A 57,671-nucleotide genomic window follows, 5' to 3' on the forward strand; every position below is an offset into this window, starting at 1 on the left:
CCCTGCAACGCATTGTCATTCCTGCGAAGGCAGGAATCTTATTGTAATTTATCTTTGGTGTATCTCGATCTCGCAGATTTACCTTCGGTTTATCTACGTTTGGAAGCTGTACAATAGTGAAAACCCTGCAAGGCTTTGTCATTCCTGCGAAGGCAGGAATCTTATTGTAATTTATCTTTGGTGTATCTCGATCTCGCAGATTTACCTTCGGTTTATCTTCGTTGGGGAGCTTTACAATAGTGAAAACCCTGCAACGCTACGCGTTGGCCAGGCTTTTTTTATGCGCCTTCACTTGCAAACAGGTTTGTGTTTAAGAGATTTAAAGAATCTGCGTTTGGGGAGCTTTACAATAGTGAAAACCCTGCAACGCTGCGCGTTGGCCAGGCTTTTTTTATACCACCGCACTTAAAAGCAAGCTTTACGTTTGTGGCATAAAAAAACCCTGTACATTTCTGTACAGGGTTTTTACTGCTGTAGCGAGATCGAGATTTGAACTCGAGACCTCCGGGTTATGAATCCGACGCTCTAACCAACTGAGCTACCTCGCCATAATTGCGGGTGCAAATATAAAAACAAATTCTACGACAACAAACCAATCATTCTAAAAAAATAATTTTATAATAAAGTTTTGAATTGTACCATAATTGTATATATTGACCACATAATACTAACAGTAAATGGACGATAAAGAAAAATTTGAAATGGAGTTTGTGATACACGCATCACCTTCATTATTATACCAATACATATCTACACCTTCTGGACTTTCGGAGTGGTTTGCAGACAATGTAAATTCTCGTGGTGAGTTATTTACCTTTATTTGGGACGGATCGGAAGAGCAAGCAAAATTACTAAGCAAAAAAAGTAGCGAGCGTATTAAATTCCGCTGGTTAGAAGACGATGAAGAGGGTGCTAGCTATTACTTTGAGTTGCGCATACAGGTAGATGAGATCACAAAAGACGTGTCTCTTATGGTAACGGATTTTGCTGACGAGGATGAGGTAGAGGAAGCTAAAATGCTATGGGAAAATCAAATCTCTAGCCTTAAACAAGTTTTAGGTTCTGCTTAACACGTAACTAACTATTCTATTATATCTTTGTCTCGATTTTTTACAACATAAATCGGGACATTTTTTTTATGGTAAATTTTAACGGTAAACTTGTAGAGGCAACAGACTCTAAATTAACTTCTGAGAATAGAGGCTACAAGTACGGTGATGCACTTTTTGAAACCCTTAAAGTGGTAAACAGTAAAATCTTCTTTTGGGAAGATCATTACTTTAGACTCATGGCATCCATGCGTATTATGCGAATGGATATTCCTATGAATTTTACTATGGAATTTCTAGAAGAAGAAATCCTTAAAACCGTTGAAGCCAATGGCCTAAGCAATAGCGTTGCGCGCGTACGCCTTAATGTAGATAGAGGAGAAGGTGGTAAGTATTTACCAGGTGAAGATGCAAGCATTAATTACAATATTGTTGCAGAAACACATCCCAATCCGTTCTATACTATTGATGATGCGTTTTATGAAGTAGATCTATACAAAGACTACTATATGGCGCCTGGTTTATTATCTGGTTTAAAATCTAATAACAAAGCCATACAGGTTATTGGTAGCATTTATGCTAAAGAAAATGACCTGAACAATTGTTTGGTGCTCAATACCAATAAAAGTGTTATTGAAGCATTAAACGGTAATCTGTTTTTGGTAAAAGGCGACCGCATAAAAACACCACCTTTAGAAGACGGTTGTTTAAAAGGTATTATGCGACAGCAGGTTTTGGAGGTATTGCGTAAAGATGTGAACCTTATTGTTGAGGAAGCGTCTATATCGCCTTTTGAACTTCAAAAAGCAGATGAGCTGTTTATTACCAATGTGATTGTTGGTATTCAGCCTATTTCAAAATATCGCAAGAAGGACTATGGCTCTGAATTCGCCAAATCAGTGATCACTAAGATAAACGCAAAACTCCGCTTAGCTTAACAATTAGAGTCTATTCGCAAACTTGATAATTGATTTCCGACATGGTCGGAAGCAACGATTTTCAGAAATAATGAGTGAGACTTATTAATCATTCCAAAATTTAAGGATTGAAGGATCTAGTGGATTCAAATTTCTATTCCGATTGTATTGGCGAGTGGTACGTAGTAATTTCCTAATAAATCGTTTTGACTTTTTGATTCGTTTTGTGTCAAGACAAATGCGATAGCATTCATGACTTCCGCTTTAATAAAATCGAGGTGCCAGGAATAAAATGAATAGAATTAAAAAAGAAACTATGGATATTAATTATAACTTGGATTCTCTGGTGCATTAGACCAAATGCTATAATCACCACCTAATTCTAACATTTTTTCGCGCCAGAAGGTGGTACAACTTTTAGAAATGATCTGGTTGTCGTATTCATTTTCAGAAACCAACCAAGCATTAGATTCTAATTCATTATCTAATTGCTCTTCTGCCCAACCTGAGTAGCCAAGGAAAAACCGTATGTCGTCCTGAGAGATTTTATCAGAATTAATAAGGTCTAAAACCACACTAAAGTCACCACCCCAAAAAATACCGTTTGAGATTTCTACACTATTAGGTATAAGCTCAGGTGATTTATGAATAAAATAAAGATTGTCTTGTTCTACTGGACCGCCATTATAGATGGTAAAATCAGATTCTGTACCTTCAACTAAATCCTTTAGGTTATATTCTAAAGGTTTATTTAAGATAAAACCCACTGAACCTAGTGCGTTGTGATCCGCTAATAGAATCACGGCACGGTTAAATGAAATATCTCCGATTATGGATGGCTCTGCAATGAGTAAATTGCCTTTTTCGGGTTTCATGTTTTTGATTGTTAGCGTTCAAAGGGTTAACTAAATCTAGGTTATTTTTATGAAATACACAACTTTAGCTCTTTAAACTTAGGGCAATAAAAAAACCCGCTCATTGAGCGGGCTTCTTATATAAAATAAAAATATCTTAGTTTACAGCGCTATTTAAGTCAGATCCTGCCTTAAATTTTACTACATTTTTAGCTTTTATTTTGATTGTTTTACCAGTCTGTGGGTTTCTTCCATCTCTCGCAGCTCTTCTAGATACTGACCAAGAACCAAAACCAACTAAAGAAACTCTGTTACCTTTTTGTAAAGATCCTTCGATATCAATTAATAAAGAGTCTAATGCTTTCTTAGCAGCAGCTTTAGTGATACCAGCATTCTCTGCCATACCATTGATTAAATCTGTTTTGTTCATAAAATTTTAAATTTAAATTGTTAAAAATTCGGTTTTTAATAATAGTTGTTAAAAATCCGTACACAAATTTATGAGTAATATTAAGCTACGCAAGTAATAGCAAGGGAAAGCAGCGATTTTGTTAATAAGTTGAGCCTTTTGTTAATAAAGCAATGCATTTTGTCGGATATTTTCCTAGGTCAATGATAATAAGGGCTTAGAGAAGTTTTGCGGTTTCGGCAAACTTAAATCCGTTTAAAAGTGATTTTACGTCCATTTTTCGCTTTCCAGGAAGCTGTATTTCCTTAATAATTATATAACCGCCTTTGCATGCAACTTCTAAATGGTCCTTATTAATAAGGAGATGTCCTGCTTTAAGATTATGGTCTTCTGTATTCTTTTCAACAGCAAATAACTTTACCGTTAACGGTTCGTCTTCATCATTGTCTAAATAGCACCATGCGGCAGGAAATGGATTTAGTCCTCTAACTTTATTATATATGGTATCTAAATTTTCAGACCAATCAATTTTACAATTGTCACGATTGAGTTTATAGGCTGTTTTTAAATCTTCGGATTTTGGTTGTACGGTTGTTGAAACTTCATCCGCTTCAATCTGTTCTACGGTTTTAATAACCAATTCGCTACCAAGCGCCATTAAGTCATCATGAAGCTCACCAACAGTTGTATCATGTCCTATAGCTGTGCTTTCGGACATAATGATTGCGCCTGTGTCAATTTTCTCATCAATGAAGAAGGTAGTTACACCAGTTTTGGTTTCACCATTAATAATGGCCCAATGAATAGGCGCAGCACCTCTGTATTGTGGTAGTAAGGATGCATGGAGATTAAAAGTACCGTATTCTGGCATTTGCCAAACCACTTTTGGTAACATTCTAAACGCTACCACAATTTGAAGGTTGGCTTTTAAACTTTCAAGCTCTTCAATAAAGGATTCTGCCTTAAGATTTGTAGGCTGTAATATGTTTAAATTATGCTCTAAGGCAAACTGTTTTACTGCCGAGGCTCTTAATTTTCTACCACGACCTGCAGGTTTGTCTGGAGCAGTTATAACACCAACAACATTATAATTATGGTCTAAGAGTGATTTTAGTGTTGCCACGGCAAAATCTGGTGTGCCCATAAATACAATTCTTATATCTCGTTTAGCTGTCATAATTTTTTGTAGGTATTTGTTGCTGTTATTTCTATTTTATTTATTTCCACTAATTCCGAAAGGCTTTTCAGTAGTAGCGTTTCCGTACATTTCAATTGATTTAATAATTGTCGCGAAGTTAAATCTTCTTGCTCTAACGCTTTCAATATTTGTTCAGAAAGGGTTTTGGTTTCAGTTGCATTAGCTAAAGATTGACTTGCCAAACACACCGAGCATTTACCACAATCTTCTGAAACAGTTTCACCAAAATATGCTAATAACTGTTTGCTTTTACATTCTGTGTCATTATTAATATACGCTATTACGGCTTCGATCTGCTGATGTTTCAATTGATGTTGATGCTCTATGGTTTTAGCAATAGGATTAATGGTAATCTCATCTTCACGTGGTTGTAAAAATGTTATTTCAGAATCCGTATTGGCGATTTGGAGCTTAATGATATTGTCTTTTTCTAATAGTTTCAGTTGTTCTATAACCTTGGTTTCAGAGAGGTTGGATTTGCTGATCACCAAGTTGAGATTTACTTTGGTATCATAATCAAAAATACCACCATAGGTTCTTAAAAGTACCTTAACCAAGGTATTGAGATCCAAATGTTTCTCTAGGTATTTAAACAACTGGTCATTGGAAATGACAAACTGAATCTTGGTTCTAAAATTAAAGTGTTGCGTTAAGGCTATAATTCCGTTTCTATCTAATGCCAACAACACATTGTAGGTCATACTTGCGTTGAGCTTATAGGTAGTGCAAAAGGATTTAAAATCAAGTTGATGCTGGCTGTTTTCACCTTCGCCATAAGACACCTGAAAATAGTTGCAAAGCTTATTATACACCAATTTTATGTACTCAATAGATGGTAAGGTGCTTAAAAATTGGCTTTTAAGATGATCTTCATCTATATGCTGTTTTAAGATAAATGCATAGGCATCATTGCCATCGCGACCTGCACGACCAGCCTCTTGATAATAACTTTCTAAACTTTCTGGTAAATTGAAATGTATTACTGTTTTTACATTAGCCTTATCAATTCCCATTCCAAAAGCAGTAGTGGCAATCATTATTTCTGTTTTGCCATCGGTCCATTGCTGCAATCGGTCTTGTTTTTCTTTATTGGTAATACCTCCATGATAAAAGGTTGTAGAAAATCCTCTGGCGCCCAGATAATTATGGATATCCTTCGTGGCACGACGATTTCTCACATATATAATAGAGGAACCAGAATGTTTGGTCAATAAATGCTCTAGCTTATAGAGTTTATCATCGGTATGGATGACATGATACCCAATATTAGGTCTGCTAAATGAGGCCTTAAAAATCTTTGGAGCCACAAAATCTAAGTTGTCAATAATATCATCTACAATATTATGCTTAGCCGTAGCCGTAAGCGCTATACAATTAACATGAGGATGAATGTCTCTAAGTAGTTTTATGTTATTGTAAGCTGGTCTAAAGTCGTTTCCCCATTGGCTAATACAATGTGCTTCATCAACCGCAATAAGATTAACTTTCATTTGAGCGATACGCTCTTGTACTAATGGCTGTTGTAAACGCTCTGGTGATAAGTACAAGAATTTGTAGTTACCATAAATGCAGTTGTCTAAAAGTGTATCTAATTCACTATAAGAAATACCTGAAGTTAAGGCTATAGCTTTTATACCTTTACGTTTTAGTGATGTTACCTGATCTTTCATTAAGGCAATTAAGGGCGATACCACGATACAAATGCCTTCTTTAATAAGCGCTGGTACCTGAAAGCAAATGGATTTGCCACCACCTGTTGGCAATAGGGCAAAGGTGTCCTCATTATCAAGAACAGCTGTAATAATGTCTTCTTGTAATGGTCTAAAGGAGGTATAATTCCAGTAACGCTCTAAAACTTCAATTGGATGCATTATTGCAAATTTAATACCTCTAGAACGAAATCGGAGCGTTTTTCTATGGTTTCGAAGGGTACATCAATGAGTTGATACCCAAATCGCATATAAGTTTTTAATAAGTGATGGTGAATTTCAATCGCCTGCTCAAAATTTTCATAGCGTTCACTGTCGCTCGTAAATATTTCTTGCCATGGTGCCAATACAAAAACATAATCGTATTGGTGTGCTTCACAGGTCTCTATGAATTGGTTTGGATAATCATCGCCAATAAAATCCATATACGCCAAAACGTCAGGTAACCCTCTGTCTAAGAAAACCACATTGCCAGATTCTTGAGTGGCGTTTAAATACTGTTGTTTTCTGCCTTCTAAAAGCTTTTTGCTAAACAGTAGTGGTTTGGTTAAAAAAAGTTGCTCTATACCGTCTTTTCTGGCCTGTAAGGTAACCTGACGAGAGATTTCTTCGTAACAAAGAAATCCTCTTGACTTTAGATGATTTATTATGGAGGATTTACCTGTCCCAGGACCACCAGTAATTACAATTTTCTTTGGATTCAAATTGGCAATATTTTTGCAGTAAAATTCGTGATAAAAAATTAGACAGAAAAATGTAGGGATAAGAACCCATTTGGTCTTTTGGCATTTAAGTGAAAATTAAGCATTTTGAAGTCAATTGAAGCCTTTTTTGAATTGCATCGCATCGCTACGGAATGATGAAAAGTCGAAAAGTTAATTCAATAGACCAATTTTTTAACTAATGGTAAAAGATTAGATGAGTTCTAATTATCTTTGCAACTGAAAAATATTGATATGAGCGACGCCAATAAATCGGAAGAATTTTACAGCAAACTAAAAATACAACTGCAAGACACAGCCATGTGGCCAACCACTTATTTATATAAGTTTATCGTTATTTCTGAAACAGAAAAGATAGATAATCTTAAGGGGCTTTTTAATCATTTAGGAGCGGTTATAAATACCAGAGCTTCAAAAAATGGTAAGTATACTAGCATATCAATTAACGTACGCATGAAAAACCCAGATACGGTAATAGCGAAATACCAAGAAGTAGCAGAAAAAATCGAAGGTGTAATTTCCCTTTAAATTTCTTTTAGGCTTCATTATTTTTTGTACTTTGCAACAAAACCTAAAGACTACGGGTTTTTAATTTTGTTTACTACACATTTTAATAATTTTGATAGACGATTTAGAATACAACACAGAACGAGAGCATTTGATAATACCAGAATATGGACGTCATTTGCAGAAGATGATCAATCATGCTAAAACGCGTGAAACCAAAGAAGAACGAAACAAATTAGCAAAAGCTATTATTTCTGTAATGGGAAATCTACAACCACATTTAAGAGATGTGCCAGATTTTCAGCATAAATTATGGGATCAGCTTTTTATAATGGCCAACTTTGAATTAGATGCGGACTCTCCTTACGAGATGCCATCTAAAGAGGAATTAGCTTCGAGACCAGATCCGTTGAATTATCCTCAGAATCATCCTAAGTACCGTTTTTATGGAAACAACATTAAAACAATGATTGATGTTGCACGCACATGGGAGACTGGTGAAATGAAAGAGGCGTTAACCTATACCATTGCAAATCATATGAAGAAGTGCTATCTCAACTGGAATAAAGATAGTGTTGAAGATACAGTGATTTTCGAGCATTTATTTGAATTATCTGATGGAGAAATTGACCTTAGAAATAGTGAAGAGGATTTAAGTGATTCTTCAAGCTTATTGCGTACAAAATCTAAATATAGTAGCAAAGGTGGCAAAAAGCCCAAAAAGAAATATTCTAGTAATAGAAAACGTTACTAAAACGTATGAGTACATTTAAAATAGAAGGTGGCCACCAACTCAAAGGTTCTATTAAGCCACAAGGTGCTAAAAATGAAGCATTGCAGATTCTTTGTGCTGTGCTCTTAACACCAGAAGAAGTAACAATTAAGAACATTCCGGATATTGTTGATGTCAATAAGCTAATTACACTTCTTAGTAATTTGGGTGTTGCCGTTAATAAATTAGATGCCAATTCATATACATTCAAGGCAGAGCATATAAATTTAGAATATTTAGAGTCAGACGAGTTTAAAGTTGAGGGTAGAGGTCTAAGAGGTTCAATTATGATTGTTGGGCCATTATTGGCACGTTTTGGTAAAGGATATATTCCTAAGCCAGGTGGCGATAAAATAGGCCGTAGACGTCTTGATACGCATTTTGAAGGCTTTATTAATCTTGGCGCTAAGTTTAGATATAATCGCGAAGATCATTTTTATGGTGTAGAAGCAGAACGTTTAAAAGGTACGTTTATGCTTTTAGATGAAGCTTCTGTTACAGGAACAGCCAATATAGTAATGGCTGCAGTATTGGCAGAAGGAAAAACTACCATCTACAACGCAGCGTGTGAACCTTACTTGCAACAACTGTGTAGGATGCTCAACCGAATGGGCGCTAAGATTTCTGGCATAGGATCTAATATGCTAGTTATTGATGGTGTTGATAATTTGGGAGGTACTGAGCATACCATGCTACCAGACATGATTGAAATTGGTAGTTGGATTGGTTTGGCGGCAATGACAAAAAGCGAGCTTACTATAAAAGATGTAAGTTGGGATGATTTAGGGCAGATTCCTAATGTGTTTAGAAAACTTGGTATTACGGTAGAACAGCAAGGAGACGATATTCATATTCCTGCACACAAGGATGGTTACCAAATACAGAACTATATTGATGGCTCTATATTAACCATTGCTGATGCACCTTGGCCAGGCTTTACTCCAGATTTATTGAGTATCGTTTTGGTAATAGCAACACAGGCCAAAGGAGAGGTGTTGGTACATCAAAAAATGTTTGAAAGTCGTTTGTTCTTCGTAGATAAATTAATAGATATGGGTGCAAAGATTATTCTTTGTGATCCACATAGAGCGACAGTTATAGGACACGACTTTAAATCTACCCTAAAAGCAACAACAATGACCTCGCCAGATATTAGGGCTGGTATTTCTTTACTTATTGCAGCGCTTTCCGCAAAAGGAACATCTATTATCCATAATATAGAACAAATTGATCGTGGTTACGAAAATATAGACCAACGCTTAAGAGCTATTGGAGCTAAAATAGAACGTCTACCAGGTAATTGATATTAATCAGAAATACATGAAATGAAAAGCTTCAAGATGACTTGGAGCTTTTTTGTATAAAGCAAAAGCTCTGAGGCACATCAGAGCTTTTAAATTGTTTTTGAAATGGTTATTTTCAGTTCAAGACGTTAACGTCTTAAAAAGGATAACGCATCTATTTTTTGTTTATTGTATAAAATTTCAAAAAAAAGTTAATTTATTTAAATTAATATAGTTTTTATGTTAATTCAATGCGGATTTATAAGTGGTTAAGCAACGTTCTCTAGCCATTTTATGATCTACCATTTTTTCTGGATATGTGAGTTCCTGAAATTCTGGCACCCATTTTTTTATGTATTCTAAATTCTTATCGAATTTTTGAATTTGTGACGTAGGATTAAATATTCTAAAATAAGGTGCTGCATCTACACCAGAACCTGCTACCCACTGCCAATTACCAATATTGCTTGCCATTTCATAATCGTGTAACTTCTCTGCAAAATAAGCTTCGCCCCAACGCCAATCAATAAGTAGATGTTTGCACAAAAAACTACCAACCAGCATTCTAACGCGATTGTGCATAAATCCAGTTTCATTTAGTTGTCGCATACCTGCATCAACCAATGGATAACCTGTTTTACCTTGGCACCATAATTTGAATTCATCTTCATTATTCCGCCATTCAATCCTATCGTATTTAGGTTTAAAAGACTGATCTTTTGTATGAGGAAAATGCCATAATATTTGCATAAAAAATTCTCTCCAGATAAGCTCTTGCCAAAATATCTCGTTCTTTTCTTGTATGGCCTTATCAACCATTTTTCTTATACTTACAGTACCGAATCTTAGATGTGGTCCTAATCGAGATGTTGCATCTTTAGCCGGAAAGTTTCGTGTAGCTTCGTATTCTTGGATTAACCTTGGAGTGACCTCATAAGGTTTAATAGGTTGATTGGATCTTGTAAATCCTATATCCTCTAAACTTAAATTCGGAAGGTTAATGTTTTTTGCACAATTGTTTAGTTCTTTCTCAGACGGATAAAATTTAAAGTCGATGGTTTTAAATTTTTCCTTCCAGGTTCTCATGTAAGGTGTGTAGACCACATAGGGATTCCCGTCTTTTTTAACGACTTCATCCTTTTCGAATATGACTTGGTCTTTAAAAGTTTGAAATGCAATATTTTGTGATTCTAATAGCGTTTTTAATTCAGCATCTCTTTCCGTTGCATAAGGTTCATAATCGTGATTGGTATAAACAGCCTTGATATTATAGGTTTCTAATAACTGATTATATATCTCAATAGGTCTACCGTGATACATTGCGATACTACTACCAACGTCTTTTTGAAGTTGATCACTCAGATCTTGCAACGTGTCGTGAATGAAAGTAACACGAGCATCATCTTTTGGTAATTTTTCTAAAATTTCAGAATCGAAAATAAAAATGGGTAAAACATTTTGCCCACTTTTTAAGGCATTATATAGTCCAACATTGTCGTCTAATCTAAGATCCCTTCTGAACCAAAATATACTTAAAGGTGTTTGCATTGTTAATAGGTGCCGAAAAGTTGTTCGAGTTGTTCCTTTCTATAGTTAAAAATACCTTCAAGTTTTGGTTTTACCAAAACTGGATGCAAAAGCCTACCAAGTATTCCAAAAGGAACTTTATAGTCAATAATATCTTCCATTTCTACACCACCTTCTATTTCATGTACAAAATGTTTATGGTGCCAAAAGGCATAAGGACCATACAATTGTAGGTCAACAAAATACGTTTTGTTCTCGTATTGAGTGATTTCGCTCACCCATTTAGTTTTAAATCCTGGTATTGGCGTTACACTGTATTGTATTACTTGACCAGCATACATTGGTCTATCAGCACCAGAAATAATTTTCATGTTCATTTCTTGAGGTGTCAACTTTGAAAGATTCGCAGGATTACACAAAAAAGCCCACGCTTCATCTAATGAAATAGGTAATTTTTGTTTTTTATGTAAGGTATAGATTTTCATTTCTAGTTATTCAAAACAACATAGCCGTTTAGAGATATTGCAATACAGAGCCATAAGATATATGGCACAAGCAGAATTCTCATTTTGCTCAACTCATCATCACCAAAACTTATGAATAAATATATAATGACTAATGCTAATGCAATGAGATTAAAAAGGGCTATGCTCGTAAAATGTTGGTTAAAGAACAAATAATTCCAGCTTATATTAAGTAATAAAGAAATTATAAAGATAGTGGTTACAAAATTTGATTTCCTTAGATTAAATAAAAATGACAAATAGATTGAAAAGCAAATCATTATTACGGTCCAAACAACGCCAAAAACCCAACCTGGTGGAGTCCACGGTGCTTTATTAAGGTTTTTATACCATATGCCATTGGCACCATCTCCCATGAAAATATTGCCGAGTGCCAGTCCACTAAAATTGATAATTAAAAATAATATGACATAATGGATTTGCTTCAAACCTATTCTGGTTTCAAAACTTCTATCTGGTCAAGTATTTTTTGGGCTTCAGCATATTTTTTATCACTTTCTGCACGGTTAGTTGTAGATAGTTTGTGCCAATCTGCCATTAATTTCTCGTAATGCTTTTGCAATTTTTCTAATTCTGAGGTTTTTTTAAATAGTCCGAACATAAAATTCTAATTTAAATATTTTGTGATTCTCCTATTAAACGGTTTTGTAATCGAATAAAAGTAATCTAGAAACTCACCGTTTTCGTCAACTAGATATTTCTGGAAATTCCATTTCACTGAAGAGTTTTGTCTACCGTTTATATATTTTTTTGTTAACCAAGCATAGAGTGGATGCTGATTAGCGCCTTTTACATCAATCTTTTCTGTAATTAAGAATGAAACACCATAATTAACTTGGCAAAACTCTTGAATTTGGTCGGAATTTCCGGGTTCTTGATTACCAAATTGGTTGCAAGGCACACCAATAACTACCAATTCATTTTTGTAATAATCGCTTAACTCTTGAAGTTCTTTGTATTGTGGTGTAAATCCGCATTTAGAAGCAACATTTACAAATAATAGTTTCTTTCCTTTAAACTCTGACAGATTTATAGGATTACCGGTTAAACTGTTTATTTCAATATCATAGATCGATCTTGTTGCATTTTCAACAACATCACTCTCAGTTCCTGTTAGTGTGCCAACAAAGGCTTTTAATGGGTTCATTTTTTTAAAGTTTAAAGCTTACTATTCCACAATCCATTTCAAAAATTTGTCCTGATAAAGACGCAGCCTTATCAGATAATAAAAAGGCGGCCATATCAGCCACTTCTTGTGGTTGCAAATATTTTTTAAGCGGATGACGCTCATTCATGTTTTCTATCATTCGTTCATTACGCAATAGCTTAGAAGCCAAGTCCGTATCAGTTACCGTTGGTGCTATTGCATTAACTCGTATTGTAGGTGCTAATTCCGCTCCAAGAGATTTGGTAAGCCCTTCTACTGCTGATTTTGAAGCTGCTACACTGGCATGAAATGGCATTCCTAATTTAGCTGCCACAGTACTAAATAATAATACTGACGGTTTGTTTCCGTTTTTAAGTGCTGGCAAATACTTTTGAATTGCCTTTACTGCTCCCAGAACGTTTATGTCAAAATCGTTCTTAAAATCATCAATACTTAAACGGTTTATAGGTTTAAGGTTGATACTTCCAGGACAATAGACTAAGCCGTCAGCAGAATCAATTTCTGGTAATTCATCATTTAATATATCGCAATTATAATGTGTTAAATTACTTGCCGTTTGTTCTGGTGTGGTTCTACTGATGTTTACAACTTCATCATAAGAAGAAAGCAAAGATGAGACAATTGCATTGCCTATACCTTTGCTTCCTCCAATCACTATTAATCTACTCATTGCTTATGCTGCTGTGAGAGGACGACCCTTAAGGCGCTTCTCTATTTTTTGTTTAATGATAGTTAGACGCTTCATTAATTCCATAAGTTGAGCGTCTTTTTTCTGCTTGTAAACTTCATTAACACCTAGGATGATTTCCTTTGCTTCTCTAGCTGCTAAAATTCTATCGCTTGTTGTCTTAAAAGAAAACTTTCTGTTTTCAAATTCTGTTGCTCTTTCTAAAATATCCATAGCTAATTGTTTATATAATTTTGTAATTCTGAAATTTTCTCTGGTGTATTAAACTCTCCACCATAATAGGTCGTAACTGTCGCAGATGTATCATCTTTAACACCTCTTGATGAAACACAAAGATGTTTGGCGTCAATTATAACAGCTACATCTTCTGTTTCTAAAACTGTTTTTAGTTCGTTGGCAATTTGATTAGTTAATCGCTCTTGAACTTGCGGACGTTTTGCATAGTACTGTACTATACGATTTAATTTGGACAATCCAATAACCTTACCTGAAGACTTGTATGCTATATGTGCCTTGCCAATTATTGGTACAAAATGATGCTCGCAGTTTGAATAAAACGTTATGTTTTTTTCAACTAGCATTTGGTTGTACTGGTATTTGTTGTCAAACAAAGCTACCTTTGGCTTATTCTCAGGATCTAAACCTGAAAATATTTCTTCAACATACATTTTTGCTACGCGATCTGGTGTGCCTTTTAATGAATCGTCCGTTAAATCTAAACCTAAGACGTCCATTATTTCTGAAAATAATATGGAAATTCGATTTTTCTTCTCGTTGTTAGACATATCAAAAGCATTAGCTTTCATTGGTGTCTCTAAACTTGTAAATAAATGGTCGTCTCCAATATCTTCATGGGTAAATCCATTAAGTTTATGACCATTTTTTTGAGAAATTGTTTCTGTGTTCATAGAATCTTTTTAATGTGCTGTCTTCAAGTACTCCAAGCTTAAATCAAAGCACGTGTTATCGTTTTGAAATAGAGTTGTTTGTTATTGTTCTTTGACGCGAACATTTAAATCTGCCTTTGTCAAAGGTTCTTTTTTTACTGTGTTTTGTTGCTCTTCCTTGAACCCGTTCTCTCCACATTCTGAAACTGCTAGGTTTCATTTCTTTGCGCATCAGCTCAATGACTTCTTGTTCTTTTAAACCAAACTGAAATGTTATTGCTTCAAAAGGTGTTCTGTCTTCCCAAGCCATTTCAATTATGCGATCAATATCCTTTAATTCTAAATTCATATAAATTCAGGCATCGCATATTGCATATCATACTTTACTTTTTCATCTAACAGCTTATCAAAGAATTTTTTGTTCTCCTTGAAAGTTTTGCTATTTCTAAAATGGATAAAACGACCCTGGGCATGCAAACTAGAACCATTTACTTTATAAATAACTAACTGATAGTATGGGATAATCCATTTAAAGTTTTTTAAACCTTGGTTAATCATTACTAAAATACCTTTAGGTCTGAGCTCAATATTCGCATAATTAATATCAGACACCCTATTCATCATAGTCTGCATATTAGGGCTAACTTCGTCAATAATCATACGCTTTGAGCCTATACCTTTCATTTTCAATTTCTGTACCAAACTAAAGGAATCGCCTACTAAATCAGCGATAATCTGTTTATGGTCAGGATTATAATGTGTAGTATTTAGTATCATAACTATGTAAATATACAAATGTTTAACCTTTTGGATGAATAGTTAAACAAAAATTAACAGAGAATTATGATTGTAAGAATATGACCGCTTTTTTTAGAAATTACTCATTACGTAGCATTCGATTTCTGTCTTGTAGAGTATGTCGTTTTAAAATGCGAAAACTTTCTTTCACTACTTCAGGGTCTTCTTTCATATTCCAAAGAATTTCACTGGCACGCTTGCGGTTTTCCTTAATATCGACAATAGGATATGGATAATCTTTACCCAATTTAAATTTGTATAAACCTTGTTCTAACTCGGTCATAAGATAAGGCTCATGTATAAAAAGTATATCTAAATGGGCAAGTTCAGGAACCCATTTTTTTATGAAAACAGCATCTGGATCGTGTTTTAGGCTATTAACGGTTGGATTATAAATTCTGAGATTATTTATACCAGTTTCACCTGCCTGCATTTGCAATTGCGGAAAGTGGATACCAGGTTCAAAATCTAAAAATTGTTGCGAAAGATGGGCAGAGGCATCTTGCCATGGTTGCCATAAAATATGTGTAAAGAACGAAACCAACATAGCACGCATCCTGAAATTAACATAGCCCGTTTCTACGAGACAGCGCATACTTGCATCTACCAGTGGAAAGCCAGTTTGTCCTTCACGCCAAGCCTTTTGGTAATCTTCTGATATGCTTTTCTTAAGTTTATGATAGCCTTTGTTAACGCTTGCATTTTCCATGATATGTTCCATTTCAAACTTCTGAATGAAATGAGCTTGCCAACGTAATCGTGATAAAAACGCACCAATGTGGCGTTTATCTGAAGTCTTATTTTTTAGTTCTTGACCTTTTTGAAATATTTGACGAATGGAAACATTTCCCCAAGCAATGTAAGGTGATAATCTACTACAACTACTTCTTGATGCTTCTGGTTTAGAAATATTGAACATGTAATCTTCATGCCTGTCCTCAAAGAAAGATTTGGCATATTTCCAGGCCATTGTACTTCCGCCTTTTTGAAATGGCGTGTCTTTAGGTGTTCTAAGATCAGTTTCTTTTAATACACTCTCTAATTCTAAAATTCTATCAATAGAAAGTAATTGACTCTGCTTTGGTTGAAATACTTCTTGAGGTTGATACATGTAGCTTTCCCAGTTTTCAAACCAATTATCGCGATTTACCAAACCACGTTCAACACCATTATTTTTAGATTCTTTCCAATTTATAAGGTTATTTCTACAGTAACGCGTAATTTCTTTATCTCTGTTATAGGTTACGAGTAATCCGGTTTCAACATGAGAATATATCGTATCAATTTTATAGAATTCTTGAATGATATTGAAAGTGCTCTGTATGTCATTTATAACTGCTAAAACCTTGGTGTTATATGGCTTAAGTTGGTCATTGATATCTCTAATTGATTCCTTTATAAAATTAAAGTGTCGTTCACTGTAATGCCCATCATTTAAAAGAATGTGCTCAAAAACATAGAGTAGAAGTGTAGGTTTACCACTTTTTAGGGCATTGGAAATGGCTTCGTTATCTTGAAGTCTCAAATCGCGTTTTAACCAAACTACATTTATTCGTTTTTTGCCAGCCATTTACAATTGTGATAAGAAAGATTCAGCATTTTTAAAGTGCTTTTCTTTAGTTTCTTGTTTCATTTTATCGAATGTCCTTATTAACATCCCTAACCTAGGATTGCTTAAAAAGAATTCACGATGTTTATCCATAAAAGTCCAAAAGAGCCCATCCCAAGTTGCTTGCCAATCACCTTTAGTATAGTTACTCATTTTCATAATGTAGTTGCTACTGCTTATGTAGGGTTTGGTAGACATGAGTCCACCATCTGCATACAAGCTCATACCGTAAACGTTTGGTACCATAACCCAATCGTAAGCATCTATAAATAGTTCCATAAACCATTTGTACACTTCGTCTGGATGGAACTCGCACAACACCATAAAATTGCCAAGAACCATAAGACGTTCTATGTGATGTGCATAAGCGGTTTTATTTACTTTCTTTATAACATCGTCAATAGGTTGTATGCCAGTTGTTCCATCATAAAAGGACTTAGGAATTTTTCTATCGAAATTCCAAAAGTTCTTAGTGCGTTCTTCGGTACCTTTTACTTGGTAAACACCTCGAATAAATTCACGCCAACCTAAAATTTGGCGTACAAAGCCTTCTGTTGAATTTAGAGGCACATCATTGGACTTGGCATAGTTAATTGCTTTATCTATGACGTCTAATGGATGCATTAGACCTACATTAATTAATGGCGACAGCAAGCTGTGATTTAAAAAATGTTCCTCTTTAACAATAGCATCTTCATAAGCTCCAAACTCGTGAAATCGATACTCAAAAAATTGTTGTAACCATTCTTCAGCAGATTCAAAATCAATAGGATAATTGATAAAATCATTCAATTCACCATAGTGGTCATTAAAGTTTTTCTCTACATAAGAAATTGCTTCTTTGTGATATTTTGATAAATCAGGAAACTGAATACTTGGTGGTGTTTTATCCTTGGGATATTTCTTGCGGTTTTCAGAGTCATAGGTTAGTTTTCCGCCTTCTGGCTGGTCATTAACCATGAGTATGTCTCGATCTTTACGTTGTTGCTTGTAAAACGAGGTTTGAAAAAATTTCTTTTTTGAAGGTTTAAAGAAACAACTTAATTCGTCCTTGGTGTTTATAAACAGCGGATTCTCGTACCATTCTACAGCTATTGATTCAGAAGCAGATTTTATATGTTTCTCTAACCAGTTATCGGTTGGGTCAATTATATGAAGCGTTTCAAGACCTTTATCAATTAACTCAGGAATCAATTCTCTGACATCAGATGTCTCTGAAGTAGCCTCAATATAATTTACGGAAAGCCCTTTGTCTGTTAAAAAGTCGGAATAAGCTTTCATTGATGCTCTGTGAAATGCAATTTTTTGCTTGTGGAATTTGTAATGCGAAAAGAACAAAAACTCTTCAACCAAATAAATATCACAATCTAAGTTTAAAATTTGTGAATCCTTAAACAACTGATGTGGAAATATGAGTGTGGCTTCTTTCATGTTCAGTGTTACGTCAGTTCGAGTACCATGCTCTTTGCATGGTGTATCGAGAACTTATTTATTAAAATTCTTTTTTGAAAGGTTAGGAAGTTCTGTATAGTCGCCGTTTATTAAAGCTTCCTTCTTCTTCCTAGACCATTTTTTTATTTGTTTTTCCTTTTCTATTGCGATTTTTATGTCGGTGAATTCTGCATAAAATTCAAGTTTTACAGGTCGTCGTTTATAGGTGTAACTTTCTGGATGTTTACCTATATTATGTTCGAGAATACGTTGGTTCAAATTTGAAGTAATACCAGTATAATAGGTATTATCTGAACATTTGAGTATATATACGTATGATAATTTCATAGTTTCTAATTCTTCTCGATACAATTCTTCCTTCGTCAGAATCACTCGAAGTGACGTTGCGTTAATTAAACAAGCTAGGTTGTAACCAAATGTTTCTAAATCTACCATTAGCATCATAGCGCTCTGCTTGCAGTTGTACATTAAACTTTCTGTCCCTAGGATCATTACCAACACCTGCGACATACATCCAATTACCATAATTGCTGTGTACGTCATAATCTAAGAGTAAGGACTCAAAATAAGAAGCACCTATACGCCAATCTAACTCTAGTTCTTTAGCGAAATAAGAGGCAACATTTTGCCGTCCTCTGTTGCTCATCCAACCTGTTTCCTTTAACTCAATCATATTGGCATTTACAAAGTCCGATTGTGTTTCACCATTGATCCATTTTTGTATTTGGTTTTGATTTGTGGACCATTCATAATCTTTTTGAAGTATGCCTTCTAGTTTAAAGATTTGGTTACCGTGTTTTAGCGACACATATTTAAAATAGTCGCGCCAAATCAACTCAAAAATGAGCCAGTAGGTCGATTGGTTTTTAAAATGTTCTTTCTCAAACTGTTTAACCTTCCAATAGATGGTTCGTGCAGAAATACTACCATTGGCCAGCCAAGGTGAAAACTTAGAGCTATAATCAACACCAACTAAACCATTTCTGGTTTTCTTATAAAATCCTAGTTTCTTGGTGTTAAAGAAGTAATCGTTAAGTCGATTTATAGCTTCTGTTTCGCCACCTTTAAAAGGAAAGGCAGAATTAGGATGGGATTTAAAGTCTGCAAAACCTAATTCTGATAAACTTGGTATGCTGGTATTGTTTTCAATCCTGTTATTCTGACTTTGTTTTGTTATTCGCGATTCCTCTCGTATATCGATATATTTTTCGAGTTTCTTTCTAAATACTGTAAAGACTTGAGGTGTTTTAGAAATATCAAAATTGATATCCTCAGGATGATATAAAAACTGGTTGTAAATGTGATGCCAGTTGATATGTGTAGTTTGAGCTTTCACCGCATTTTCTGTATCAACTTCCTCTTGAGTCCATTCATTTTGTATGTAGATATCAGTTATTTGATGTGCTTCACAAATTTTAGGAATTGCGTTTTCCGGAAAGTCATGGTATACCAACAGGTCTATATTTAGTGCTTCGAGCTGGGCTTTAAGATTATGAATAGTTTCAATTAAAAACTGAGCACGGTATTTTTCAATCTTTTTAAAACCAAATCTGTTCTTTTCAAAATGCCTCGGATCAAAACAATAAAGTCCAATAACCTTTTCTGCTTGTTTACTGGCTTCAGTCAACACAGTATTATCTATTGTTCTAAGGTCATTTCTAAACCAAACTAAGCTATACTTTTCTGTCTTCTGCATTTTTCACTACAATATTTTACGTTTTCCCAGTCTTTCTCCCATTTTTTACGCCAAGTAAATGGTCGCTTGCAAACAGGGCATATTTTTTCTGGTAGGTGTTGTTTTTTTACACCTCTCATTTTGGTTCAACTAAGGCGTTAATCATTCCTTTAAATACAAAAGCGTGAAACGGTAAAACCATGTACCAATACAATCTTCCCCAAACACCTTTTGGTCTAAAAACAGCACGCTGATATAACTTGTCTTTTACAATTTTAAATTCTAACCAAGCCTCGCCTGGTAGTTTCATTTCAGCAAATAATAGAAGTCTTTTTTCTTTTTTATCAGCAAATAACACACGCCAGAAATCGAGTGGATCACCAGCTTCTAAATAAGTATCATGCGTTCTGCCTCGTCGCAATCCTACACCACCAAATAATTTATCGACATAACCTCTGAGCTTCCATAAAGTATTGAAACTATACCAGCCATTTCGCCCGCCAATTCCCCAAATCTGATTCAGTGTAAATTCCTCATCTATAATAGTCTTAGAGCGAACATCTTTAAAACAGCCATACTGTGGTAATTCTATATGTTTAGATAGTTGATCTTTAAAAACGCCACTACTTACGGCATCCTTCCAACTAGAAATTACAGAATTTTGCTGAATGCGCTGAAACGCCAAGTCTACAGCCTTTTTATAGGTCATGGGTTGGATACTAATATGATTATTGATATCACTTGGTTTGCCAATGACTTCAACCTTCATACTGTCTACTAATGCTTGTGCTAACTGAAATGATGTTGAGGTTACAAAATAAAGCCAGTAGGATGAGAGCTTTGGTGTCAAAACTGGTAAAGTATAAATATACCTCTTCAGACCTCTTACTTCAGCAAACTGTAATAACATTTCCTTATAGGTCAGTATTTCAGGTCCGAAAATATCATAAGAGTTATTGTAAAGCGCTTCCTTTCCTAGGGCACCTGATAAATAGGTCAGGACGTCTCTAATACCTAAAGGTTGTGTTTTGGTATTTAGCCACTTTGGTGTAATCATCACCGGTAGTTTTTCAACAATATCTCTGATGATTTCGAAAGAAGCACTTCCGCTACCAACAATAATGCCTGCTCTGAATGTTGTTAGTGCATATTTCTCTGATTTAAGGGTTTCTTCTACCTGTAATCTAGATTTTAGATGTTTAGATAATGAATCATCATTAACAATACCGCTCAGATAAATGACTTGCTCACAATCTGTAGCTTCAACTAAATTTTTAAAATTTTGTGCACATTGACGTTCTAAATCCTCAAAATCATCAGCATCAGTAGCCATGGAATGAATTAGGTAATAGGCAACATCGATGTCTTTTGGAATTTTGTTGGGTTCTGGACTTAGAAAATCTATTTTTATGAAAGAGCACAATGGATGCTCAGCTATTTCATCTGGAATACGATTAATATCACGGACACAACAGATAAGTTCGTGCTTGTCTTCTAATAACTGTAAAGCTAGTCTCTTGGCTATATAGCCTGTTGTACCTGTAATTAGTATTTTCATTTAAAATTATTCCTATATCGTCAATTCGAGTGCTTTGACTTTAGGAAAAGTGTATCGAGAATTTTTTTGGTTAAAAGGTTCTCGATACATTTTTTGTTCAATTACATTTCACAAAAAATACTCGAACAGACGTAATATTTATTTTTCAGTAAATTCTGGCTTTGGGCGTTGGTATTCTAATCGTTTTTTTAGCTCAGGCACTGCATAACCATCTAGTCCGTTAATAGTCGCAACCTTGCCCTTTGATAAGTTAATAAAACCATCCTTTTCTAGCAAGTTATCAGGAACATAAAGTTTTTCGATTTGCCCAATAAGTAAAATAGTATTGTTGGCTTTAATGGGATACTCTTCAACATAGCTCATGGCTAATTGGATTGGACATCCTTTTACAAATGGCGCAATAAAATCGTCCTTGTATTCTTCAATTAAGGACGTTACATCAAATTCTGATATAGACGGATCATACTTTGCAGATGTATGGTGTGCATCTTCTAAAATACCATCATGTATATGGTTGAGCGTATATTTACCTGTCGTTTTGATGTTATCATAGGTGTTACGAATGACTGTTGTAGGTCTTAAAAAAAAACCTAATAAACCAGGATTGGAGCCTAAATGTGTTATAGAACTGAATACAGCAACATTACTCGTACCGGCACTATCCTTTGTGCCGATGAGGTTTGCAGATTTATACCCAGAACAACTATTAATTAAGTTGATTCTATATAAATGGTGCATTTGGTTGATATCATCTAAACTAAATTCAGCCATCTTATAGGTTTATGAAGTTGTTGATTTTAATATTCTCAGCTTTAAGATCGAACATCAAGTTATATAAACCGAAGAATGTTCTGTTGATGTATATAAAGTGAGTTGAACCTCTATTACCATTCATATTGCGTAGTTCAGTACTTTTTGAGTATTTCTGACCCATTTCACCAACTTTATTGAAAAACTCTGGATCTGAAAAATCAAAAGTTTCATTATGAAATGGTTGGGTGAATAGGCTTAATAGCTCATGGAACATGGAGGTAAAGAAGTCTATTTCTTCTTTTGAATCGTCATGTCTTAAAATCTCGAGCTCGTACATTTTTTCAGTAAAAGCTTTAGGATTGTCAATGCATTCTTTTTGAGCTAATTCAAAATAGGGTTTGTAAAACTCATCTGGTATAGCTTTCATGCATCCAAAATCTAGTGCAATTAAATTACCTTCTTCTGATATTAAGAAATTCCCAGGATGTGGATCCGCATGGACTTTCTTCAAGATATGAATTTGATACATGTAGAAATCCCAAAGTGCTTGACCTAGTTTATTTGACAATTCTTGGTTGTTATTTTGAGTTACAAATTCCGAAAGGTGTTTACCTTCCATATAATCCATAGTAATTATCCTTTCTGAGGATAAACTCTCATAATATTGTGGAAATTTTAGATTTGGAATGTGCTTGCAAGCTTCCACCACTTCCTTACTCTGATTTAACTCAAGAAGATAATTGGTTTCTTCAATAAGTTTATTTTCAACCTCTTTGAAGTACTTATCAGAATCCTTTCCTTTTATATTAAACATCTTTATGGCTATAGGTTTAACTAAGGCCAAATCAGAAACGATACTCTCCGCAACTCCAGGATATTGGATTTTCACAGCAAATTTTTTCCCATTCTTATCTGCAATATGGACTTGTCCAATGCTTGCAGCATTGACTGAAGTTGCGTTGAAAGTATCAAATAGTTCTTCGGGATGTTTTCCGAAATATTTTTTAAATGTTTTTATAACCAAAGGTGGCGATAGTGGCGGTACAGAAAATTGAGATAAAGAAAACTTCTCAACATAAGCTTGAGGTAATATGCTTTTTTCCATGCTAAGCATCTGAGCTACTTTAAGTGCACTTCCTTTTAATTTTTTAAGGCTGTCATAAATATCATCTGCATTATTCTGATTAAGGCGTTCTTTGGCATCTTCTTTAGAATTAACCATTTTATCTCCATAATACTTGAGATAATTAACACCAACCTTTGCGCCAGTTGAAACGAGTTTTGAGGCTCTTGAAATTTTAGTAATAGGTATACTATCTATGGTCTTCATTTAATTGGCGTGCATTTTTTCCTTATACAAAAATTTACCTAGATCTATAAGACCTTTAAAAGAGGTTGTGTCTATAAAATCAAAACTTGCTTTCACAGATTTCTCAATGAAAAGATCAGTTTTTTCAAATCCAGAAGACGTATCGTCTAGCCAGAATTTCATTGTAACTAACAATTGCAACCAAGCAGTTTCTGTGATGCTTTTATTTTGAATGTTATCTAGCTGTTCTTGCTTTATATCAAATTTGCTAATGTTTAGATGCTCAATGTAGTTTATGAATCTTTGCTTTAGCCTGGCTAGTACTTTAATAGTTTTTAATTGGTTTTTACAATCATCTAAAACATGCACAACATAGCTTCTGTTAGCCGTTAGAATTTCAAAAAAGGTATAATAAAAGCTTAATAATTTATTTCTGGAATCAAATGTTAGATAGTCTTCGCTTTTTTCTAAAACCTCATGTGCGTTATCAAAAAACACTTTAAACACACATTGCTCTAGAGTCTCGAATGAACTAAAATGTTCATAGAACTTTTGCTCTTCAAAATTGTTGGTTTTAGCAAACGCATAGATGGACTTGGGTTGCTCGCCATAGGTTAGCACGTGGTCCATATAAAATCCAATAATATCTGATTCTGTAATTGTTTTTTTCTTTGCCATTGTTTTTCTATTACAATGTAAAGGTACAGAATGTTTAACGATAAAATATAAAAGTTAAACAAAGTTTAACATCATGTATAAATCAACTACTAACTTTATAGTATTTTTTTCGTAACCAAAATGCAACTCTTACGAGTAAAATAAGAGCTGGTACTTCTACTAATGGTCCAATGACACCTGCAAAGGCTTGTCCTGAATTTAAACCAAACACAGCAATGGCTACAGCAATAGCAAGCTCAAAATTATTTCCCGAGGCTGTGAATGAAATGGCAACATTTTTATCGTAGTTAGCTCCCATCGATTTACTGACGAAAAATCCAACAATAAACATCAAAGCGAAATAAATCAGTAGTGGAATGGCTATAACCAAGACATCCATTGGTATTTCTACAATTAGTTCTCCTTTTAAAGAAAACATAACAATTATGGTAAATAGAAGCGCTATAAGTGTAAGCGGTGAGATGGTTGGGATAAATTTGTTGTTATACCAGTCTTCACCTTTGAGTTTTACTAACATTAAACGAGACAAGATCCCAAGTACAAATGGTATGCCTAAATAAATGGCAACACTTTCTGCGATGGTGGCAATTGATATATCTACAATTGCACCATCAAACCCAAAATAAGGTGGTAGAATAGTTATAAAAATATAAGCGTAAAAGCTATAGGCAAAAACCTGAAATATGCTATTTAGTGCAACCAACCCAGCACCATATTCACTGCTGCCTTCTGCTAGGTCATTCCAAACTAATACCATGGCGATACATCTTGCAAGTCCTATTAATATTAGACCTACCATGTACTCTGGGTAGTCCCTTAAAAATATTATGGCAAGAAAAAACATTAAAACCGGACCTATAATCCAATTCAACAATAAGGAAATTGATAAGATTTTGACATCCTTAAATACCTTAGGTAATAAAGTGTAATTAACCTTTGCAAGTGGTGGATACATCATTAATATTAGACCAATTGCAATAGGTATATTGGTTGTGCCAGAACTGTATGAGTCAATTAAATTGGAGAATGATGGGATAAAAAAACCAATGGCAACACCAATTGCCATAGCCATAAAAATCCATATTGTTAAATAGCTATCTAAAAAGCTTAACTTTTTTTTAGTGTTGGGCATTGCATCTATTTTTTTAGTTTAGAGAAAACATACTTTAATTCCGTTGCAATTTGAAGACTACGCTCTTTATATTTTTCGGCTTGTTGAGGTGTATTGTCAAATGCCTTAGGATCTTCGAAAGTTACTGGAATTCTTTTTTCAGCACCTGAAATAAAAGGACAACCCTTGTCTGCACTTGAGCAAGTCATAATCGCTGCAAATTGAGAAGAAGGGTTAAAGCTGTTATCGTAAGTTTTTGAAAATCCAATAACAGGATGAGCAACCTCAGAAAATTTTATGGCATAAACAGGATTTGATTCTTTAGATAATGTATCAATTTTAAATCCAGAAGATTCGAGCGCCTTCGCGGCAGAAGGGAATAAGGCAGTAGCTTCAGTTCCACCGGAATAGCAAAAAACATTAGTAATATCAAAATACTGTGATATGGTTTGGGCCCATACCTGAGACAAATGACTCCGTCTTGAATTATGCGTGCAAATAAAATTTAGATTTACGACAGCATTGTTATTCATTTTATTTTGAATATACTCTATAAGAGGTTGCAGTATTTCTTTACGTTCTGCAGAAATAATTGAGACATCTAAACTGTTTAAGATGTCTTCGATGGTTTTATATAACATGAACTAGTTTTAATAATATTAGCAACAGCCAGAATCTGGCGAGCAACATGTTGTTGTTTTCTGTAATTCTGAAAGTTTAACCTTAGGTTTTAATGCCTTTTCAGGAATACCGCAATTGTCTTTAGCCAAGCAATCGGTATATGTTGAGGTTAACAAGAAATGTTTACCGTCAAAATCTAAATTATACTTGCCAATTGTGTCCCCTTGGTATTCAACTTCTACCGGAAGGTTTTCATTTATATTAAGTTTTGATTCAGAAAGTTCAATGATACTCAATAGCTTTTCAGGATGAAGTCTATGATCGTAGTCATTGGCATTCCATAATTGAAAATTAATTACCTCTTCATTTCTTATAGTTCCACCACAATCTATAAAGAGCTTATTTATTTTACCTACTTCTGTTACATGAAAATGTTTTGGTACTAATTCTCCGTTTGGCAACTCAAATCCTATAGTTTCTAAGGATCTTAGTTTTTGTTTAATTTCTAATAAAGTCATATTTCTATATGTTTTAGCAACAATTTGATTTGATATCTTGGTCGAAAAAAGCGGTTAGGAGTTGTTTCATTTCCTGCCACTTATCTTGATTTATGCAGTAGCAAACACTTGTGCCTTCAATGTTACCTTTTATTAATCCAAGGTTTTTAAGTTCTTTTAAATGCTGAGATATTGTAGCTTGTGCTAGACCAATTTCATCTACTAAATCACCACAAATACAGGTTTCTGATTTAAATAATTGATGTAGTATGGCAACTCTAGCCGGATGAGCAAATGCCTTTGCTAGCGTGGCAATTTCGTTTTGAGCATCAGTAAATATTTCAGATTTTGTTACTCCCATTTATCTTTTTAATTTGTTTATTGCAATATTACGATTAATAATTGATATGTTAATGATTTATTTATGAAAATTGTTGTTATTCTTCAAAGAGGCTTTTTAAGTTATTATTAACATTTAGCACTGTGGTTAAGTCGTAATTTTATACAGACTTAAAATTCAACTATTAAATCCAAACAAAATGAAAAAATTAGTACTATTTGTATTTGCTGTGACACTATTGTTTTCGGTAGATGCACAAATTAGAACGCCTCAACCCAGTCCTGCGGCTAAAATTGAGCAAGTTGTAGGTTTAACGGACGTATCTATTGATTATTCGCGACCATCTATGCGTGGAAGAGTAATTTTTGGAAATCTTGTACCATATGGAAAAGTATGGAGAACAGGAGCAAACGCAAGAACGAAGGTGACCTTTAGCGATGATGTGACTGTAGGGGATAATGAACTTAAAGCAGGTACTTATGCTATTTTTACAATACCACAAGCTGAATCTTGGGATGTTGTTTTCTATACAGATTATGCCGGAGGTGGAGCTCCCGCTGAATTGGATGAGTCTAAAATAGCGGCACGTGTTACAGCAAAAGTATATCCTATTGAAATGGATATTCAATCTTTTACTATTTCTTTTGATGATATTACAAATAACTCCGCTGTTATAGGAATTATGTGGGAGAGAAGCTATGTTGGAATTGAATTTAAAGTTCCGACTGATGCTAAGGTTTCAGCGTCAATAGAAAAAACAATGGCTGGTCCTGGTGCTGGAGATTATTATTCGGCAGCGGTATACAACCTAACAGAAGGTAAAGATTTAGATAAAGCTAAAGAATGGATGGATAAGGCCATGTCTATGACTGAAAATCCTCGTTTCTGGCAACTAAGACAACAGTCTTTGCTATATGCTAAACTAGGCGATAAGAAGAAAGCTATTGAAACAGCAAAGAAATCTTTAGCAGGAGCAGAGGCAGCAGGTAATGCAGATTACATAAAAATGAACAAAGATTCCTTAAAAGAATGGGGAGCAATGTAAATTTGCCTTAAAGAAATTGAAAACGCGACTCATTTGAGTCGCGTTTTTTTATGCTTTATTTTTAGTAAACATTTGAAGCAGATTCGCAATAATAATAACCACAATGCAACCTATTAAATTTAACCATAGATATGGTAAATTAATTATGCCTTCATTATCCATGAAATAAAGTGCTATTATAACTACTTGAGTAATCAAGGCACCAAAAAAGACAGCATTTCCTCTAATGTGTTTAAAGAAAAATGCAAGTAAGAAAATACCAAGAACATTACCATAGAAAATAGAACCGATAATATTCACTAATTGAATTAGGTTTTCTGCAAGATTTGCAAAACATGCAATTATTATCGCAACTATACCCCAACCCAACGTGAACCACTTGGTCATTTTTACCATATGTTCTTCTCCCTTATCTTCTTTTAAATTCCTGCCATATAAATCAATGGAAGTAATGGTAGCCAATGCATTAATCTCGGATGCGGTTGACGACATGGCAGCAGATAGAATTACTGCAAGTAGTAAACCAATTAGCCCAACGGGTAGGTGATTTAGGATGAAACGTATAAACATATAATCCCTATCATTGGTTTGCGTGTCCTTGGCTGCATCTTTGTACAAGTTGCTGAGCGCTATTGATTTCTCTTTGTAAACTAGGCTTGTGGAATCTGATTGCAAGTTTGAAACCTCATTTTTTAAAGCTTCGTATTCTCTTGTATACTCAGGGTCAATTGCTTTTTTTATGAGAAATTTTGATTCTAATCTATACGTCTTTTCAAGATTATCTATTTCTGCAAGTTTCTGTTTTGCATCATCTTCTTTACTCTCTCCACTCGCAAATTCTAATGATATATTCTTTTTCAGATTAAAAAGTTCCTCTTGCTTTTTTTGTAATGCTCTGTAATCATTTCCGTATTCTGAAGATAATACTGTTTGCGTAGAGGCATCAATAAAATTTAGAGGTGCAGGATTAAATTGATAAAATACAAATACCATTACACCAACAAGAAGAATAAAGAATTGCATAGGTACTTTTAAAAGGCCATTGAAAAGGAGACCCATTTGCATTTCTTTCATGGATTTACCTGAAAGATAGCGTTGTACCTGACTTTGATCCGTGCCGAAATATGATAACATTAAGAAAGTACCACCGATTAAACCAGTCCAAACAGTATATCGATTTTCTAGATCAAATGAAAAATCCAACACCTCCATTTTACCTGTTGCACCAGCAATATCAATAGCCTCTGTAAATGAAACTTCGTCTGGTATTAGGTCAATAACAACATATAGTGCCGCAAGCATACCTGCAAAAATTACGAACATTTGTTGTTTTTGTGTTACTGTAACGGCCTTGGTGCCACCAGATACGGTATAAATAATTACAAGTAACCCAATAGCTATGTTAAGGGTAACAATATTCCATCCTAGGACTACAGAAAGAATAATTGCTGGTGCAAAAATTGTAATACCTGCAGCTAAGCCACGTTGAATTAAAAATAGAATAGCTGTAAGGCTTCTAGTTTTTAAATCGAATCTATTTTCTAAAAATTCATAAGCAGTATAAACTTTTAGCCTATGATACAACGGAATAAATACCATGCAAATAATCACCATTGCAATCGGAAGCCCAAAATAGAATTGAACGAATCCCATACCATCAGAAAATGCTTGACCTGTCGTCGATAAAAATGTTATGGCACTTGCTTGAGTTGCCATTACCGATAGACCAATGGTCCACCATTTAGTAGTATTACCTCCTTTAACGTAATCTTGTACATTTTTGCTTCCTCTTGTTTTCCATGTACCATAGCCAACAATGGTTAATAAAGTAAGTAGTAATACCGACCAATCTATCCAATCTAACGTTTGATGCATATGTTATGAGAATGAAACGGTTATGAAGTAAAAAAGAATGATATAAATGGCATTAGCCACCAAAATAATGGTGTACATCTTATCCCATTTTTGTTTTGAATCTGGTTGGTTGTCCATTTTAATTAGTTTTTGAGCTGTGTTTTATCTTCTTTTCCAGCTGATAATAAATTGGCGAATAGTCTATATGCACCAGGAACTCCTGCGGGAAATTCCCTAAAGAAACTCAATCCTGTATAGATATAATTTCCTTTTCCGTATTTTGCTACTAATAGACTTCCTTCTTTAGAAGATTCTCCACTATCATTCATAGCAAGGAGTGGTGTAAATTCATTAGACCACTGATTAGGAAAGTATAAACCACGTTCTTGTACCCATCCATTGAAGTCATCCGCTGTAATTTTATTTGGGAAGTTAAGAATTGGATGTTCTGGGTTTAAAATTTTCACATTTGCATTTTCATCTGTAACCCTATCTCGCGATAGCTTCAACTCATATGGTGCAAGTTGTTCAGTTTTTAATCGTCTACTTGTATTATATTGAACCACTAAGTTTCCACCTTCCTTAACATAATCTAATAAAAATCTTTGTTTGAATTTGAGTTCGTCTAAGATATTATAGGCGCGTATACCAACAACGATGGCATCAAAATTTGACAAATTTTCAGGCGAAATCTGTTCAGGTTTAATAATTGTTACATTATAACCAATCTGTCTAAGGCTTTCTGGTACCACATCACCTGCACCTTCTATATAACCAATATTATTTCCTCTTTTATCAATATCAAGTCTTACTACCTTACTTACGCTAGGCATTAAAACAGTTTGAAACGGAATATGGTCATAATCTATCTCTATTAATTCGTCCGTGTAGTATTCGTCATCAATGTTCACCATAGGTGTGATTAATCCTTCACTTTGGTTCTTTGGTGGTATTACAGTAAAGACAACTTTTTGAATGTCGCCTTTATTTTCAATCTGAATTTTTTGTTTTTGTGGGTAAACGTTCCAATCATTAGGATATGCCATTTGTACATAACCCTCAATATTTTCTTTACCTGCTTTTACAGTTATTTCAATTTCTTTTTGTTGGTCATTTTCAAAAATGAAAACCTTATCACTTATGCTTCCAGAGACTTGAGGAATAATTTCAAAAGGCCGGTATAATTCACCTTTGTCAGGTCTTGAGTATCTGTAAATTACTGGTTTGGTTATGGTTATTGGTGTATTGTCCATAATTAAGTTGAAATCTACAGTAATACCCCTTGGAGTTTCAGGTAGACCAATTAATTCTTGTTTTTCAACATGGTACATTCCAATGCCATTTTTTTTGTTTAGCCAGTATGGAGTGGTATAATTTAAATCCTGAGGTATAATGACATCCTCGAGAAAATTAAGTTTTTGATTAGGAAGCATTGGGAGTGATTTTGACACACCTTCAGTCATTGTGGAAATATTGTACGATGCCAATTCTATATTAACATCACTGCGGTTAAGAACTTCCATGCGTAAACCAATTAATGAATTTGGCGCAGCCTGTGGTGAGTTTGCAGATACTTCAATATATAATCCTGTACACGCCTCAATGATTTGAAGAATCTCTTTTGTTTTAACAGATTTCCAATGGTCGTCCTCTAGATTTTGAATTAATTTATAAGCTTCAATAAGTTTAGGTAGGTGAGTAGAAGGGTTCATGAAATCGAAACCATTTTCGATATCTTTTAAAATGGCACCAATTGCTTCTGCTCCTTTAATACGGTTCCATGATGTGTCTATACCAGAGAATACATCGTTACTGCCATCTAAAGGTTCACCCTTCAGGAATTCAATATATTCTTGTTGTGTACCACGTTGAGAAAGTCGGCCAAATCCTTGACAAAGATGTTGACTGCTCGCTAGTGACGCAACTTCATTGTTAGATAAACCTTTGGTAGGATAATATACTCCAATATCAAAATTGAGCATATTGCTTTTATCGATTTCGTCAAATTTTTCTCTACTTCCATATCGCCACCATGATGTATTATAAAATAATCGTTTCGGTTGCCAAGTTTGGGTTAAATTTAGTTGAGAACTATATTTTGAGGCATCATTGGCTAGATCAAAAGCTTCGAGGCTAAGTAATGCAGAACTAGTATGGTGTCCGTGGGTTTGGCCTGCTCGTCTATGATCAAATCGATTTATAATTACATCTGGTTTAAATGTCCTAATGGCCCAAACCACATCAGCAAGTACTTTGTCCTTATCCCAAATTTGAAGTGTCTCATCTGGATGCTTTGAATAGCCAAAATCATTTGCTCTTGTAAAACGTTGTTCACCACCATCAACGCGTCTAGCTGCTAAGAGTTCTTGTGTTCTTATAACACCAAGTAATTCTCTAATTTCTGGCCCAATTAAATTTTGTCCGCCATCACCTCGAGTTAATGAAAGGTAGGCAGTTCTGGCTTTTACATGGTTTGCCATGTATGAAATTAGTCGCGTGTTTTCATCATCTGGATGCGCAGCGATGTACAAAACCGATCCTAATACATTAAGCTTCTGCACGGCCTCATAAATCTCGGATGAATTAAGTTTTTTTGGTTGCTGTGCTTGAATAGATACTATTGTGCTTAATACAACCAATAGACAAAGTGCAAATTGTCTCATGAATAATATAGTTAGTTACTCCACCAAAGGTAAAAAAGATAATAGGTGAAGATTGTGATTTTAGATTTATTTAACGGTATGGTTTATTTGATGAATAAGGTAAATGATTTTGAATTTACTAGAGCCATTTCTTTTTCTTAAAATAATAAATCATACCTAGAAATAGCATAATCATTATTCCCCAAAGAATATAATAGCTGTATTTATAATGCAATTCGGGAATGTTATCGAAATTCATTCCATAAATTCCTGCAATAAAAGTTAGAGGGATGAAAATGGTAGCAATAATGGTAAGTACTTTCATGACCTCATTCATCTTATTGCTGATGGTGGTCATGTACATATCCATTAAACTCCAGATCATTTCTCGATATATATCTAGATTTTCTGTTACTTGAACTAAATGGTCGTAAATATCTCTAAAATAGGTAATTGTACGTTTGAAAATAAATGGGTGATCACCTTTTTCAATTCGATTTATTATTTCACGAAGTGGAAAAATAGCTCGCCTTACTTTAAGGATTTCTCGCTTTAATTGTTGTACTTCAATATTAATATCTTCTCGCACAGTTCCGGTAAATAAATCGGTTTCTAGATCTTCTATTTTATTGCCTAAGGTTTCAATAATCGTAAAATAGTTGTCTACAACTGCATCGATAAGAGTATAAAGCAAATAATCAGATTTCATTCCTCTAATACGACCTCGATTTAATCTCAATCTATCTCTGATAGAACCGAAGACATCACCTTCTGATTCTTGAAAAGTCAACACGTAGTTTTCACCTAAAACAAAACTTACTTGTTCAATTATAATATTTTCGTCTTTATCATAATAGAGCATTTTTAGTACTATGAATATGTAATTTTCATATTCATCAATTTTAGGACGTTGCGTGGTATTAACTATATCTTCTAATACCAATGGATGCAACCCATATTGTTTACCAATATTTTCAATTTCATCAGTATATTTTAAGCCTTCAACATTTATCCAAGTAACGGATTCTGTTTCTTTATAATTAATTGCCTCCTCAATATTGAGTAATATAGATTCTTCAATATTATCCTTGGTGTAATCAAAACATTCTACATGGAATTTCTTATCGGATTTTTCACCTGTATAAACTAATGTTCCAGGAATTTGCCCAATTTGTTTTTTATACTTTTGAGTACGCTTTTTAGTCATGATTTAAAGTATACTACTATCATCTAAGGCGTCTTTTTTAACTAAAGTTACCGCCTTCTGAAGGATTAGATTATTTGGATATGTAACAAGGTTTCCATTGTCTTCTCTTAAAATTAGTTGGAACGCTCTAATATCCTCTATTATAGCCTCGACCGGATAATCCTTATCATGAATTTTTATTTTGTCACCTACCTTATAAGGAAATGAGAAAAACATTATGACACCAGACGTAATATTACTCAGGATAGACCAAATAGCAAATAAGGCAATACCGATTACTGCAAAAACAGATGAGAATAATAGTGTAATATCTTGAGTGTTTGCACCGAGGATAAAGGCCTCAATCAACAAGGCAATTAGAATTAGTGTTACTGTTACATATCGACCAATTAGAATAGCTCGTGCTTCGGATGTGCCGCTTTTTTTGCCTATTTTCTTAACTGTTAAAATTATTATTGCTCTGATTATTGAAAGTATCAGCAATAATACTACAGTATAAATTATTTCAGATTTATAGGAATGATAAAAATCTAGCATTTTAAAGCAAATTTGTCTTAAACAAATATAACTCTAATTCTATTTTAATTTCAAGGTTTTTCTCAACCCAGTATCTGCATTACTGTTTTTGTTCCAATAAGCAGATTTAATTGTTTCAAGCTTGGTAGCTTTTGTTGTTAGTATTTTAGACTCAGAACCATGGCCACTTAATGTTGTTTCTTCCCAACCATTTATTTGGTACGGAAAACTATTTTCAAAATTGATTTTAAGGGTTCTATTGAGATTTGGGTAAGACAACATATACAATCCATCCTTTAATACTGCGTAGGCTTTATAGGCTTTAATTTCTTGGTGCTTTAATCTTGTAAATTCCAAGGATGGAATAATGTCTAAATCTCCTATTGGCAAGCTTTTCGGATCAATTCTTAATTTGGTCCATAGTTCGTTTTCAGTCCAAGTTTTACCTAATTTATAGTTTTGATCTGCTTCTCCTTGAAAATACGAATGAGACATTAATTCAAATTGTTCTCTGTTATTTAGTTGAGCATAAACATGGCCACACCAATCTTGCACTGATGCTGTTACTTTTAGGGCATGATTGTTATTTGTAACTGGATAAAATGTGCTCTGCATTATTGAATAAGGATAGACACCAGTATTAAAATTCTTTGTAGCATTTAGTTTTAAAACGGGAATATTTGATTTGCTGTAATTGTCAGCTTTCACCTGTAAGTCAGGCAAAAAATCTTCAGTAACAAATACCATAACTGCACTACCTTCTCTAATTTCACCATAACGTGCCTGTTCTAATTTGTATGAGGTTATTTCTGCATCACCATCATACCAGTAATCTTTAAATTCTGAAGAAAGCTTTATTTTTGGTTGAGGTGGATTATCTACAGTTTCATAAACTGCTATCTCATCAGTGATTTTTGTTTCTTTCTCTTCACATGAAATGCAAACAGAGAGAAATATGATAGGCAAGATAAAGACTAATCTTTTCATAAGGAATTGTTTCTTACAAAGTTACGATCCTAGTCTTCCATAGCAATGCTATTTAACGTTTCATAAAGTAAATGTGTGGGAAGGCCAACAACGTTATTATAAGAGCCTTCAATATTGGTTATGCCTACAGATCCTATCCATTCTTGTATACCATAGGCACCTGCTTTATCAAAAGGTTTAAACTTCTTTATGTAGTGCCAAATTTCTTCGTCTTCAAGAGCTCTAAACGTTACCTTGGTAGTCGTATGAACAATTTTCTGTGATTCTTTTTGAGTAAAACAAATAGATGTAATAACATCGTGTGTTTTGTTGCTCATAGATTTGATCATATCAAAGGCATGACGCTCATCTTTTGGTTTTTCAATCGGTTTACCCTCTAGCCAAACAATTGTATCACTCGTTATAAGAATGTCATTTGCTTTCAATTCATTTATAAATGGTTGTGATTTTAATATCGCTAGATAATTAGTGATTTCATTTGCTTTTAAATCATTAGGATATATTTCTTCTACAGGATGTAATTTAATTTCAAAATCAATATCCATAGCTTTTAGAAAAGCATGACGTCTTGGAGAACCAGAAGCAAGGATGATATTATAACCCTTCAATTTGTCTTTTAGCATTGTACTTACTTTAAGATGAATTGGTACATTAAAATAGAAAGCATTCCGGTTAGCATAACAACTTTAAGGACATGACTTATATGCCTATAATCTGATTTTTGCTCGGCATTAAAGATTTTTATAGTTGCATATATAAGAGGTCCCACCACAAATACTAAAAAGTAAGCAACTACCAATTGTTGCTTAAATAAGTATGTTATTACATAATATATTACAGCTATTGTAGGCAGGAGTGAAACAATAAATGCGACACTATTAGCTCTATCTCTACCAATAACAACTGGAAGTGTTTCCATACCAGCATTATAATCTCCATCAATGTCTTCAATATCCTTAATTATTTCTCTTACGAGATTAATTAAAAATGCAAACACTGCATAATCTAAAATAATATCAAGGAATGTCTGTTGAGCGGATTTGTTTATTTCTGCCATTACTGGCAAAAGTTCAAAGATACCTACTATTAATATGCTCAATGCCACAACCAGAGAAATAACAATATTACCAACTATCATTATTTGTTTGAGTGCGGTAGAGTACAGATATAATAAAGCAGAGGCTACTACAAAAAGGACAAAGAAGCTCGATTTACCGATACTATTAGATAAATAAAAACCAAGTCCCACACCAATTATATTAAGGACTATAAACAGGTTAAAGCCTATTTTTTCTGAAATGTGTTTATTTATTATTAACCGGTTGGGCTTGTTGATTTTATCTGTTTCAATATCATAGATATCATTTATAATATATCCTGCGCTAGCAATACAGACTGTTGAAAATACAAGTATGAAGAACTCAAAATTGTTAAGGGCAGTAAATACGCCATGTTTATCTTTAAAGGGAACTAGAAGGGCATATTTTAGTAAATATTGTACAAATACAATCATTAATAAGTTTTGCCAACGAATTAATTTTAAATAATGAATCATTCTAAGGTTTAATGGGATAATATTTGATTGATAAGGTAATAGGCGAAATATGCAACACCCATGAATACAAACAGACTGATAACTGAAGTTCTAATCAAAAGCTTACGTTCTTGTTTTCTTATTTTATCTTTTATTTTTTGTTTGTCTTCCTTGGTAAGGTTTTTATGCATAAAATGCATCTCATAGTGCAGATGGGCTTCTAAGTCTAATTTTTCCTTATATACAGAAAATGGTGTGCTAGTCTTTTGGTTAAATGTTGCCTGATTATTACCAAAACCTATGTATCCAAATCCTGTACTATGTCGTCTGCTTCTTCTTTTCATTTAGTTAGTCATATTTGGCATCAAAATTACCATTCCATTTGCCATGCACTTTTAAAACCTGCTCAATTACATCGCGCACAGCACCATTTCCACCATTTTTGTGAGATATATAGTTGCAAATTGCCTTAATTTCAGGTACTGCATCTTGTGGACAACATGGTAAACCCACCAGCTTCATAACTGGGAAATCTGGAATATCATCTCCCATATATAACACGGACTCTGCTTTTATATTATAAATGTCTAAATATTCATCTAGTTGCTCAATTTTATTATGTGCTCCGAGGTAAATATCGGTAATACCTAATCCTCTTAATCTTTTTCTAACGCCTTCATTAGAGCCACCTGAAATAATACAGACATTAAATCCTGCATCTACAGCAGTTTTTAGCGCAAAACCGTCCTTAATGCTCATTTTACGCAACATTTCTCCTTCAGTTGTAACAGTGATGGTGCCATCGGTAAGTACACCGTCAACGTCAAAAATAAAGGTGGTTATGTGCTGTAGGTATTCTTTGTAGCTTTTATCGTTGTCCATGTGTTTTTTTAATAGAATTAGTAAGCATTTGATAAATTGCCTTATGTTCTTCGCTTTCTATTTGTTTAAGATGCCTTTTAATGGTTTTTTTATCATTTCGCTTTGCTGGTCCTGTTTGCGCCATGTATGGTGACATATCTTGTACTTTACGAGCAGTCTCCATTATTAATGGCTTCAAGATATCAAAATTAATGCTTTTAGCATCACTGATTTCGTGTGCAATTCTATATAATTGGTTCACGAAATTATTTACGTATACTGCAGAAAGATGAAGTGTTTGTCTCTGTTCCGTGTTTATTTTATAAAATTTACAACCTAATACTTCTGCCAATGATTTTAACACTTGTAAATTTTCTTTTTCCAAGCATTCAATACAAATTGGTACCTCACTAAAATCTATCGCTGCTCCTTTAGTGAAAGTCTGTAATGGATAAAATACAGCTCGTTTGTGTTTTTTGTCTAATTGGTGAATAGAAACACTACCAGAGGTATGTGCAACAAGTCTATTACTAAAAGGTAATGCATTAGATAATTCTGCTATGCTATCATCACTAACTGCCATGATATATAAATCAGCCTCTTTTAAAGCGCTTAAATCATCTGTAATCTCAACATCGTTTTGAAAAGGATTAATGGTACCAATACTTCTGTTATACCATTGTATAATGGATGCTGATTCTGATTTTTTAATAGCATTGAATAAATGTGAGGCCACATTGCCAGCACCAATTAAAATTACTGATAACATGTTGTAAAAATACTAAGTTTTACCAATCTCTACTGATAAGATTAACACAAATAAGATAACTTTGAGAATTATGGATAAAAAAGACATTCAAAATAGAGACGATATTCATCTTTTGGTAAAAAATTTCTACTCCAAAGTTAGGAAGGATGATACGCTAGGGCCTTTTTTCAACGATAGTATCAACGATTGGGATGCACATTTAGAACATCTAACTGATTTCTGGGAATCGAGCTTGTTTCTTAAAACAAAATTTACTGGCGATCCTTTAGAGGCGCATATTAAGGTTGATAAAGCTCATAATAATTCCATTACAGAACTGCATTTTGGTATATGGTTAAATTACTGGTCTCAGACCATTGATGAGTTGTTTGATGGTGATTATGCTCAAAATGCGAAAAGGAGAGCTCGTAAAATGGGCACATTTATATATTTAAAAATCTTTGAAGCGAGACAATAATAAAAAATTTAATTTTCTGATATGAAACTATTTAATGAATTTAAAGAATTTGCCGTTAAGGGAAATATGATGGATATGGCCATTGGTATAATAATCGGTGCGGCCTTCAATAATGTAATAGATGTTTTGGCCAAACAGGTGTTGTTACCGCCATTGTCCTTACTTTCTGATGGAATGAACTTTCAGCAAAGAAAACTCATATTGCGAGATGCTGTAAGTGATACATCAGGAACAATTACCACTTCTGAAGTTGCTATAGCATATGGCCAACTTATTGAAGCATTCTTAGATTTTTTAATCATTGGATTTACAGTATTTATTGTAGTGAAATTTATGAATAGGTTACGAAACAAAGCTCAAGACACAAAAGATGAAACTGTGGTTACACCAAAAGATATTGAGCTTCTTTCTGATTTAAAAAGGCTGATGGAAGAACAAAATAACCTATTGAAATCTTCAAAATAAGCATAAGTAATTTTAACATCATTTGTACTTGTTAAAGGCATAAGTTAATCCTTAAAAAGCATTATCTTTGCACGAGCTTAAAAACAAGCCAAAAACTATGCAAAAGAAGATATTTAATTTCCTTTTTTCCACAAGACTTACTGCTGTTCTATTTATTGTTTTTGCTGTTGCTATGGCAACAGGTACTATCCTAGATAGAAATATGGATACTTCACCAACTCCTTACACAAGACAATTAATCTATAATGCCTGGTGGTTTGAAGCTATAATGGTGTTTTTTGTTATAAATTTTGTTGGGAATATTTTTCGGTTCAAACTACATAAAAAGGAAAAATGGGCTACTCTAGTGTTGCACCTTTCCTTTATTTTTATTTTAGTAGGTGCCTTTGTAACGCGCTATATTGGATATGAGGGTATGATGTCCATTAGAGAAGGTGCCACTGAGAGTGAATTTTTATCTCAAAAAACTTATATCAAGGGTAGAATTGTCGGTGATTTTGAAATAAATGGTCAGCTTCAACAACGTAATATTGAAGAAGAGGTAGATTTTTCACCACGATTAAACAATGATTTTAGTGAAACTTACGATTATGGTGGAACCAAAGTACGTATAACCTTAGACGAGTTTATTAAAGGTGCAGAAAAAGATATTATTCCTAACGATAATGGCGAGCGTTATTTAAAAATTGTCGAAGCAGGTGGAGGACAGCCACATAACCATTTTCTGAAGGATGGTGATATTGCCAATCTTCATAACGTTTTAATTAGCCTTAATAATTATCAAGAGGGTGCAATAAACATTACAGAAACTGACGATGGTCTTTTTATAAACTCTCCATATGAAGGTGAGTATTTAACCATGGCAACTATGACAGAGGGCAAACTAGTAAAAGATAGTTTGCAGCCATTAAATTTAAGATCTAGATATATAATTGGAAATATGCAAATGGTATTTCCAAAGCCAATAATTAAAGGTGAGTTTAGTGTTGTAAAAAAATCACAGATTTTAAAGAATGATGCTGATGGAGTTCTTTTGAGTGTTACAGCCAATGGTGAGACCAAGAAAGTTGGGCTTTTAGGAGGCCAAGGCAATTACAATGGATTTGAAGAGTTTGAAGTTGGCGGTATGGAAATGGCCTTGCAATATGGTTCTAAAGTATTGAGTTTGCCATTTCAGGTGAAACTAAATGATTTTATAGCCGAAAAATATCCTGGAACTGAAAATGCCTATTCTTCCTATGAGAGCAAGGTAACTGTATTGGATTCTGAAAAAGGTGATTTTGATTATCACATCTACATGAATAATATATTAGATCATCGAGGCTATAGATTCTTTCAAGCAAGTTTTGATCCTGATGAAAAAGGAACGATTCTTTCGGTTAATCATGATCAATGGGGAACATATCTAACTTATGCAGGATACATGTTGTTGTATTTTGGATTATTGGCCATTATGTTTGCGCGACATACAAGATTTGACGAATTAAGAAAGCGATTAGAAAAGCTCAAGATTAAAAAGGCAAAATTATTAAGCATTCTTATTTTGATGTTAAGTTTCTCGGGATTTTCTCAAGAACATTCGGAAAATGACGGTCATGATCATTCAGTGGGATTAAGACCAACTAAAACTCAAATTGATTCTATTTTAAAAGCAAATATTACACCTAAGGCTCATGCTGAAAAGTTTGCGAAAATGGTTATTCAGGACTACAGTGGAAGAATGATGCCCATGCATACTTATGCCTCAGAAATGTTGAGAAAATTGAGTAAGAAAGAAACCTATGAAGACTTCACGGCTACTCAAGTTTTTCTATCTATTCAAGAAAGTCCATTACTGTGGTACAATGTTCCTATTATTTACTTGAAACCTCGTAAGGCGGATTCAATAAGAACTATCATAGGTGTGGATTACAGTGAAAAATATGTGAGTCTTTTAGACTTTTTTACACCAGACGGACGCAACAAACTGGGGCCATATATTGAAGAGGCCTACAAAGCCCAAGTGCCAAATGGGTTTCAAAAAGAAGTAAAAGAAGCCTATGGTAGGTTGGGATTACTGTCTGATGCAATTGAAGGAAGATCCATTAAGATTTTTCCAGTACCAGAAGATGAAAATAATACATGGATTTCTTCTTTAGATTTTCGGGAAGGTAATTATCGTGAGAAGATTAAGGACTCACTCTATGGTAATTTCATAAACAATGGATTTAGCGCCTATTTGGTAACCTTAAATAATGGGAAACAAAATGGCGATTTTTCAAAAGCCGAAGAATTATTAACTGGTATTAAAAAGACACAACAAAAGTTTGGTGCTTCAGTAATGCTACCTGATGAAAAAATTGAAGCCGAGATAATGTATAACAAATACGATATCTTCAAAAGGCTTTTTAGTTGGTATATGTATGCCAGTACGGTCTTGTTTATTCTTATTATTGTCCAGATATTCAAATATCGAAGCAAGTGGCTAGACGTAGCTATAAAGACTTTAATAGGTATTATTATTTTCTTATTTGCGCTTCACGTAGCTGGTTTAGGAATGCGTTGGTATTTGTCTGGTCATGCACCATGGAGTGATGCGTATGAATCTATGATTTACGTGGCTTGGTCGGTAATGCTATTTGGATTATTGTTCGGTCGTAAGAGTAGTTTAACTATTGCCTCATCTGCATTTGTATGTTCCATGATTCTAATGGTGGCCCATTGGAATTGGATGGATCCTGCAATAGCGAATCTACAACCAGTTCTAAAAGGCTATTGGTTAATGATACACGTGTCAGTAATTGTAGCTAGTTATGGACCATTTGCAATTGGTATGATATTAGGGTTGGTTGCACTATTACTAATGATTCTCACCAATAAGGAGAATAAAGCCAGAATGGATATTAATATAAAAGAGCTAACCATTATTAATGAATTAGCGCTTACTGTTGGATTGGTAATGTTAACTATCGGTAACTTCCTTGGTGGTATGTGGGCTAATGAAAGTTGGGGACGATATTGGGGCTGGGATCCAAAAGAAACTTGGGCATTAATTAGTATAATGATATATGCATTTGTAATTCATATGCGACTAGTACCAGGTTTGCGAGGTCGATGGCTTTATAATTTAATGTCAGTGTTAGCTTTTGGCAGTATTTTAATGACTTATTTTGGTGTTAATTTCTATTTATCAGGTTTACACGCTTACGCGAGTGGAGATCAAATATTGAGTTTTCAATTTATAGCCATTACATTAGTTGTTATTGCAATTCTGGCATTTTTTGCCTTTAGAAAATATAAGATATATTATAAATAAGTACAACTTTTCTCTCAAAAAAATCGATACGAAAAGTATTTTTATTAACTTGAAGCTTTAAACCCAACCTTAAAAATGAAATTCTTCAAAAAATTAGGTGCTGCCAACCTATTAATGCTAATACTATGTGCAGCGATAATTCTAGTAGCAGAATATTTATTTCTTAGTGGAGACCAAATGCATGGTTTGTTTATTGGTCTTTGGGCACCAACATTACTCGGTGTTATGATTTATTTAAAATTAATACAAGATGGAAGCGAATGATATAGTATTTTGGTTTTCCATCATTGTGTCTGCCTTGGTTGTTGTTTGGGCTGTATTAATGATTAGAGCCTACAATAAAATTGAATAAAACATAGGTTTAGATCTAGCCTAATGTTATTACTTACTTTTCGTTACATAAATGAATCATAATTCTTTCGTCAATAAAGAATATGATGTATATGTAATTGAGAATAACTAATTTTATCTCAATGCAATCTAAGAGAATCTCATTCAGGCAATTTTTGAACTATCTAAAAATCGCGGTTTCGGGCAAGGAACAAGATTTTACAACAGGTAGTATTAGAAAAGCTGTGTTTATGCTTTCGATTCCGATGATATTAGAAATGCTTATGGAATCGATATTTGCTATCGTAGATATCTTTTATGTTTCACAGGTTAGTGTTAATGCAGTAGCTACTATAGGACTTACCGAATCCGTAATTACATTGGTATACGCAGTAGCAATTGGTTTAAGCATGGCGGCAACAGCTATTGTTGCACGGCGGATAGGTGAGAAGGACAAAGAAGGCGCAGCCCAAGCAGCCGTTCAAGTTATTTTTCTCGGTGTAATTGTTGCGGCATTTATTAGTGTTATAGGCATAGTCTTTCCAAAAGATATCCTCAGTTTAATGGGTGGAGAACCCGACTTAATTGAGGAAGGTTATGGTTATACACAGGTGCTTTTAGGAGGCAATGTTACCATTATGCTTCTGTTTTTAATTAATGCTATTTTTAGAGGAGCAGGAGATGCTTCAGTTGCTATGTGGGCACTTGTAGTGTCCAACGGACTGAATATATTTTTGGACCCTTTATTTATTTTCGGTTTAGGCCCTGTGCCAGCATTTGGAGTTAAAGGTGCTGCGATTGCAACAACAATAGGTAGAGGTACTGCTGTGGTATTTCAATTATTGGTTCTTTTTTATGGTTGGAGTAGAATAAAAATTGCATTCAAAGATATTGTACTGCGAGTATCTGTTATGCTCAATCTTATTAAAGTGTCTCTTGGTGGGATAGGGCAATTCCTTATAGGAACGTCATCATGGGTGTTCTTAATGCGCATAATGAGTGAGTTTGGTAGTGAGGTTTTAGCTGGTTATACGATTGCCATAAGGGTGATTATGTTTACTATGATGCCAGCTTGGGGTATGAGTAATGCCGCAGCCACATTGGTAGGTCAAAATTTAGGCGCGAAAAAACCAGATAGAGCAGAAAAATCTGTATGGAAAACTGGGAAGTATAGTGCTATATTTATGGGATTAGTATCTATCTTTTATCTCATCTTCGCACCAGAAATTATTGGTTTGTTCACACAAGAATCAGAGGTGGTAAATAATGGTGCGCTTTGTTTGAGAATTATTGCGGCTGGCTATATTTTCTATGGTTATGGAATGGTAATTATAAATGCTTTTAATGGAGCAGGAGATACTAAAACCCCAACCTATATTAACTTTTTTTGTTTTTGGATTATTCAATTACCAATTGCGTACTTATTAGCTTTAAAACTAAATTTAGGTCCTTTAGGTGTGTTTTTGGCCATAACCCTTGCTGAGGTATTAATTACAGTAGCCGGAATTATTTTGTTTAAAAAAGGAAAGTGGAAATTGACAAAGGTTTAATATAAAAAAGCCTCTCGAAGGAGAGGCTTTAATTTTCTTTTTCATTTTCTTTTTTATGCTGCTTCAGCTGATGATGTAGCACTAACTGCCAATCCATAAATTACTAAGCCAAAGCCTATTTTGTTTACGGCATCACCGATATTGTAGATAACATCCATGTTTAGGCCTAGATTTGCCAATCCATCATACCAACCTGGTGTACCTGCCATGTAACCAAGTGGGTAAATTGCCCAACCAACAAGTACAAACCAACATAATGTTTTGTGCGCACTCAATACTGCTCCACCGGCTTGTTCTGCCAATTTCTTTGCTTCTCCAAACCAAATAATGTACGCTATTACAAAATACGCTATACCAGATAATAGACCCCAGAACCATGCTTGGTCTCTGTAAATAGCTTCTCCAAAATATCCTGTAACCAACATTACCACAGACCAAAATATTAATTTCCACATTAGTGATTTCTTCGCACCTGCTACTTTAAGTATTAGATAGAATTCAACACACATGAGTGGGACTGTTAGTACCCAATCTACATATCTAAAAAAGGTTGGTGATTCTGCATGCGCAGCCCAATAATCTCTCATGTACCAATAGTGCACTGCTGCAATAAAAGTAATTAATCCTGACACCAGGATAGAAGTTCTCCATTTTCTATCAAAACTATTCATTGATAAAAAGAAAAAGGCCGAAGCGGCCATCATGGCCATACATCCTACAAAGAATGTAAAACCTACATAGTCATCTGTAGCTATTTTGCTTACATCGGCTAGTAAAATGGTTAGTAATTTCATATTTCAATTTATTTGTTTAAGCAAAATTAAAAATAGTTAAACAAAAAATGTTTAAAATTTTCATAAAAAAATTAAACAAAATGAAATTTGAATACCTTTGCATCGTGAAATCTTCAATTTTTAGGCTTTTTTTAACTGTTTTCCTGCTCTGGTTTACCTTACGAATAAATTTTAAGTTCGAATCGTATTTGGCTTATGGTTTAATATTAACAGTTGGAATTTTTCATGGTTCAAACGATATATCACTTATCCGATTTCTTAAGAAAGGCTCATCTTCGCATATCGTAAAATATTTGGTTTTCTATGTTTTATTGGTATTATTAACATGCGTTGTATTCATAAACTTACCCTTTATCGCCTTATTGTTATTTGTTGCATTTAGTTGTTATCATTTTGGAGAACAACATTTCCATAGCCAACTTAGTCACCAAAACTTAATAGGGCAAATACTGTTTTTTGGTTATGGTGCTCTGATTTTTGGACTTTTATTTTATTTTAATCACGAAGCAACAAGTGTTGTAATTTTTGAACTATCTGGTGTTAATCTTGCCGAGGTTCATTATCTATTATTTCTAATACTAGGTGTTATTATAACTGGTGTTTCCGTATTTCTTAATAGAAGAAACTTTGACAAAGAGGTTGAATTTTTTAGAGAAATATTTTTGTTACTACTTTTTGCACTTTTATTTAAAGTTGCTTCTTTGCTATGGGCATTTGCTATTTATTTTATAGTTTGGCATTCAATCCCATCGCTTATAGACCAAATTGAATCATTGCATGGACAACTGAATTCTAAGAACCTATTTGAATACATTAAATCCTCAATTATTTATTGGCTGATTTCTGTTGTAGGTCTGGTCTTTGTTTATTATTTGTCTAAGAGTCTAAACATTCAATTTATCACCTTGTTTTTTGCTTTTTTAGCGGCTATTACAATACCGCATGTCATTGTGATGTACTATCTCAATAAGAATTAAAATATTTTAGTACTTAAGTATTAATCCATTATTTTTATGTCATGAAAAAACTAGGATTAAATACAATTTGTACACATGTCGGTGAAGTCAAAGACGAACAATTTAAAGGTGCAGTATCACCAATGTATTTAAGTTCGTCATATGAATTTTTGGATGTTGATATAAAACGCTATCCAAGATATTTTAACACACCAAATCAAGAATATTTATCAAAAAAAATTGCTGCTTTAGAGCATACAGAAGCTGCAATGATTTTTGGGTCTGGAATGGCCGCTATTAGTACAATGTTTCTCGCATTTCTTCAAAAAGGTGATCACCTTGTTGTACAAAATACCCTTTATGGTGGTACAGTTAATTTTATAAAAGAGGAATTTCCTAAATATGGCATCGAATTCACTTTTACGAATGGTTATACTGTGGATGATTTTGAAAATGCTATTAAACCAAATACAAAATTGATCCATATTGAAACACCATCTAATCCTTTAATGACCATAACTGATATGAAGGCTATTGCTCAGCTTGGGAAATCTAAAGGTATTCTAACATCCATGGACAATACATTTGCATCACCTGTAAATCAAAACCCAATTGATTTTGGAATTGATATGGTAATGCATTCTGCAACAAAATATTTTGGTGGACATAGTGATATTTGTGCAGGTGCAGTTGCAAGTACAGCTGAACATATTGAACGTATTTGGAATGTTGGTAAGAATCTTGGAGGAAGTCTAAGTGATATGACGGTTTGGATGTTAGAGCGAAGTATGAAAACTCTGGGATTGAGAGTTAAAGAGCAAACCAAGAACGCCATGAAACTGGCTAAATGGTTGAATAAACATCCAAAAGTTTCAAAGGTGTATTATCCTGGTTTAAAATCTCATCCAGAACATAAATTGGCAAAGAGCCAAATGAAGGGATTTGGTGCGATGCTTTCTTTTGAATTGACTGAAGATTTAGATTCTACTGAATTTCAAAAGCAACTTAAATTAATTAAATCATCAATGAGTTTAGCAGGTATAGAAAGTACTGTTATTTCTCCTCATTTAACTTCACATGCCTTATTAACGCAAGAGGAGCGTGACAATGTGGGAATTAGTGATCAATTGATTCGTTTTTCAGTAGGAATAGAAAATATTATGGATATAAAGCGCGATATAAATAGTGCTATAGATGCGCTATAGTATTTTGTTTTCTGGCATCAGTTTTTATGCTTATCCCAATCTGAATTCGGTTTAGATTATTTTTTCGGATATGTTGCTTTAAATAACCAATTTGTAATTGTGAGTTTTTGAGAAAATTTATACCTAAGCCAGTGTAGAATCTATTTTCGTGAAAAACCTGATCTTGAAAGTTCACAAAGGGTTCCTCTGATACGACTAAAAACAAGGTTTTATTGACATCATACCTTGCCTGTATTTTATATCTAAATCTATTTTGCAATTCTGAATTAGATGTAAAATCTAGAAATCGTTGTTCCAATCGACCTCGATGAGATAGCTTTAGCGCATTTAATCTATGATATTTTGTGTACTGTTGGAAAAGTCTATGTTCGTGTACATTAGGTTCATCATCAAACTCAAATACTGTATCTATATCTAGGTAGGCATATCCAAATCCTATACTTTGGTTTTTCTTAAAATGATAATTACCACGGACGGAAACAAACGCCAAATTATAGTTTGAAGAAGCTTCGTAAAAACGAAGTTCTGCATATGGATTTAAACTAAATCTTTCATTCAACCTATGGCTACTACCATAAGTATACCAAGAGCCTAAATAATCTTCTGTAGAGGTTTGGGAATAAGAGGTAAATTGAAAGCAGCTAACTAAAAGGGCAAATATTATGAGTCTCATCTTAAAATTAATATGAAAGAGCCCATTTCTGGGCTCTTTCTTATCATGGAATTATTAAACATGGTCGCCTAAGTGATGGTGTTCATCAATTAATGGACCGCCTTCTATAATCTGATCTGAAGCCTCACTAGCAAATTTCTCGAAATTCAAGTGGAATGAATGTGCCAATTGAATTGCTTTACTAATGTAAGCACCTTTTTGTAACCAAGTATTCATAGGGTCTAACATTTCTGTTGGAACGTTAGGACAATACTTAGGCATATTTAATCCAAATATTGGATGTTGTTCAAAATCAACGTTGTCTAAATCTCCATTTAATATGGCAGTGATCATAGCTCTTGTATATTTAAGCTTAATACGAGATCCAACTCCATAAGGACCACCACTCCAGCCAGTATTCACTAACCATACGTTTACACCAGCTTCTTGCATTTTCTTGCTTAACATTTCTGCATATTTAGTTGGGTGTAATGGCATAAATGGCTCACCAAAACATGCTGAGAATGAAGGAACGGGTTCTGTAATACCAGCTTCTGTACCGGCAACCTTAGCAGTATAACCAGAAATGAAATGGTAAGCTGCTTGTCCAGGAGTTAATTTAGATACAGGAGGTAATACACCAAATGCATCACATGTTAAGAAAAATATGTTCTTAGGATTATCAGCATATGATGGAGTTTGAATATCATCTATATGATAGATAGGGTAACTTACACGAGTATTCTGTGTAATACTACTATCAAAATAATCAACGTTGTTATTTTCATCAAAAATCACATTTTCTAGAATTGCTCCAGGCTTTATGGCTCTATAAATGTCTGGCTCTTTTTCTTCAGTAAGGTCAATGGTTTTAGCATAACATCCACCTTCAAAATTGAAGATTCTATTTTCCGCTGTCCAACCATGTTCGTCATCACCTATTAATTTACGTTCAGGATCCGCTGAAAGTGTTGTTTTACCAGTACCAGATAAACCAAAGAAAATTGCAGTATCTCCAGCCTCGCCAACATTTGCCGAACAGTGCATTGGTAATACGTTTTTGTCAACTGGTAATATCATATTCAAAGCAGAGAATATACCTTTCTTCATTTCACCTGTGTAAGCAGAACCACCAACTAAGGCAATTTTCTTAGTGAAATTAAGTATAGAGAAATTACCTTGTCTTAAACCATATTTAGCAGGCTCAGGACATTCGTAACCAGGTGCACAAAGTACCAGCCATTCTTCTTCAAAATTTTCTAATTCTTCTTCTGAAGGTCTTAAGAACATGTTATAAATAAACATGTTAGACCAAGGATATTCAGTTATAGTTCTAACGTTTAATCTGTATTTTGGATCAGCACAAACATATCCGTCACGCGCAAAAATTTCTTTACCACTAAGATATTTTTCAATCTCACCTTGTAAGAAATCAAAGTTCTCAGGAGAAATTCCTTTATTTGTTTTTCCCCACCAAACTCTATCTTTAGTATAATCATCTTTAACTAAAAATCTATCTTGAGGTGAGCGTCCTGTGAATTTCCCAGTATTAATGGCTAATGTACCATTTGCAGTCTCTTTTCCCATACCTTTTTCAACGGTAATGGCTTGTAATTTTTTTGGCGATAAATTCCAATGAACTTTAGAATCTATAATACCATACTTTGTAAGGTCTCTTGTCTTCATCTTTTGATCTTTTAATAATGTTTCCATGAGTTAATAATTTATTTTGACGTTTTTTAAAATGGCCATATTAATGGCACTAATAATAATGTTGATATTAAAAACAGTAGGAGCAAAGGAGCGCCCACTCTTACATAATCTATAAACTTGTAACCACCTGATGTCATTACCATAGCGTTTGTTGTTGTACCGACAGGTGTTAAAAATGCTGTTGAAGCACTAATGGCAACCGCAATCATAAATGGAGCCGCAGATAAGCTTAATGTGTTAGCGGCAATAATAACAATCGGTGCCATAAGTACTGCCGTAGCAGAATTGTTAATAACTTGACTAAATCCAGTAGTTAATAAGAACACACCTGCTAATAGTGCAATAGGATCTAAGCTACCAAGTGTATTCACTAGTCCTTGGGCAATGAGTTCAGCAGTTCCGGTTTTTTGTAAAGCAATACCCATTGGAATCATTGCTGCTATCATTACAACACTTATCCAACTTATACCTTTGTAGGCTTTAGATATTGGCACACAACCTGTGATAAGTATGATACCTGCAGAAATCAAGGCAGCTACAGCACCAGGAACAATTTTAAATACCAATAGTACAATCATTAAAACCAGAGCAAACAAAGCGATGTACGATTTGGATGTAAGATTGGTAACTGTTTTAGACATACCCTCTGGACTGCCACATATCACAAGGTTTTCATGGTGTACCTTTAATTGTTCAATATCACTCCATATGCCTCTAACTAAGAATGCATCTCCAGCTTTAACTCTAACTTCTCTTTCTGTAAATGGTTTATTGTTTCTTGAAGCTGCCATTAATTGAACTCCAAACCGTTTAAAGAATCTACCAATTCTTATTTTTCTACCAACTAGGAGAGATTTTGGAGTAACTAAAATTTCAGCCATACCAACCTCTTGGTTAATAAGGTTGTTTCGCAGCTCATTAGCAACTGGTTCTAATGGAAGTAGACCTAATCTAAACTTAATCATTAAGGCATTAATAGCTGGTGTATCACCTTTTACCGTAATAATATCGTGATATTTAAATTCCGTACCATCTTCAGGGAATTCTATAAATGGGTCGTTCCCTTTTAACCGATTTGGGTGTCTTCGTTTTATTCTAAGGATAGAAACGTTATGATTATTCTCAAAGTCCCATTCACCTAACTTGGTGCCTAAAAGAGGAGAAACTGAACGTACTCTTAACCTATAATAATCATCATCGACTTTATATGCTTCAATCCATTTATGAAGTGTTGTGCTTATATCAACCGGTTTGTTGTTTGTTTTATTATTTGGTAAAAGTTTGTAACCAATAAATCTGAAGTACAATAATGCAAGTAAAAGTAAAGGCAACCCAATTAAGGCAAATTCAAAGAATGAGAATCCTTCTAAGCCACTTTCTAGCATGGTATTGTTTACAATGATATTAGGAGGTGTACCTGTTAAGGTTAATAGTCCTCCTGTGTTTGATCCAAAAGCTACAGGCATCAACATCTTAGATGGTAAGGTTCCGATACTCCATGCAGAAGAAATAGTCACTGGCATAAGAGTAGCGACAGTACCTGTATTACTAACTACACCAGACAAAAGACCAGAACCTAAAGTAGTAATCAACAATAGTTTTGTTGAACTTTTTCCTGCTAGTTTTATGAATTTTTCTCCAGCCATTGCTGTCCATCCTGTTTGAGATAGGCCTTCTCCAATTATAAATAAGGCTGCAATCATAATCACTGTTGGATTACTAAAACCACTTAATGTTTCATCTAACGTTAGTATTCCGAATAGAAACAAACTTAACATTGAAATCAGTGCAATAATATCTGGTGTGAATTTGCCCCAAATAAATAAGGCGATGGTAATGATTAAAATTGCAAGCATTAAGCTCATAGATGGTTCTATCTCTAATTATGGTGTAAAGTTAGTGGCATTAAAAGCCAATATTTATGACGAATGTCATGCTTTTATATTATTATGAATTTTTCAACTTTGCTCATTTTTTTAATGCTTAAATGGCATTATTTTAAACCGATAACGTTTGCGAAATAGAAAGAAAATGATAATCTATCTACTTTTTAATATTTTTGACATCACAGAAAAGTAAAAATTAAATGAAATTAGACATTTTAGCCATTGGAGCACATCCAGATGACGTTGAATTAGGTTGTGGCGCAACACTCGCTAAAGAGGTTTCCAATGGAAAAAAAATTGGTATAATTGATTTAACTCGTGGTGAACTTGGAACAAGAGGGACAGCTGAAACACGCGATGAAGAATCTTTTAATGCAGCCAAGATTCTTGGTGTTAAGAGCAGATATAATATGCAGTTTGCAGATGGGTTTTTTGTTAATGACAAATTACATCAATTAGAATTAATTAAAATGATACGTTTCTATAGGCCAGAAATTGTAATCTGCAATGCAATAGAGGATAGGCATATAGATCATGCAAAAGGAAGTAAACTAGTTAGTGACTCTTGTTTTTTAAGTGGATTAAGAAAAATAGATACTTTTAATAAGGATAATACTGCACAAGATGCTTGGAGACCAAAAGCCGTTTATCACTATATTCAATGGCAGGACTTGGAACCAGATATTGTAGTAGATGTTTCGGGTTATATGGATAAAAAAATGGAAGCTGTTTTAGCTTATAAAACTCAGTTTTACGATCCAAATAATAATGAACCAGAGACACCTATTTCGAGCAAAAATTTTACTGATAGTATAAAATATAGAGCTAGAAACCTTGGGAGATTGGTTGGTGCTGAATATGGTGAAGGCTTCACAGCAGAACGATATCCTGCTGTAGAATCTCTTTTCGACCTAAAATAAGTAAAGAAAACACTTTGTAGAAAATTGTAAATAATTTACATTTGCAGTCCAATTTAAAATGGTGGTTGTAGCTCAGTTGGTTAGAGCGCCTGATTGTGGTTCAGGAGGTCGTCGGTTCGAGACCGATCTTCCACCCAAAAAGACCAAGCCTTTCGGAAACGAAGGGCTTTTTTTGTATAAAAAAAGTCCATTCAAATTTGAATGGACTTTTTAATATTATCATTTATTATTTATTGTTCACTTGCTTTGTCTACAACAATGCGTTCTTCACGATTTGCTATTTCCCAGGCTGTATGAAAAACAAGCCTAGTTCTGTTTTCTAATAAATCGTATTCAATTTTATCAGGTGTATCCGTATCCTTATGATAATCTGCATGAGTGCCATTGAAATAAAATATCACAGGAACATTATTTTTTGCAAAATTGTAATGATCTGAGCGATAATAATATCTGTTTGGATCGTTCTCATCATTGTAAGTATAATCTAATTCTACATTAGTATATTTCTTGTTTACTTCTTCAGAAAGGCCATGTAGATCAGAACTCAATTTATCACTTCCAATGAGATAAACATAGTTTCTACTGCCTTCCTTGCGTTTCGGATCGATACGACCAATCATATCAATATTTAGATTTGCCACTGTGTTTTCCAGTGGAAAGATAGGATCCATATCAGTGTAATATCTTGACCCTAAAAGACCTTTTTCTTCTCCGGTAACATGCAAAAACAAGATAGAACGTTTAGGTCCATCACCTGCTAATTGAGCTGTCTTAAAAGCTTCAGCTATTTCTAAAATTGCAATTGTACCAGAACCATCATCATCAGCACCGTTATACACTTTACCATTCTTTACACCTTCATGATCTAAATGGGCAGAAATAACTAAAATCTCTTCAGGTTTTTCTGAACCTTCAATAAATGCTACAACATTTTCTGAAGATACGTTGATTGAGTTATTCTCAACTGCCATTTTTAAATCGGTATTAACAACTTTAGGAGTATTATCATCTATAATTTCAGAATGAAGTGCAGTTGCAACATCTTTATTTACCATTAGCATCATCATTCCTTCCTCCTTGCTTTTTAACGAAAGGCGACCTGCAGAACCAGAGGAAGCTTGACGCTTAAAATAAGGAGCATATCTTGAAAACAAATCTTCATCTAAATAAATCAATCCTTTAACTCCATTTTCCATTGCGGCTTGGCTTTTACTAGATAATGATTGACGTCCGTTAGTCCATTTAGTGTCTTCTTTATCACCAGAAGTAATATAGTTGCCATCCGCGTCTTTAGGTTCTCCTGCTTTGGCTAAAACAATTTTACCCTTAACATCAACACCTTTATAATCTGAGTAATTATCGGCGTCAATACCATAACCAACATATACAACTTCATTAATTGATACATCAACTGATTCGGAAACGGCTACAGCAATAAGATCTTTAAAATTTTCAAATGTTTTGCCATTGACACTGAGTTGCGCTTCCGCTACTTTTTGCTTTTCAAGTGGTACATCTTGAAAATAATTATCGCCAAGTGGTGATGCAATGCCCATATCTTGGTATTTAGTTTTTAAATAATCTACAGCCAATTTCTGACCTTTTTCACCGGTTTCTCTACCTTCAAACTCATCTGACGCATATTTGTAAAGCATTTCCTTTAATTCGTCTGAGGTAATTGTTGCTGCATAAGTTGCTGGAGTAGCAACATTTGTAGATTTAGTTTCAGGTGTCGGTGCAGGTGCTGCACTCTTGGTGGATGTACCACAACTTGCAATAATCAGTGAGACACACCAAAGTATAAGTAATTTCTTCATTAATTTATTGTTAGATAATTGTTTAAACAGCAGTAAAGCTACAAAAATTAAGAGGCCTTACTTAATACACTAAATTTCTTTTAACAAACTTTAACTTAAATTTTCTCGGCCTTAAGTTTAACAGGAGAATTAGCTAAATACCAAGCAGTTGCGAAGACCAATTTCGTTCTCTTGGATAGCAATGGATAATTTATCTTTTCAGCCGTGTCGGTTGGTTTTGTGTAATCTTCATGTTCACCGTTAAAGAAAAAGATAACTGGTATTCCTTTTAAAGCAAAATTGTAGTGATCAGACCGGTAATAATATCGGTTAGTATCTTTTTCTGCATTAAAAGTGTAGTCTATTTCAAGATTTGTAAAAGTAGAGTTGGCTGTCTGCGCTATAAAATGTAACTCAGTACTGATTCTATCTGAACCTATGAGATAAATGTAATCTTCCTTGTTTTTATGCACATCGTCAACCCGACCAATCATATCAATATTTAAGGTTGATACGGTATTTTCAATTGGGAAAATAGGATTATTGGTGTAATATCTGGAGCCGTGTAGTCCAATTTCTTCAGCCGTAACGTGAAGAAAAACAATACTACGTTTAGGTCCATTCCCATCAATTGCAGCCTGCTTAAATGCTTCTGCCATTTCTAATACAGCTGCAGTACCTGATCCATTATCATCTGCTCCATTATATATTTGACCATCGATTATTCCTTCGTGGTCAGAATGTGCAGAAATGTAAATATATTCATCAGGAAATTGAGACCCTTCAATAAATGCTATAATGTTTTGAGACGCTTTAACGTCCTCTGGTAAGACTTCTTCAGGAACTACTTGAAAATAATCTGGATGCGATTCTGGCGCCTTAATATTTTGCTGGGAATAATAAGATCTAATATAATTACAGACTTCATTATGTCCAGGTTCACCTGTCATTCGTCCCTCATACTTATCATCCGAAATTTCCTCGACGTGTAGTTTTAATTCCTCTTCAGTAATTGTGTTTAAGTACTTGTCAACGATTTCTTTATCATCATAAGAAATACTATTCTTAAGGTTTTCAATTCTTTCGCTATGTCTAAGAGTAGAACATGAACCGACAAGAACCAATGCTGAGGCAAATAGTAATTTCATAGATAAATAACTGATTTGCGCAAAAATAAATTAAAAATTTTAATATATGTTAATAGAATTAAGTGGGTAATTACAAATCTTCATCGATTTCTAAATCTTCGAGAATTTCTTTAGAATCTTCAAGATTTTCTTCTGCTCTTTGTTCTAATTGCTCAGTATCTCCTAATTCTGTGGTATTGAATACACCCTTGTAAATGGTTAAGGCCAATGAAATAATAACCAACAAAAATATGTATTGAATTGTTTTTGTTTTTGTATTCTGCTTTTTGGAAATAAATAATATCATTAAGCCACATAAAAACGCAACGATAATTGGTATAATGGCTAGATTTGAAAGTGGTGTTACAGCAAGAATGGTTGCTAATATTGCTGTAATAAAGCCAAGAACTATAAATACTTTTTTCATGTTTTAATATTTTAAGCCTGATGCTGAATCAATTTTTAATTCACCGTTACCAACTGGTATTTTAAATTTGGCATAAACTGGTATTTTATTTTGATCTGCTGTTAACCAAATTAAATTAGAGTTACTACCTTTTAGAACATTGCCATTTAGCATTGAAATGGCCAATTTATAGCATTCTTTTCTACCAATATTTGTTGATATAGTTTCTTTTGATACATAACGAACCGAAATTACAGTTTCTTCATTATCAAAAAGAACAGTAAGGTTTTGCTGATCGCCAGGATTTGCTTTATGAATATCCATGTTTCTTATACTATACAATGTTGTTACCAAGTCTTTTGTTGAAGGGCTTAATTTTAAAGTTTTATTGGTTTCCCAAATTGTTCCATCACCTCTTTTTTTCTTTCTGTTGCTTTGTACAGTATTTGTTTTATGACTGAATTTATATTGCATAAACTTATAATAGCCACCTTCACTAATATCTCTTTTATAAAGATAAGGTGTCAAGGTTTTTGGATTTACATAGCTTTCATATAAATCTCTAATCTTAAAAAAATTGTCCCACTTTTTAAAAGTTGCAGCAGTACATTTAAGTCTAAGTAATGTGCTTTTTGAGGTTTTTACCTCGCTTGTTTCCATTTTAACTTGTGCTATATCAGTTAGTATTCCTGACATATTATAGGATGCTGTATATACCAATTTCTCACCTGAGGCAATGGTTTTGTTTTGGGCAAAACTTTGAAGTCCAATTACAAGCATAAAAGCAAAAAAATAATTTTTCATAAGTTTTAATTTCTCTAATAACGATTTTATAATCATTTATTGTGCCGAAAATACAATGCTTTGCTAAATGTTGCTAATTTAATTTTCAATTGATTTGCCATTTTGGTTTAATTGAAAAAACTAAAGAAAAATCTTTGGCTAGATAAAAAAGCGTTTTATATTTGCATCCGCTATTGGAGAAATGGCAGAGTGGTCGAATGCACTGGTCTTGAAAACCAGCGAGGGTCACACCTCCGGGGGTTCGAATCCCTCTTTCTCCGCAAAACCCTTTTTAATCGTATGATTTTAAAGGGTTTTTAATTTTTGGAAATCTTTCAATAGCTGATTTAATATCAAGTTTTTTAGCGTTGATAGAACCCATATATTAATTGCTAAATCAGTGCAGTTTTTACTCTAACCGTTTCAATGCCTTCAATTACTTCCTTAAGTAGCATCATTTCTGACTTCTTGTCTTTAAAAACATCTTGCATGTTTTTTACTATACCATATGGGATGTTTTTTAGTTCCAGTTGAGATATCCAGAAATCTGATGTTTTTTGGGCTATGTACTGACTTATTTCGCTATTTAAGACTTCTCTTTTAGATAATCGCCGGGCATTGGTTTCAAACTTTTTAAATTCTATACCTGTGAGCGAACAAAAATTTTCAAATTGCTTATCGGATCCAATGGCCAAAACAAGTAGTTTACCATCCTTGGTAGTATACATATCTCCATAAGGAGCAATGTTAGGATGCTGGGTTCCCATAGGTTGGGGAATATGGGCTTCCATCAACCAATTAGTGGCTTGATTTGCCAAAGATGCTAAAGCACTTTCATAAAGTGAAACTTTGATATGTTTTCCTTTACCTGTATTTAGCTTGTTAATAATTGCACACAGAATAGCTTCCTTTAAGTGGTGAGCGGCAAGTATGTCAATTAACGCAACTGGCATTTTTACCGGGTTTCTATTTGGTTCGCCATTCATATACATAAACCCGGTTTCTGCTTGTAGGACGACATCAAATGCAGGTCTCGATTCATTACCTCCAAATCCTGTAAGTTCTGCATAAATAAGGGATTGATTGTATTGTTTTAAGACATCATAATCCAATCTTAATTTTCTAGCTGTACTTGGTTTATAGTTAGTTATAACAATGTCGGCATTCTTAATGTGATTAATTAAAATTTCATAATCTACTTGATCTTTTGCATTGAGTAATATTCTTTCTTTCGAAAAATTTGCAGCGCTATAATATGCAGAAATAGAATTTTCTTTGGATTCTGTTGGGAGTTTCCAGGTTCTGG

61 protein-coding genes and 3 tRNA genes (1 of these 64 running past the window's edge) are annotated in these 57,671 nt (G+C 34.0%); 16 read left to right on the plus strand and 48 right to left on the minus strand.

The window, feature by feature from the left end:
* Positions 1 to 474: 474 nt before the first annotated feature.
* Positions 475 to 548 (minus strand) — tRNA-Met (locus tag LBV24_RS13165).
* A 129-nt stretch (positions 549 to 677) separates the two neighbouring features.
* Here LBV24_RS13165 and LBV24_RS13170 point away from each other — a divergent pair.
* Both LBV24_RS13170 and LBV24_RS13175 read left to right on the plus strand, forming a co-directional pair.
* Entirely contained in the window at positions 678 to 1,070 is a 393-nt protein-coding gene (locus LBV24_RS13170; RefSeq protein ID WP_224479127.1) for an START-like domain-containing protein, read from the plus strand.
* Between the two features lie 68 nt (positions 1,071 to 1,138).
* Positions 1,139 to 1,987: an aminotransferase class IV gene (locus tag LBV24_RS13175; protein ID WP_224479128.1), complete on the plus strand. Its 849-nt coding sequence runs from the start codon at positions 1,139 to 1,141 to the stop codon at positions 1,985 to 1,987.
* Between the two features lie 302 nt (positions 1,988 to 2,289).
* On the opposite strand, the gene LBV24_RS13180 is transcribed toward LBV24_RS13175, so the two are convergent.
* The 5 genes from LBV24_RS13180 to LBV24_RS13200 form a co-directional block, all read right to left on the minus strand.
* Entirely contained in the window at positions 2,290 to 2,841 is a 552-nt protein-coding gene (locus LBV24_RS13180) for a YqgE/AlgH family protein (protein ID WP_262902033.1), read from the minus strand.
* A gap of 136 nt (positions 2,842 to 2,977) precedes the next feature.
* Entirely contained in the window at positions 2,978 to 3,250 is a 273-nt protein-coding gene (locus LBV24_RS13185) for an HU family DNA-binding protein (RefSeq protein ID WP_114301190.1), read from the minus strand.
* Between the two features lie 196 nt (positions 3,251 to 3,446).
* Positions 3,447 to 4,406 carry a methionyl-tRNA formyltransferase gene (gene fmt, locus LBV24_RS13190; protein WP_224479129.1) on the minus strand — a complete coding sequence of 320 codons (960 nt, stop codon included), beginning with the start codon at positions 4,404 to 4,406 and terminating at the stop codon, positions 3,447 to 3,449.
* A complete protein-coding gene (locus tag LBV24_RS13195; RefSeq protein ID WP_224479130.1) occupies positions 4,403 to 6,298 on the minus strand; it encodes a RecQ family ATP-dependent DNA helicase in 1,896 nt (631 codons plus the stop codon). Before LBV24_RS13195 ends, fmt begins: the two co-directional genes overlap by 4 nt.
* A complete protein-coding gene (locus LBV24_RS13200) occupies positions 6,298 to 6,840 on the minus strand; it encodes an AAA family ATPase (protein WP_224479131.1) in 543 nt (180 codons plus the stop codon). Before LBV24_RS13200 ends, LBV24_RS13195 begins: the two co-directional genes overlap by 1 nt.
* A gap of 252 nt (positions 6,841 to 7,092) precedes the next feature.
* Here LBV24_RS13200 and LBV24_RS13205 point away from each other — a divergent pair, with 252 nt between their 5' ends.
* From LBV24_RS13205 to murA, 3 genes are all read left to right on the plus strand, one after another.
* Positions 7,093 to 7,386: a DUF493 family protein gene (locus LBV24_RS13205; RefSeq protein ID WP_224479132.1), complete on the plus strand. Its 294-nt coding sequence runs from the start codon at positions 7,093 to 7,095 to the stop codon at positions 7,384 to 7,386.
* A gap of 91 nt (positions 7,387 to 7,477) precedes the next feature.
* Positions 7,478 to 8,119 carry a DUF4290 domain-containing protein gene (locus tag LBV24_RS13210; protein WP_224479133.1) on the plus strand — a complete coding sequence of 214 codons (642 nt, stop codon included), beginning with the start codon at positions 7,478 to 7,480 and terminating at the stop codon, positions 8,117 to 8,119.
* Positions 8,120 to 8,124: 5 nt separating this feature from the next.
* The gene (murA, locus tag LBV24_RS13215; protein WP_224479134.1) at positions 8,125 to 9,441 is read left to right on the plus strand and encodes a UDP-N-acetylglucosamine 1-carboxyvinyltransferase; all 1,317 of its coding nucleotides are present in this window, start codon (positions 8,125 to 8,127) and stop codon (positions 9,439 to 9,441) included.
* Between the two features lie 222 nt (positions 9,442 to 9,663).
* Here murA and LBV24_RS13220 read toward each other — a convergent pair whose 3' ends face one another.
* The 23 genes from LBV24_RS13220 to LBV24_RS13330 all read right to left on the minus strand — a co-directional run bounded on the left by LBV24_RS13220 (position 9,664) and on the right by LBV24_RS13330 (position 26,636).
* Complete coding sequence (locus LBV24_RS13220; protein ID WP_224479135.1) at positions 9,664 to 10,968, minus strand: cryptochrome/photolyase family protein; 1,305 nt, start codon at positions 10,966 to 10,968, stop codon at positions 9,664 to 9,666.
* 2 nt (positions 10,969 to 10,970) lie between these two features.
* A complete protein-coding gene (locus LBV24_RS13225) occupies positions 10,971 to 11,432 on the minus strand; it encodes an SRPBCC family protein (protein ID WP_224479136.1) in 462 nt (153 codons plus the stop codon).
* Between the two features lie 2 nt (positions 11,433 to 11,434).
* The gene (locus tag LBV24_RS13230; protein WP_224479137.1) at positions 11,435 to 11,899 is read right to left on the minus strand and encodes a TspO/MBR family protein; all 465 of its coding nucleotides are present in this window, start codon (positions 11,897 to 11,899) and stop codon (positions 11,435 to 11,437) included.
* Between the two features lie 2 nt (positions 11,900 to 11,901).
* A complete protein-coding gene (locus tag LBV24_RS13235; protein WP_224479138.1) occupies positions 11,902 to 12,072 on the minus strand; it encodes a Lacal_2735 family protein in 171 nt (56 codons plus the stop codon).
* 6 nt (positions 12,073 to 12,078) lie between these two features.
* The gene (locus LBV24_RS13240; protein ID WP_224479139.1) at positions 12,079 to 12,618 is read right to left on the minus strand and encodes a glutathione peroxidase; all 540 of its coding nucleotides are present in this window, start codon (positions 12,616 to 12,618) and stop codon (positions 12,079 to 12,081) included.
* 4 nt (positions 12,619 to 12,622) lie between these two features.
* Entirely contained in the window at positions 12,623 to 13,309 is a 687-nt protein-coding gene (locus LBV24_RS13245; RefSeq protein ID WP_224479140.1) for an SDR family NAD(P)-dependent oxidoreductase, read from the minus strand.
* A gap of 3 nt (positions 13,310 to 13,312) precedes the next feature.
* A complete protein-coding gene (locus LBV24_RS13250; protein WP_224479141.1) occupies positions 13,313 to 13,540 on the minus strand; it encodes a hypothetical protein in 228 nt (75 codons plus the stop codon).
* Positions 13,541 to 13,542: 2 nt separating this feature from the next.
* On the minus strand, positions 13,543 to 14,235 hold the full coding sequence (folE, locus tag LBV24_RS13255; RefSeq protein WP_224479142.1) for a GTP cyclohydrolase I FolE: 693 nt from the start codon (positions 14,233 to 14,235) through the stop codon (positions 13,543 to 13,545).
* A 55-nt stretch (positions 14,236 to 14,290) separates the two neighbouring features.
* The gene (locus LBV24_RS13260) at positions 14,291 to 14,563 is read right to left on the minus strand and encodes a TIGR03643 family protein (RefSeq protein WP_114301176.1); all 273 of its coding nucleotides are present in this window, start codon (positions 14,561 to 14,563) and stop codon (positions 14,291 to 14,293) included.
* Positions 14,560 to 14,991, minus strand: coding sequence for a hypothetical protein (locus LBV24_RS13265; RefSeq protein ID WP_224479143.1), 432 nt, complete (start codon positions 14,989 to 14,991; stop codon positions 14,560 to 14,562). Before LBV24_RS13265 ends, LBV24_RS13260 begins: the two co-directional genes overlap by 4 nt.
* Positions 14,992 to 15,091: 100 nt before the next feature.
* Complete coding sequence (locus LBV24_RS13270; protein ID WP_224479144.1) at positions 15,092 to 16,582, minus strand: cryptochrome/deoxyribodipyrimidine photo-lyase family protein; 1,491 nt, start codon at positions 16,580 to 16,582, stop codon at positions 15,092 to 15,094.
* A complete protein-coding gene (locus LBV24_RS13275) occupies positions 16,583 to 18,052 on the minus strand; it encodes a cryptochrome/photolyase family protein (RefSeq protein ID WP_224479145.1) in 1,470 nt (489 codons plus the stop codon). It abuts the gene before it with no gap.
* Between the two features lie 54 nt (positions 18,053 to 18,106).
* Positions 18,107 to 18,400: a GIY-YIG nuclease family protein gene (locus tag LBV24_RS13280; RefSeq protein ID WP_224479146.1), complete on the minus strand. Its 294-nt coding sequence runs from the start codon at positions 18,398 to 18,400 to the stop codon at positions 18,107 to 18,109.
* A gap of 61 nt (positions 18,401 to 18,461) precedes the next feature.
* On the minus strand, positions 18,462 to 19,769 hold the full coding sequence (locus LBV24_RS13285; RefSeq protein ID WP_224479147.1) for a DASH family cryptochrome: 1,308 nt from the start codon (positions 19,767 to 19,769) through the stop codon (positions 18,462 to 18,464).
* Positions 19,742 to 19,888: a DUF2256 domain-containing protein gene (locus LBV24_RS13290; protein WP_224479148.1), complete on the minus strand. Its 147-nt coding sequence runs from the start codon at positions 19,886 to 19,888 to the stop codon at positions 19,742 to 19,744. Before LBV24_RS13290 ends, LBV24_RS13285 begins: the two co-directional genes overlap by 28 nt.
* Complete coding sequence (locus LBV24_RS13295; RefSeq protein ID WP_224479149.1) at positions 19,885 to 21,306, minus strand: SDR family oxidoreductase; 1,422 nt, start codon at positions 21,304 to 21,306, stop codon at positions 19,885 to 19,887. The genes LBV24_RS13290 and LBV24_RS13295 overlap by 4 nt, the downstream gene beginning before the upstream one ends.
* A gap of 138 nt (positions 21,307 to 21,444) precedes the next feature.
* The gene (locus tag LBV24_RS13300) at positions 21,445 to 22,077 is read right to left on the minus strand and encodes a flavin reductase family protein (RefSeq protein ID WP_224479150.1); all 633 of its coding nucleotides are present in this window, start codon (positions 22,075 to 22,077) and stop codon (positions 21,445 to 21,447) included.
* Position 22,078: 1 nt separating this feature from the next.
* Positions 22,079 to 23,389 (minus strand): ABC1 kinase family protein, encoded by a 1,311-nt coding sequence (locus tag LBV24_RS13305; RefSeq protein WP_224479151.1) that lies wholly within the window; start codon positions 23,387 to 23,389, stop codon positions 22,079 to 22,081.
* Positions 23,390 to 24,046: a TetR family transcriptional regulator C-terminal domain-containing protein gene (locus LBV24_RS13310; RefSeq protein WP_224479152.1), complete on the minus strand. Its 657-nt coding sequence runs from the start codon at positions 24,044 to 24,046 to the stop codon at positions 23,390 to 23,392.
* Between the two features lie 82 nt (positions 24,047 to 24,128).
* Positions 24,129 to 25,178 (minus strand): ACR3 family arsenite efflux transporter, encoded by a 1,050-nt coding sequence (gene arsB / locus LBV24_RS13315; protein WP_224479153.1) that lies wholly within the window; start codon positions 25,176 to 25,178, stop codon positions 24,129 to 24,131.
* A 5-nt stretch (positions 25,179 to 25,183) separates the two neighbouring features.
* Positions 25,184 to 25,798, minus strand: a complete 615-nt coding sequence (locus LBV24_RS13320) for an arsenate-mycothiol transferase ArsC (RefSeq protein ID WP_224479154.1) — start codon at positions 25,796 to 25,798, stop codon at positions 25,184 to 25,186.
* Positions 25,799 to 25,816: 18 nt separating this feature from the next.
* Positions 25,817 to 26,296, minus strand: a complete 480-nt coding sequence (locus LBV24_RS13325; RefSeq protein ID WP_224479155.1) for a DUF6428 family protein — start codon at positions 26,294 to 26,296, stop codon at positions 25,817 to 25,819.
* Positions 26,297 to 26,309: 13 nt separating this feature from the next.
* Positions 26,310 to 26,636, minus strand: coding sequence for an ArsR/SmtB family transcription factor (locus tag LBV24_RS13330; protein WP_224479156.1), 327 nt, complete (start codon positions 26,634 to 26,636; stop codon positions 26,310 to 26,312).
* A gap of 178 nt (positions 26,637 to 26,814) precedes the next feature.
* On the opposite strand from LBV24_RS13330, the gene LBV24_RS13335 reads away from it, so the two are divergent.
* A complete protein-coding gene (locus LBV24_RS13335) occupies positions 26,815 to 27,660 on the plus strand; it encodes a DUF2911 domain-containing protein (protein WP_224479157.1) in 846 nt (281 codons plus the stop codon).
* A 48-nt stretch (positions 27,661 to 27,708) separates the two neighbouring features.
* Here LBV24_RS13335 and LBV24_RS13340 read toward each other — a convergent pair whose 3' ends face one another.
* The 10 genes from LBV24_RS13340 to LBV24_RS13385 all read right to left on the minus strand — a co-directional run bounded on the left by LBV24_RS13340 (position 27,709) and on the right by LBV24_RS13385 (position 38,030).
* Complete coding sequence (locus LBV24_RS13340; RefSeq protein ID WP_224479158.1) at positions 27,709 to 29,535, minus strand: sodium:solute symporter; 1,827 nt, start codon at positions 29,533 to 29,535, stop codon at positions 27,709 to 27,711.
* Between the two features lie 122 nt (positions 29,536 to 29,657).
* A complete protein-coding gene (locus tag LBV24_RS13345) occupies positions 29,658 to 32,177 on the minus strand; it encodes a PIG-L family deacetylase (RefSeq protein ID WP_224479159.1) in 2,520 nt (839 codons plus the stop codon).
* 118 nt (positions 32,178 to 32,295) lie between these two features.
* Entirely contained in the window at positions 32,296 to 33,363 is a 1,068-nt protein-coding gene (gene corA / locus LBV24_RS13350) for a magnesium/cobalt transporter CorA (protein ID WP_224479160.1), read from the minus strand.
* A 3-nt stretch (positions 33,364 to 33,366) separates the two neighbouring features.
* A complete protein-coding gene (locus LBV24_RS13355; protein ID WP_224479161.1) occupies positions 33,367 to 33,900 on the minus strand; it encodes a mechanosensitive ion channel domain-containing protein in 534 nt (177 codons plus the stop codon).
* A gap of 39 nt (positions 33,901 to 33,939) precedes the next feature.
* Complete coding sequence (locus LBV24_RS13360; protein ID WP_224479162.1) at positions 33,940 to 34,866, minus strand: septum formation inhibitor Maf; 927 nt, start codon at positions 34,864 to 34,866, stop codon at positions 33,940 to 33,942.
* Between the two features lie 29 nt (positions 34,867 to 34,895).
* Entirely contained in the window at positions 34,896 to 35,489 is a 594-nt protein-coding gene (locus LBV24_RS13365; RefSeq protein WP_224479163.1) for a Maf family nucleotide pyrophosphatase, read from the minus strand.
* A gap of 5 nt (positions 35,490 to 35,494) precedes the next feature.
* Positions 35,495 to 36,421 (minus strand): geranylgeranylglycerol-phosphate geranylgeranyltransferase, encoded by a 927-nt coding sequence (locus LBV24_RS13370; RefSeq protein ID WP_224479164.1) that lies wholly within the window; start codon positions 36,419 to 36,421, stop codon positions 35,495 to 35,497.
* 8 nt (positions 36,422 to 36,429) lie between these two features.
* Positions 36,430 to 36,744, minus strand: coding sequence for a hypothetical protein (locus LBV24_RS13375; protein ID WP_224479165.1), 315 nt, complete (start codon positions 36,742 to 36,744; stop codon positions 36,430 to 36,432).
* Positions 36,745 to 36,748: 4 nt separating this feature from the next.
* Complete coding sequence (locus LBV24_RS13380; RefSeq protein WP_224479166.1) at positions 36,749 to 37,282, minus strand: KdsC family phosphatase; 534 nt, start codon at positions 37,280 to 37,282, stop codon at positions 36,749 to 36,751.
* Positions 37,269 to 38,030, minus strand: coding sequence for a Rossmann-like and DUF2520 domain-containing protein (locus LBV24_RS13385; protein WP_224479167.1), 762 nt, complete (start codon positions 38,028 to 38,030; stop codon positions 37,269 to 37,271). Before LBV24_RS13385 ends, LBV24_RS13380 begins: the two co-directional genes overlap by 14 nt.
* 70 nt (positions 38,031 to 38,100) lie before the next feature.
* On the opposite strand from LBV24_RS13385, the gene LBV24_RS13390 reads away from it, so the two are divergent.
* The 5 genes from LBV24_RS13390 (at position 38,101) to LBV24_RS13410 (ending at position 44,127) form a co-directional block, all read left to right on the plus strand.
* Positions 38,101 to 38,487, plus strand: coding sequence for a group III truncated hemoglobin (locus LBV24_RS13390; protein ID WP_224479168.1), 387 nt, complete (start codon positions 38,101 to 38,103; stop codon positions 38,485 to 38,487).
* 21 nt (positions 38,488 to 38,508) lie between these two features.
* On the plus strand, positions 38,509 to 38,952 hold the full coding sequence (gene mscL, locus LBV24_RS13395) for a large conductance mechanosensitive channel protein MscL (RefSeq protein WP_224479169.1): 444 nt from the start codon (positions 38,509 to 38,511) through the stop codon (positions 38,950 to 38,952).
* Positions 38,953 to 39,049: 97 nt separating this feature from the next.
* Positions 39,050 to 42,247 carry a cytochrome c biogenesis protein CcsA gene (gene ccsA / locus LBV24_RS13400; RefSeq protein ID WP_224479170.1) on the plus strand — a complete coding sequence of 1,066 codons (3,198 nt, stop codon included), beginning with the start codon at positions 39,050 to 39,052 and terminating at the stop codon, positions 42,245 to 42,247.
* 75 nt (positions 42,248 to 42,322) lie between these two features.
* On the plus strand, positions 42,323 to 42,511 hold the full coding sequence (locus LBV24_RS13405; RefSeq protein WP_224479171.1) for a hypothetical protein: 189 nt from the start codon (positions 42,323 to 42,325) through the stop codon (positions 42,509 to 42,511).
* 209 nt (positions 42,512 to 42,720) lie between these two features.
* The gene (locus LBV24_RS13410) at positions 42,721 to 44,127 is read left to right on the plus strand and encodes an MATE family efflux transporter (protein WP_224479172.1); all 1,407 of its coding nucleotides are present in this window, start codon (positions 42,721 to 42,723) and stop codon (positions 44,125 to 44,127) included.
* Positions 44,128 to 44,180: 53 nt separating this feature from the next.
* Here the strand turns inward: LBV24_RS13410 and LBV24_RS13415 are convergent, their stop codons facing one another.
* Entirely contained in the window at positions 44,181 to 44,921 is a 741-nt protein-coding gene (locus LBV24_RS13415) for a bacteriorhodopsin-like (RefSeq protein ID WP_224479173.1), read from the minus strand.
* Between the two features lie 80 nt (positions 44,922 to 45,001).
* Between LBV24_RS13415 and LBV24_RS13420 the strand changes: the two genes are divergently transcribed.
* Positions 45,002 to 45,898: a Brp/Blh family beta-carotene 15,15'-dioxygenase gene (locus LBV24_RS13420; protein WP_224479174.1), complete on the plus strand. Its 897-nt coding sequence runs from the start codon at positions 45,002 to 45,004 to the stop codon at positions 45,896 to 45,898.
* Between the two features lie 41 nt (positions 45,899 to 45,939).
* Positions 45,940 to 47,082 carry a trans-sulfuration enzyme family protein gene (locus tag LBV24_RS13425; protein WP_224479175.1) on the plus strand — a complete coding sequence of 381 codons (1,143 nt, stop codon included), beginning with the start codon at positions 45,940 to 45,942 and terminating at the stop codon, positions 47,080 to 47,082.
* Here the strand turns inward: LBV24_RS13425 and LBV24_RS13430 are convergent.
* From LBV24_RS13430 to LBV24_RS13440, 3 genes are read right to left on the minus strand one after another with little or no spacing between them, the layout of a single operon-like run.
* Entirely contained in the window at positions 47,066 to 47,755 is a 690-nt protein-coding gene (locus LBV24_RS13430) for a DUF2490 domain-containing protein (protein ID WP_224479176.1), read from the minus strand. The genes LBV24_RS13425 and LBV24_RS13430 overlap by 17 nt on opposite strands.
* Before the next feature lie 54 nt (positions 47,756 to 47,809).
* Entirely contained in the window at positions 47,810 to 49,447 is a 1,638-nt protein-coding gene (gene pckA, locus LBV24_RS13435; RefSeq protein ID WP_224479177.1) for a phosphoenolpyruvate carboxykinase (ATP), read from the minus strand.
* A gap of 26 nt (positions 49,448 to 49,473) precedes the next feature.
* Positions 49,474 to 51,312: an SLC13 family permease gene (locus LBV24_RS13440; RefSeq protein ID WP_224479178.1), complete on the minus strand. Its 1,839-nt coding sequence runs from the start codon at positions 51,310 to 51,312 to the stop codon at positions 49,474 to 49,476.
* Between the two features lie 221 nt (positions 51,313 to 51,533).
* On the opposite strand from LBV24_RS13440, the gene bshB1 reads away from it, so the two are divergent.
* Together bshB1 and LBV24_RS13450 are read left to right on the plus strand one after the other, a co-directional pair.
* Positions 51,534 to 52,253, plus strand: coding sequence for a bacillithiol biosynthesis deacetylase BshB1 (gene bshB1 / locus LBV24_RS13445; RefSeq protein WP_224479179.1), 720 nt, complete (start codon positions 51,534 to 51,536; stop codon positions 52,251 to 52,253).
* 60 nt (positions 52,254 to 52,313) lie between these two features.
* Positions 52,314 to 52,389: transfer RNA gene (locus LBV24_RS13450), tRNA-His, on the plus strand.
* Positions 52,390 to 52,483: 94 nt separating this feature from the next.
* Here the strand turns inward: LBV24_RS13450 and LBV24_RS13455 are convergent.
* The 4 genes from LBV24_RS13455 to LBV24_RS13470 form a co-directional block, all read right to left on the minus strand.
* Positions 52,484 to 54,070: a M28 family peptidase gene (locus LBV24_RS13455; RefSeq protein WP_224479180.1), complete on the minus strand. Its 1,587-nt coding sequence runs from the start codon at positions 54,068 to 54,070 to the stop codon at positions 52,484 to 52,486.
* Positions 54,071 to 54,165: 95 nt separating this feature from the next.
* On the minus strand, positions 54,166 to 55,197 hold the full coding sequence (locus tag LBV24_RS13460) for a M28 family metallopeptidase (protein ID WP_224479181.1): 1,032 nt from the start codon (positions 55,195 to 55,197) through the stop codon (positions 54,166 to 54,168).
* A 70-nt stretch (positions 55,198 to 55,267) separates the two neighbouring features.
* Positions 55,268 to 55,603, minus strand: coding sequence for an FUSC family protein (locus tag LBV24_RS13465; RefSeq protein WP_224479182.1), 336 nt, complete (start codon positions 55,601 to 55,603; stop codon positions 55,268 to 55,270).
* Positions 55,604 to 55,606: 3 nt separating this feature from the next.
* Positions 55,607 to 56,386, minus strand: a complete 780-nt coding sequence (locus LBV24_RS13470; protein WP_224479183.1) for a DUF3108 domain-containing protein — start codon at positions 56,384 to 56,386, stop codon at positions 55,607 to 55,609.
* A 175-nt stretch (positions 56,387 to 56,561) separates the two neighbouring features.
* Between LBV24_RS13470 and LBV24_RS13475 the strand changes: the two genes are divergently transcribed.
* Positions 56,562 to 56,646 (plus strand) — tRNA-Ser (locus tag LBV24_RS13475).
* Between the two features lie 111 nt (positions 56,647 to 56,757).
* Here LBV24_RS13475 and LBV24_RS13480 read toward each other — a convergent pair.
* On the minus strand, positions 56,758 to 57,671 hold the 3' portion of the coding sequence (locus tag LBV24_RS13480) for a CaiB/BaiF CoA transferase family protein (protein WP_224479184.1). 127 nt of this gene lie beyond the right edge of the window; only the last 914 of its 1,041 coding nucleotides appear in the window; the start codon falls outside the window, past its right edge; its stop codon occupies positions 56,758 to 56,760.

It is taken from the genome of Winogradskyella vincentii (assembly GCF_020166345.1).
Lineage (GTDB): Bacteria > Bacteroidota > Bacteroidia > Flavobacteriales > Flavobacteriaceae > Winogradskyella > Winogradskyella vincentii.

Coding starts and splice junctions, on each gene's coding strand:
- corA (WP_224479160.1), bottom strand. CDS start 33,363: ATGACTAAAAAGCGTACTCAAAAGTATAAAAAACAAATTGGGCAAATT.
- arsB (WP_224479153.1), bottom strand. CDS start 25,178: ATGCCCAACACTAAAAAAAAGTTAAGCTTTTTAGATAGCTATTTAACA.
- ccsA (WP_224479170.1), top strand. CDS start 39,050: ATGCAAAAGAAGATATTTAATTTCCTTTTTTCCACAAGACTTACTGCT.
- LBV24_RS13320 (WP_224479154.1), bottom strand. CDS start 25,798: ATGTTATATAAAACCATCGAAGACATCTTAAACAGTTTAGATGTCTCA.
- LBV24_RS13235 (WP_224479138.1), bottom strand. CDS start 12,072: ATGTTCGGACTATTTAAAAAAACCTCAGAATTAGAAAAATTGCAAAAG.
- fmt (WP_224479129.1), bottom strand. CDS start 4,406: ATGACAGCTAAACGAGATATAAGAATTGTATTTATGGGCACACCAGAT.
- LBV24_RS13240 (WP_224479139.1), bottom strand. CDS start 12,618: ATGAACCCATTAAAAGCCTTTGTTGGCACACTAACAGGAACTGAGAGT.
- LBV24_RS13265 (WP_224479143.1), bottom strand. CDS start 14,991: ATGATACTAAATACTACACATTATAATCCTGACCATAAACAGATTATC.
- LBV24_RS13325 (WP_224479155.1), bottom strand. CDS start 26,296: ATGACTTTATTAGAAATTAAACAAAAACTAAGATCCTTAGAAACTATA.
- LBV24_RS13335 (WP_224479157.1), top strand. CDS start 26,815: ATGAAAAAATTAGTACTATTTGTATTTGCTGTGACACTATTGTTTTCG.
- LBV24_RS13420 (WP_224479174.1), top strand. CDS start 45,002: ATGAAATTTGAATACCTTTGCATCGTGAAATCTTCAATTTTTAGGCTT.
- LBV24_RS13440 (WP_224479178.1), bottom strand. CDS start 51,312: ATGAGCTTAATGCTTGCAATTTTAATCATTACCATCGCCTTATTTATT.
- LBV24_RS13195 (WP_224479130.1), bottom strand. CDS start 6,298: ATGCATCCAATTGAAGTTTTAGAGCGTTACTGGAATTATACCTCCTTT.
- LBV24_RS13345 (WP_224479159.1), bottom strand. CDS start 32,177: ATGAGACAATTTGCACTTTGTCTATTGGTTGTATTAAGCACAATAGTA.
- LBV24_RS13390 (WP_224479168.1), top strand. CDS start 38,101: ATGGATAAAAAAGACATTCAAAATAGAGACGATATTCATCTTTTGGTA.
- LBV24_RS13260 (WP_114301176.1), bottom strand. CDS start 14,563: ATGAATTTAGAATTAAAGGATATTGATCGCATAATTGAAATGGCTTGG.
- LBV24_RS13365 (WP_224479163.1), bottom strand. CDS start 35,489: ATGCTAAAAGACAAATTGAAGGGTTATAATATCATCCTTGCTTCTGGT.
- LBV24_RS13340 (WP_224479158.1), bottom strand. CDS start 29,535: ATGCATCAAACGTTAGATTGGATAGATTGGTCGGTATTACTACTTACT.
- LBV24_RS13460 (WP_224479181.1), bottom strand. CDS start 55,197: ATGAAATTACTATTTGCCTCAGCATTGGTTCTTGTCGGTTCATGTTCT.
- LBV24_RS13385 (WP_224479167.1), bottom strand. CDS start 38,030: ATGTTATCAGTAATTTTAATTGGTGCTGGCAATGTGGCCTCACATTTA.
- LBV24_RS13455 (WP_224479180.1), bottom strand. CDS start 54,070: ATGAAGAAATTACTTATACTTTGGTGTGTCTCACTGATTATTGCAAGT.
- LBV24_RS13295 (WP_224479149.1), bottom strand. CDS start 21,306: ATGAAAATACTAATTACAGGTACAACAGGCTATATAGCCAAGAGACTA.
- LBV24_RS13470 (WP_224479183.1), bottom strand. CDS start 56,386: ATGAAAAATTATTTTTTTGCTTTTATGCTTGTAATTGGACTTCAAAGT.
- LBV24_RS13270 (WP_224479144.1), bottom strand. CDS start 16,582: ATGGCTGGCAAAAAACGAATAAATGTAGTTTGGTTAAAACGCGATTTG.
- LBV24_RS13305 (WP_224479151.1), bottom strand. CDS start 23,389: ATGAAGACCATAGATAGTATACCTATTACTAAAATTTCAAGAGCCTCA.
- LBV24_RS13375 (WP_224479165.1), bottom strand. CDS start 36,744: ATGAAAAGAAGAAGCAGACGACATAGTACAGGATTTGGATACATAGGT.
- LBV24_RS13405 (WP_224479171.1), top strand. CDS start 42,323: ATGAAATTCTTCAAAAAATTAGGTGCTGCCAACCTATTAATGCTAATA.
- bshB1 (WP_224479179.1), top strand. CDS start 51,534: ATGAAATTAGACATTTTAGCCATTGGAGCACATCCAGATGACGTTGAA.
- LBV24_RS13285 (WP_224479147.1), bottom strand. CDS start 19,769: ATGCAGAAGACAGAAAAGTATAGCTTAGTTTGGTTTAGAAATGACCTT.
- LBV24_RS13250 (WP_224479141.1), bottom strand. CDS start 13,540: ATGGATATTTTAGAAAGAGCAACAGAATTTGAAAACAGAAAGTTTTCT.
- LBV24_RS13225 (WP_224479136.1), bottom strand. CDS start 11,432: ATGAAAATCTATACCTTACATAAAAAACAAAAATTACCTATTTCATTA.
- murA (WP_224479134.1), top strand. CDS start 8,125: ATGAGTACATTTAAAATAGAAGGTGGCCACCAACTCAAAGGTTCTATT.
- mscL (WP_224479169.1), top strand. CDS start 38,509: ATGAAACTATTTAATGAATTTAAAGAATTTGCCGTTAAGGGAAATATG.
- LBV24_RS13330 (WP_224479156.1), bottom strand. CDS start 26,636: ATGGGAGTAACAAAATCTGAAATATTTACTGATGCTCAAAACGAAATT.
- pckA (WP_224479177.1), bottom strand. CDS start 49,447: ATGGAAACATTATTAAAAGATCAAAAGATGAAGACAAGAGACCTTACA.
- LBV24_RS13360 (WP_224479162.1), bottom strand. CDS start 34,866: ATGAAAAGATTAGTCTTTATCTTGCCTATCATATTTCTCTCTGTTTGC.
- LBV24_RS13300 (WP_224479150.1), bottom strand. CDS start 22,077: ATGGCTGAATTTAGTTTAGATGATATCAACCAAATGCACCATTTATAT.
- LBV24_RS13290 (WP_224479148.1), bottom strand. CDS start 19,888: ATGAGAGGTGTAAAAAAACAACACCTACCAGAAAAAATATGCCCTGTT.
- LBV24_RS13185 (WP_114301190.1), bottom strand. CDS start 3,250: ATGAACAAAACAGATTTAATCAATGGTATGGCAGAGAATGCTGGTATC.
- LBV24_RS13180 (WP_262902033.1), bottom strand. CDS start 2,841: ATGAAACCCGAAAAAGGCAATTTACTCATTGCAGAGCCATCCATAATC.
- LBV24_RS13380 (WP_224479166.1), bottom strand. CDS start 37,282: ATGGACAACGATAAAAGCTACAAAGAATACCTACAGCACATAACCACC.
- LBV24_RS13425 (WP_224479175.1), top strand. CDS start 45,940: ATGAAAAAACTAGGATTAAATACAATTTGTACACATGTCGGTGAAGTC.
- LBV24_RS13170 (WP_224479127.1), top strand. CDS start 678: ATGGACGATAAAGAAAAATTTGAAATGGAGTTTGTGATACACGCATCA.
- LBV24_RS13410 (WP_224479172.1), top strand. CDS start 42,721: ATGCAATCTAAGAGAATCTCATTCAGGCAATTTTTGAACTATCTAAAA.
- LBV24_RS13465 (WP_224479182.1), bottom strand. CDS start 55,603: ATGAAAAAAGTATTTATAGTTCTTGGCTTTATTACAGCAATATTAGCA.
- LBV24_RS13355 (WP_224479161.1), bottom strand. CDS start 33,900: ATGCTAGATTTTTATCATTCCTATAAATCTGAAATAATTTATACTGTA.
- LBV24_RS13245 (WP_224479140.1), bottom strand. CDS start 13,309: ATGAGTAGATTAATAGTGATTGGAGGAAGCAAAGGTATAGGCAATGCA.
- folE (WP_224479142.1), bottom strand. CDS start 14,235: ATGAACACAGAAACAATTTCTCAAAAAAATGGTCATAAACTTAATGGA.
- LBV24_RS13280 (WP_224479146.1), bottom strand. CDS start 18,400: ATGAAATTATCATACGTATATATACTCAAATGTTCAGATAATACCTAT.
- LBV24_RS13220 (WP_224479135.1), bottom strand. CDS start 10,968: ATGCAAACACCTTTAAGTATATTTTGGTTCAGAAGGGATCTTAGATTA.
- LBV24_RS13310 (WP_224479152.1), bottom strand. CDS start 24,046: ATGGCAAAGAAAAAAACAATTACAGAATCAGATATTATTGGATTTTAT.
- LBV24_RS13370 (WP_224479164.1), bottom strand. CDS start 36,421: ATGATTCATTATTTAAAATTAATTCGTTGGCAAAACTTATTAATGATT.
- LBV24_RS13175 (WP_224479128.1), top strand. CDS start 1,139: ATGGTAAATTTTAACGGTAAACTTGTAGAGGCAACAGACTCTAAATTA.
- LBV24_RS13205 (WP_224479132.1), top strand. CDS start 7,093: ATGAGCGACGCCAATAAATCGGAAGAATTTTACAGCAAACTAAAAATA.
- LBV24_RS13430 (WP_224479176.1), bottom strand. CDS start 47,755: ATGAGACTCATAATATTTGCCCTTTTAGTTAGCTGCTTTCAATTTACC.
- LBV24_RS13415 (WP_224479173.1), bottom strand. CDS start 44,921: ATGAAATTACTAACCATTTTACTAGCCGATGTAAGCAAAATAGCTACA.
- LBV24_RS13275 (WP_224479145.1), bottom strand. CDS start 18,052: ATGAAAGAAGCCACACTCATATTTCCACATCAGTTGTTTAAGGATTCA.